Origin of the sequence: Acidithrix ferrooxidans, assembly GCF_000949295.1 — a bacterium.
GTDB lineage: Bacteria > Actinomycetota > Acidimicrobiia > Acidimicrobiales > Acidimicrobiaceae > Acidithrix > Acidithrix ferrooxidans.
Map to the genome: position 1 here is coordinate 1 of NZ_JXYS01000025.1, position 57,671 is coordinate 57,671.

At 48.1% G+C, this 57,671-nt stretch carries 45 protein-coding genes and 1 riboswitch (1 of these 46 running past the window's edge); of the genes, 15 read left to right on the forward strand and 30 right to left on the reverse strand.

The window, feature by feature from the left end:
* The 3 genes from AXFE_RS04700 to AXFE_RS04710 all read right to left on the reverse strand — a co-directional run.
* Positions 1–904 (reverse strand): IS1634 family transposase (locus AXFE_RS04700; RefSeq protein ID WP_455423329.1); only part of this gene is annotated, 904 nt, incomplete at its 3' end.
* 212 nt (positions 905–1,116) lie between these two features.
* Positions 1,117–2,607 carry a CoA-acylating methylmalonate-semialdehyde dehydrogenase gene (locus tag AXFE_RS04705; RefSeq protein WP_052604727.1) on the reverse strand — a complete coding sequence of 497 codons (1,491 nt, stop codon included), beginning with the start codon at positions 2,605–2,607 and terminating at the stop codon, positions 1,117–1,119.
* Positions 2,608–2,656: 49 nt separating this feature from the next.
* A complete protein-coding gene (locus AXFE_RS04710; protein WP_052604728.1) occupies positions 2,657–3,952 on the reverse strand; it encodes an aspartate aminotransferase family protein in 1,296 nt (431 codons plus the stop codon).
* A gap of 133 nt (positions 3,953–4,085) precedes the next feature.
* On the opposite strand from AXFE_RS04710, the gene AXFE_RS04715 reads away from it, so the two are divergent.
* Entirely contained in the window at positions 4,086–5,414 is a 1,329-nt protein-coding gene (locus AXFE_RS04715; protein ID WP_052604729.1) for an aminotransferase-like domain-containing protein, read from the forward strand.
* 303 nt (positions 5,415–5,717) lie between these two features.
* On the opposite strand, the gene ruvB is transcribed toward AXFE_RS04715, so the two are convergent.
* The 8 genes from ruvB to AXFE_RS04755 form a co-directional block, all read right to left on the reverse strand.
* Positions 5,718–6,794, reverse strand: a complete 1,077-nt coding sequence (gene ruvB, locus AXFE_RS04720) for a Holliday junction branch migration DNA helicase RuvB (protein WP_052604730.1) — start codon at positions 6,792–6,794, stop codon at positions 5,718–5,720.
* Complete coding sequence (gene ruvA, locus AXFE_RS04725) at positions 6,791–7,393, reverse strand: Holliday junction branch migration protein RuvA (RefSeq protein WP_052604731.1); 603 nt, start codon at positions 7,391–7,393, stop codon at positions 6,791–6,793. The genes ruvB and ruvA overlap by 4 nt, the downstream gene beginning before the upstream one ends.
* A gap of 66 nt (positions 7,394–7,459) precedes the next feature.
* A complete protein-coding gene (gene ruvC / locus AXFE_RS04730; RefSeq protein WP_052604732.1) occupies positions 7,460–7,969 on the reverse strand; it encodes a crossover junction endodeoxyribonuclease RuvC in 510 nt (169 codons plus the stop codon).
* 66 nt (positions 7,970–8,035) lie between these two features.
* Entirely contained in the window at positions 8,036–8,506 is a 471-nt protein-coding gene (locus AXFE_RS04735) for a peroxiredoxin (protein WP_052604733.1), read from the reverse strand.
* Positions 8,506–9,255, reverse strand: coding sequence for a YebC/PmpR family DNA-binding transcriptional regulator (locus tag AXFE_RS04740; RefSeq protein ID WP_052604734.1), 750 nt, complete (start codon positions 9,253–9,255; stop codon positions 8,506–8,508). The genes AXFE_RS04735 and AXFE_RS04740 overlap by 1 nt, the downstream gene beginning before the upstream one ends.
* A 25-nt stretch (positions 9,256–9,280) precedes the next feature.
* Positions 9,281–9,880, reverse strand: a complete 600-nt coding sequence (pdxT, locus tag AXFE_RS04745; protein WP_235347610.1) for a pyridoxal 5'-phosphate synthase glutaminase subunit PdxT — start codon at positions 9,878–9,880, stop codon at positions 9,281–9,283.
* A gap of 14 nt (positions 9,881–9,894) precedes the next feature.
* The gene (gene pdxS / locus AXFE_RS04750) at positions 9,895–10,806 is read right to left on the reverse strand and encodes a pyridoxal 5'-phosphate synthase lyase subunit PdxS (RefSeq protein WP_052604807.1); all 912 of its coding nucleotides are present in this window, start codon (positions 10,804–10,806) and stop codon (positions 9,895–9,897) included.
* 177 nt (positions 10,807–10,983) lie between these two features.
* Positions 10,984–11,820: a DUF3048 domain-containing protein gene (locus AXFE_RS04755; protein WP_235347612.1), complete on the reverse strand. Its 837-nt coding sequence runs from the start codon at positions 11,818–11,820 to the stop codon at positions 10,984–10,986.
* On the opposite strand from AXFE_RS04755, the gene AXFE_RS20705 reads away from it, so the two are divergent.
* Positions 11,813–12,067, forward strand: coding sequence for a hypothetical protein (locus tag AXFE_RS20705; RefSeq protein WP_235347614.1), 255 nt, complete (start codon positions 11,813–11,815; stop codon positions 12,065–12,067). The genes AXFE_RS04755 and AXFE_RS20705 overlap by 8 nt on opposite strands.
* A gap of 31 nt (positions 12,068–12,098) precedes the next feature.
* Here the strand turns inward: AXFE_RS20705 and AXFE_RS04760 are convergent, their stop codons facing one another.
* The 4 genes from AXFE_RS04760 to AXFE_RS04780 form a co-directional block, all read right to left on the reverse strand.
* A complete protein-coding gene (locus AXFE_RS04760; RefSeq protein ID WP_052604736.1) occupies positions 12,099–12,908 on the reverse strand; it encodes a M48 family metalloprotease in 810 nt (269 codons plus the stop codon).
* Between the two features lie 21 nt (positions 12,909–12,929).
* On the reverse strand, positions 12,930–14,009 hold the full coding sequence (locus AXFE_RS04765) for a glycosyltransferase family 4 protein (RefSeq protein WP_052604737.1): 1,080 nt from the start codon (positions 14,007–14,009) through the stop codon (positions 12,930–12,932).
* A gap of 1,387 nt (positions 14,010–15,396) precedes the next feature.
* Positions 15,397–16,293 carry a lysophospholipid acyltransferase family protein gene (locus AXFE_RS04775; RefSeq protein WP_052604739.1) on the reverse strand — a complete coding sequence of 299 codons (897 nt, stop codon included), beginning with the start codon at positions 16,291–16,293 and terminating at the stop codon, positions 15,397–15,399.
* Between the two features lie 213 nt (positions 16,294–16,506).
* Positions 16,507–17,277, reverse strand: coding sequence for a CDP-alcohol phosphatidyltransferase family protein (locus AXFE_RS04780; RefSeq protein ID WP_052604740.1), 771 nt, complete (start codon positions 17,275–17,277; stop codon positions 16,507–16,509).
* Between the two features lie 359 nt (positions 17,278–17,636).
* Between AXFE_RS04780 and AXFE_RS04785 the strand changes: the two genes are divergently transcribed.
* Positions 17,637–19,637 carry an elongation factor G gene (locus AXFE_RS04785; RefSeq protein WP_160291731.1) on the forward strand — a complete coding sequence of 667 codons (2,001 nt, stop codon included), beginning with the start codon at positions 17,637–17,639 and terminating at the stop codon, positions 19,635–19,637.
* 487 nt (positions 19,638–20,124) lie between these two features.
* On the opposite strand, the gene AXFE_RS04790 is transcribed toward AXFE_RS04785, so the two are convergent.
* The 4 genes from AXFE_RS04790 to npdG all read right to left on the reverse strand — a co-directional run bounded on the left by AXFE_RS04790 (position 20,125) and on the right by npdG (position 24,573).
* Complete coding sequence (locus AXFE_RS04790; RefSeq protein WP_052604742.1) at positions 20,125–20,631, reverse strand: HIT family protein; 507 nt, start codon at positions 20,629–20,631, stop codon at positions 20,125–20,127.
* Positions 20,628–22,592, reverse strand: coding sequence for a threonine--tRNA ligase (gene thrS / locus AXFE_RS04795; protein ID WP_082058488.1), 1,965 nt, complete (start codon positions 22,590–22,592; stop codon positions 20,628–20,630). Before thrS ends, AXFE_RS04790 begins: the two co-directional genes overlap by 4 nt.
* Positions 22,593–22,783: 191 nt before the next feature.
* The gene (locus AXFE_RS04800; protein WP_235347616.1) at positions 22,784–23,851 is read right to left on the reverse strand and encodes a cysteine--tRNA ligase; all 1,068 of its coding nucleotides are present in this window, start codon (positions 23,849–23,851) and stop codon (positions 22,784–22,786) included.
* Between the two features lie 56 nt (positions 23,852–23,907).
* A complete protein-coding gene (gene npdG, locus AXFE_RS04805) occupies positions 23,908–24,573 on the reverse strand; it encodes an NADPH-dependent F420 reductase (RefSeq protein WP_052604744.1) in 666 nt (221 codons plus the stop codon).
* A 125-nt stretch (positions 24,574–24,698) separates the two neighbouring features.
* Here npdG and fabI point away from each other — a divergent pair, with 125 nt between their 5' ends.
* Positions 24,699–25,472 carry an enoyl-ACP reductase FabI gene (gene fabI, locus AXFE_RS04810; protein ID WP_052604745.1) on the forward strand — a complete coding sequence of 258 codons (774 nt, stop codon included), beginning with the start codon at positions 24,699–24,701 and terminating at the stop codon, positions 25,470–25,472.
* Between the two features lie 24 nt (positions 25,473–25,496).
* Here fabI and AXFE_RS04815 read toward each other — a convergent pair whose 3' ends face one another.
* The gene (locus AXFE_RS04815) at positions 25,497–25,991 is read right to left on the reverse strand and encodes a hypothetical protein (protein ID WP_052604746.1); all 495 of its coding nucleotides are present in this window, start codon (positions 25,989–25,991) and stop codon (positions 25,497–25,499) included.
* A 524-nt stretch (positions 25,992–26,515) separates the two neighbouring features.
* Between AXFE_RS04815 and AXFE_RS04825 the strand changes: the two genes are divergently transcribed.
* Positions 26,516–27,400, forward strand: a complete 885-nt coding sequence (locus AXFE_RS04825; RefSeq protein ID WP_052604748.1) for a hypothetical protein — start codon at positions 26,516–26,518, stop codon at positions 27,398–27,400.
* 250 nt (positions 27,401–27,650) lie between these two features.
* On the opposite strand, the gene AXFE_RS04830 is transcribed toward AXFE_RS04825, so the two are convergent.
* The 9 genes from AXFE_RS04830 to AXFE_RS04870 form a co-directional block, all read right to left on the reverse strand.
* Complete coding sequence (locus tag AXFE_RS04830; RefSeq protein ID WP_052604749.1) at positions 27,651–31,100, reverse strand: UvrD-helicase domain-containing protein; 3,450 nt, start codon at positions 31,098–31,100, stop codon at positions 27,651–27,653.
* A 16-nt stretch (positions 31,101–31,116) separates the two neighbouring features.
* Positions 31,117–34,200, reverse strand: coding sequence for a PD-(D/E)XK nuclease family protein (locus AXFE_RS04835; protein WP_052604750.1), 3,084 nt, complete (start codon positions 34,198–34,200; stop codon positions 31,117–31,119).
* A gap of 230 nt (positions 34,201–34,430) precedes the next feature.
* The gene (locus tag AXFE_RS04840) at positions 34,431–36,494 is read right to left on the reverse strand and encodes an AAA family ATPase (protein WP_052604751.1); all 2,064 of its coding nucleotides are present in this window, start codon (positions 36,492–36,494) and stop codon (positions 34,431–34,433) included.
* Positions 36,487–40,029, reverse strand: coding sequence for a cobaltochelatase subunit CobN (gene cobN / locus AXFE_RS04845; protein ID WP_052604752.1), 3,543 nt, complete (start codon positions 40,027–40,029; stop codon positions 36,487–36,489). Before cobN ends, AXFE_RS04840 begins: the two co-directional genes overlap by 8 nt.
* A 149-nt stretch (positions 40,030–40,178) precedes the next feature.
* Complete coding sequence (locus AXFE_RS04850; RefSeq protein ID WP_052604753.1) at positions 40,179–41,783, reverse strand: cobyric acid synthase; 1,605 nt, start codon at positions 41,781–41,783, stop codon at positions 40,179–40,181.
* Positions 41,776–42,771, reverse strand: a complete 996-nt coding sequence (locus tag AXFE_RS04855; protein WP_052604754.1) for an aminotransferase class I/II-fold pyridoxal phosphate-dependent enzyme — start codon at positions 42,769–42,771, stop codon at positions 41,776–41,778. The genes AXFE_RS04850 and AXFE_RS04855 overlap by 8 nt, the downstream gene beginning before the upstream one ends.
* A complete protein-coding gene (locus tag AXFE_RS04860) occupies positions 42,768–43,814 on the reverse strand; it encodes a CobD/CbiB family cobalamin biosynthesis protein (RefSeq protein WP_152625869.1) in 1,047 nt (348 codons plus the stop codon). Before AXFE_RS04860 ends, AXFE_RS04855 begins: the two co-directional genes overlap by 4 nt.
* 121 nt (positions 43,815–43,935) lie before the next feature.
* The gene (locus AXFE_RS04865) at positions 43,936–44,658 is read right to left on the reverse strand and encodes an adenosylcobinamide-GDP ribazoletransferase (protein WP_052604756.1); all 723 of its coding nucleotides are present in this window, start codon (positions 44,656–44,658) and stop codon (positions 43,936–43,938) included.
* Positions 44,659–44,680: 22 nt separating this feature from the next.
* Entirely contained in the window at positions 44,681–45,196 is a 516-nt protein-coding gene (locus AXFE_RS04870; protein WP_052604757.1) for a bifunctional adenosylcobinamide kinase/adenosylcobinamide-phosphate guanylyltransferase, read from the reverse strand.
* 34 nt (positions 45,197–45,230) lie between these two features.
* Positions 45,231–45,405, reverse strand: a riboswitch (cobalamin riboswitch).
* Positions 45,406–45,408: 3 nt separating this feature from the next.
* Between AXFE_RS04870 and cobO the strand changes: the two genes are divergently transcribed.
* Together cobO and AXFE_RS04880 are read left to right on the forward strand one after the other, a co-directional pair.
* Entirely contained in the window at positions 45,409–45,933 is a 525-nt protein-coding gene (gene cobO, locus AXFE_RS04875) for a cob(I)yrinic acid a,c-diamide adenosyltransferase (RefSeq protein ID WP_052604758.1), read from the forward strand.
* A 43-nt stretch (positions 45,934–45,976) separates the two neighbouring features.
* A complete protein-coding gene (locus AXFE_RS04880) occupies positions 45,977–47,434 on the forward strand; it encodes a cobyrinate a,c-diamide synthase (RefSeq protein WP_052604759.1) in 1,458 nt (485 codons plus the stop codon).
* Between the two features lie 322 nt (positions 47,435–47,756).
* Here the strand turns inward: AXFE_RS04880 and cobI are convergent, their stop codons facing one another.
* Entirely contained in the window at positions 47,757–48,476 is a 720-nt protein-coding gene (cobI, locus tag AXFE_RS04885; protein ID WP_052604760.1) for a precorrin-2 C(20)-methyltransferase, read from the reverse strand.
* 415 nt (positions 48,477–48,891) lie between these two features.
* Between cobI and AXFE_RS04890 the strand changes: the two genes are divergently transcribed.
* The 8 genes from AXFE_RS04890 to AXFE_RS04930 form a co-directional block, all read left to right on the forward strand.
* Positions 48,892–49,932 carry a GGDEF domain-containing protein gene (locus AXFE_RS04890; RefSeq protein WP_052604761.1) on the forward strand — a complete coding sequence of 347 codons (1,041 nt, stop codon included), beginning with the start codon at positions 48,892–48,894 and terminating at the stop codon, positions 49,930–49,932.
* A 657-nt stretch (positions 49,933–50,589) separates the two neighbouring features.
* On the forward strand, positions 50,590–51,630 hold the full coding sequence (locus AXFE_RS04895) for a GGDEF domain-containing protein (protein ID WP_052604762.1): 1,041 nt from the start codon (positions 50,590–50,592) through the stop codon (positions 51,628–51,630).
* A gap of 101 nt (positions 51,631–51,731) precedes the next feature.
* Positions 51,732–52,544, forward strand: a complete 813-nt coding sequence (gene cobM, locus AXFE_RS04900) for a precorrin-4 C(11)-methyltransferase (RefSeq protein ID WP_052604763.1) — start codon at positions 51,732–51,734, stop codon at positions 52,542–52,544.
* 27 nt (positions 52,545–52,571) lie between these two features.
* On the forward strand, positions 52,572–53,630 hold the full coding sequence (locus AXFE_RS04910; protein WP_082058491.1) for a cobalt-precorrin-5B (C(1))-methyltransferase: 1,059 nt from the start codon (positions 52,572–52,574) through the stop codon (positions 53,628–53,630).
* Positions 53,620–54,882, forward strand: a complete 1,263-nt coding sequence (gene cbiT, locus AXFE_RS04915) for a precorrin-6Y C5,15-methyltransferase (decarboxylating) subunit CbiT (RefSeq protein WP_052604766.1) — start codon at positions 53,620–53,622, stop codon at positions 54,880–54,882. Before AXFE_RS04910 ends, cbiT begins: the two co-directional genes overlap by 11 nt.
* Positions 54,879–56,582, forward strand: coding sequence for a precorrin-3B C(17)-methyltransferase (gene cobJ / locus AXFE_RS04920; protein WP_052604767.1), 1,704 nt, complete (start codon positions 54,879–54,881; stop codon positions 56,580–56,582). Before cbiT ends, cobJ begins: the two co-directional genes overlap by 4 nt.
* Positions 56,579–56,914 carry a 4Fe-4S binding protein gene (locus AXFE_RS04925; protein WP_200891189.1) on the forward strand — a complete coding sequence of 112 codons (336 nt, stop codon included), beginning with the start codon at positions 56,579–56,581 and terminating at the stop codon, positions 56,912–56,914. The genes cobJ and AXFE_RS04925 overlap by 4 nt, the downstream gene beginning before the upstream one ends.
* Before the next feature lie 37 nt (positions 56,915–56,951).
* Positions 56,952–57,671, forward strand: the 5' portion of a protein-coding gene (locus tag AXFE_RS04930) for a precorrin-8X methylmutase (protein WP_052604768.1). Its footprint extends 93 nt past the window's final position; the window shows 720 of its 813 coding nt (coding positions 1–720); the start codon lies at positions 56,952–56,954; its stop codon lies off the right edge, out of view.

A 57,671-nucleotide genomic window follows, 5' to 3' on the forward strand; every position in this document is an offset into this window, starting at 1 on the left:
CCGATAGAGACTCCAAGGCATCAAGTACGCTAATGAGAGTTCTAGGCTCAGAGGTATTGCCCTCATGTATCTCTGAGTAGATGGGTAGTCCCCTGTGATCAACAAGTAGTGCCAGAGAAACTAATGTGCAATCAAAACGCTTCTCTTTGGAATGTCCATGTTTAGCTAGGGAGTTCCCCTTAGTAGAACCTTCGAAGTAGGTATTTGTTAGATCAAAGAGAAAGAGCCTGGTATTCGTCCTAAAGAGATCAGAGCTAGCTCTATAGAGTGCTGGCTCTATGACGGCTTTAGCGTCATAGAGCTTATCTGCAATTACATAGACCTTATCCTTGTGAAACTTAGAGAGATCGATACCACATATCTCAGGTAATGAAGAGTTGGAGTTGATATACGAATAGGTCTTTCGATCAGATCCAGGATGAATAAGACGAGCTATTATCGTTGCCTTGGCAATACCAAGGGATTCACCCGATAGACCTGCACTCTCTAGGATCTTATCGAAGCTAAGAGCTTCATAGAACGAGTTTCCTATGAGTTCTGGACCGATACTTCTACTATTGATAGTCTTAGCACTAGAGAGATCTACCATCTCAAGGTCAGCCTCAGTAGCTCTTGTTTCTTTAGCGGCTGCAACTTCGGAACGAATTGCATACTTAGTGATTGCCAGATCGGCGTATCTGGCAATAATAGGATCTGATTCAAAGAGCGAGGTTACTCCAGAGAGTCTCTGGGCAATTGCATTGGCCAGAGCTGGCCACAATGACTTATCCAGGTCCAGTTCGGTCAAGGTCATTACTATACGTTGACGGGGACCTTTTTCACAGCGGTAGGACTCAACGAGTTGGTACTTACTGTAGCTAACGCCGGTCTTTTTATTAACTGTTGGAGTTTCACGGATAAACACAACAAGACAATAGCACCATGTCAGAGCTAATGCAAGTCATAATCAAAACTACTCAAAAATTAGGACACTACATTCGCGACCCAAAAAGACCTAATACCCATCTACCAGGGCATCTATAAATCGCCCAAGTCGAAAATCGCCCAAAATCCCCTCAAAAGGGACCAATTAGGGCGATTTTTCGGGAAATCTGCGAAAGATGGGCTAGGTCTGTCTTAGGTTTGTGGGAATCCGAAGTCGACACCCCGTCGCGACTCATGGACCCAGCGCTGCGTGACCACTTTGCCTCTGGTGTAGAACTTCACGCCTTCTTCACCATGGACATGGGTATCGCCAAAGAGCGAGTCCTTGTATCCACCAAATGAGTAATAAGCCACCGGAACTGGAATTGGAACATTTATTCCGACCATGCCAGCTGATACTTCACTCTGGAAATAACGAGCTGCGCTTCCAGAACGAGTAAATATCGAGGCCCCATTGGCAAATTGATTTGAATTGATGAGTTCGAGAGCTGCGTTGGAATCTGCTACCCTTGTACAACTAAGTACTGGTCCAAAGATCTCGTTGTCATAGACGGCCATACCAGGGGTTACATTGTCAATCAGTGATGCGCCAAGATAAAATCCAGCCTCACTCGCTACCTTATGGTCACGGCCATCGACAACCACCCGAGCGCCGTCCTTTCTTGCCGTCTCGATAAATGATGCTACCCTATCACGATGCTCGGCTGTGACCAGCGGTCCCATATCTACGCCTTCGTCAATACCGTATCCAATATGTAGTTTTGCGATACGATCTGAGATCAGGTCGATCATTTTATCTGCGATATCCCCGACCAACACCAAAGCCGAAATCGCCATACAGCGCTCCCCTGCAGAGCCATAAGCCGCAGAAACAACAGCATCAGCAGCAGCTTCCAAATCTGCATCAGGCAACACAACCATATGATTCTTAGCGCCACCAAGAGCTTGGACGCGCTTGCCATTTGCGCTAGCTCGACCATAGATATACCTAGCTATTGGTGTCGATCCTACAAAGCTGACGGCTCTAACCAGGCTATGGTCCAAGAGGGCGTCGACGACGGTCTTATCACCTTGCACAACATTAAAGACACCATCTGGTCCACCCGCTTCGCTAAAGAGAGAGGCCAACAATAATGAAGTACTGGGGTCCTTCTCAGAAGGCTTCAGAATGAATGTATTTCCTGTTGCAATTGCAACAGGAATCATCCAAAGCGGAACCATCGCTGGAAAGTTAAAGGGGGTGATTCCAGCCACCACTCCAAGAGGCTGGCGAATTGAAAAAGTATCAACCTCACGAGAGACACCCTCGGAATACTGGCTCTTTTGGAGTTGTGGAATACCACAGGCAAACTCCACCACCTCAAGACCCCGTCGCACCTCTCCAATTGCATCTGGGAGAGTCTTTCCATGTTCATTGGAGATAACCCGTGCAATATTTGTCACATTTCGCTCAAGCACCTCTCGGTATGCGAACATGACTCTCGCCCTTTGGCTAAGTGGAGTCTTACCCCATGTTGCGAAGGCTTGATGAGCACTAGCAACTGCGCTATCCACATCCAAAGAGGTTCCTAAGACAACGCTTCTTGTTACCTGTGCGGTACCAGGGTCATAGACGTTGGACGAACGATCCGACTCCCCTAGATTCTCTTTGCCGTCAATATAATGTGCTACTACATTTTCCATAGCGAACTCCTCACTGTAAGCAAAAATAAAAATAAATCAAGATCTCAATTTAAAGAGATTTACTAGCCGCAGCGATGGCCTCGACCAATGCGTCAATCCCGTGATCGGCTTCTTCCAACGTGATCGAGAGCGGTGGAGCAATTCGAAGTACATTTCCAGCGATTCCACCTTTGCCCACAAGCAGACCGCGACTCTTAGCCTCTTCAAGGACTAGGGAAGCGATCGCCGGAGATGGCACGACTGAACCAGCTTCGCACAACTCAATTCCAATCATTAGCCCCTTACCACGCACGTCAGCTACCGTATCTATAGCTTTGGTCTCGTTCAAAAAGCGCGTGATCATATGGGCACCTACTTTTGCTGAATTAGCCTGGAGGTCATTCGATAACAGATATTCGAGATTTGCTAGCGCACCACGAGCCACCAAAGGCGTACCTCCAAACGTCGAGATCGAGGTACCTGGGATCGCGTCAATCACCTCTGATCGACCTACTATTCCAGCCATCGCAAGGCCGTTTCCCAGTCCCTTAGCAAATGTAATGAGGTCAGGAGCGACACCGTGGCTTTCGTATCCCCAAAAATTCTCGCCAGTTCTTCCCCACCCAGTCTGAACCTCATCTGATATATAAAGAATTCCGTGCCGGTCGAGAACCTCTTTGATCGCTCCAAAATATCCATCGGGAGCCAGTGAAAATCCACCAACACCCTGTATTGGCTCGGCGATCAGGGCGGCAACTTGGCCTGATGTAGCAGTAGAGAGCAAGTCTTCCAAGTCTGCCACTCCACGCTTGATGTACTCAGAATCGCTCAAACCTGCCAATGGCCCCCTGATTCTAGAGCCACCGAGGATATAGAAGACTTGAAATGGTGAGAGATTCGTCGCGGCATACCCTGGATTAGCGGTAACTGCCAATGAAGAGAACGAACGACCATGATATGAGTTCCGTACCGCCAAAATCTGATTGGAACTTCGAAATGCTGTAGCGAACAATAGAGCGGCATCGTTTGCCTCTGAGCCAGAAGTCGTAAAAAATACCTTGGCGTCATCGATATTGGACAACTTAGCAATTCGCTCTGCCAACTCGATCATTGGTTCGATTAGATACAGAGTCGAGGTGTGGATCATCTTTTTGGCTTGGTCGACTATGGCATCGACAACCTCCGGAACCGAGTAGCCAGTCATTGTCGTCAGAATCCCACCAAAGAAGTCCAGATAGCGGTTACCGTCAGCATCCACCACATAGCGTCCATCGCCAGAGACGATACTTATCGGCTCGTTATAAAAAAGAGACAGCCACTTAGGCATTACTGCTTTATGGCGCATTAGTAAATCATGCTGAGACATGGTGAGGCTCCTTGACCTTAAATGGGCATCTGATCCTGAGGTAAAAACCCATACTCTACAAAATATCTTAAAAGATTGCACTTTGTACTAATTATAATGCTATTTTTGTATTAGTACAAAGATTGGTTTAGCGTTGATCCTAAAAATTGATTCGTCCCGCTTCCTCGGTGTCAAAAATGCTAAAGAGATCGCCGAGCAATTGGAGGAGATAGTCATCACCGAACAGGTCTCCTCCGACACAAAACTACCCCCCATTAGAGCGCTAGCTCGAACGCTTAGTGTCTCTCCATCCACGATCGCAAGTGCCTACTCTGAACTTGAGCGACGGGGGCTAGCCAAAGGTTTAGGGCGTGCTGGAACTGTGGTGACTCGAAGAAATCGTGACCTTGGACGTGCTCGGGTATTTAGCATGGTGCCTACTCGTAACGAAGGATTAGCGCTCGATCTTTCAACCGGCTTTCCAGACCCTATACTGCTCGATGATCTACATCGCCGGGCAAAGGTAGAGCTAGCAACTACGACATCGTCAAATTTCCTACATCGCACTGTCTGTGATGAACTTCTAATTCAACTTATGGTGCTACACGAGGTGAAATCCAACGAGATAACAGTTGTCAATGGATCTCTAGATGCACTTGATCGCATCCTTGAGCAGACAACAACTCCCAGTGACCGTTTTGTCGTCGAAGAACCCAGTTATCCACCGATCTTCGATCTCTTAGAGGTGCATAAATTGATCCCTATCCCTGTCAAACTAGACAGCGAAGGAGTCGAGCCTGACTCTTTAGCCGCAGCCCTAACGCGATCTCCGACAGCGATAATAGTGCAACCTCGATCACAAAACCCAACTGGTATCTCAATGAGTGCAACTCGCTACCAAGAACTAGCTTCAATCTTCGCCAAATCTGAAAAAGTAACAATCATAGAAGACGACCACTCCGGAGCCATTTCAACTTCAACGATAAGATCCTTCAGGGGCAAGGTCCCTAATCGTGTTATAAATATTCACGGATTTTCGAAGTCTCATGGACCCGATCTACGAATCTCTTCAATTGCGTCAGATTTTGAGACTATCAGCGCCCTCAATAGTCGTCGACGTCTCGGGCCATCTTGGACCTCTGAGATAATTCAAAGGATCCTAGCCAATCTCCTGAGCGATTCAATTGCAAACGAATCTGTCAATAATGCCCGAAAGACCTACGCTAAGCGCCTCAGCGACCTAGCCGAGGCGCTTAGGCAAGATGGAATCGAGATCTCATCCAACGATGGATTAAATGCATGGATCCCAGTGACATCCGAAGTAGGGGCCATCACAGACCTCGCACGCCAAGGAATCGTAGTTGCACCGGGGAGCGCATTTCATTTAGATCCGAACCATTTACCTCATCTAAGGGTAACCACGGCGGCCCTTACCGATCCCCCACTTAGCCTTCATATGGCTCTAAATGCATGGAAGGTGTAGACCCCTAAAACAAAAAGTTAGACCTTTATGCCTATGGCGACCCAACAATAAAGGTCACGAACCTTGGAAGAAGATCTTGGCAAAGAAAGAGTGACATCGATATCTATATTTGCATCTAATGGCTCGTGATCATTATCGCAAGCCAAACAAATAGTCCCTTTTATTTAAAGTGGCTCTTGTCAAGGCCACCATTTGCGCAAAGCACTTGCGGTCTGGCTTTTTTAATCCGCTTGGCCAAAGATGGCCAAAGTTAATCGAAGATCTACTCCAAGACTCTCCAACTAAAAGCTTTGGACGGAGTCACTAACCAAAGAGATCTCCGCTATCGGCAGGCCTATCTAGCCCTATATGTTGATATGCCAGAGCAGTAGGAACGCGGCCTCGCGGGGTCCTTGAAATTAGTCCACTCTGGAGTAAGAATGGCTCATAGACGTCCTCGATCGTCTCAGCGTCTTCACCTATCGTCGCTGCGATAGTCGTAATTCCAATCGGTCTTCCACCGTATCGGATACACATGGTCTCAAGAATAGTTCGATCGATCTTGTCGAGACCCATCTCATCGGCTCCAAAAAAGCTAAGAGCACGCCGGGCAGTTTCCATATCTATCATCTCTGCTTCGTTCACCTGGGCAAAGTCACGCACACGCCGAAGAAGACGATTAGCCAATCGGGGCGTGCCACGGGAACGTCTTGCTATCTCAATCGATGCATCTCCAGTAATCTTTAGATTCATAACGCCAGATGAACGTTGCACGATCTTAGTAAGCTCGGGAACTTCGTAGTAGCCCAGGTGCGCCACAAAGCCAAAGCGGTCCCTCAGAGGACCAGTTAGCATTCCGGTTCGCGTCGTAGCACCAATAAGAGTAAATGGTGCTAGGTCCAACCGGATAGAACGAGCCGTCGGTCCCTCTCCAATGAGGATATCTAACTTGAAATCTTCCATCGCTGGATAAAGCACTTCACCTGCAGATTTAGACATCCTATGGATCTCATCGATAAAGAGGACGTCACCCTTGTTGAGGGAATTTAAGATCGCGGCCAAATCTCCTCCGCGAACCAGTGTTGGACCAGAGGCGACACGAAATCCTGCGCCCATCTCATTTGCAACTATCTGGGCTAGCGAAGTTTTGCCGAGACCGGGCGGCCCCGCAAAGAGAATATGGTCTACGCTCTCGCCACGCTGAATCGCAGCCTGGATAACAACATCCAGGTGACCTTTAAGGTCTGGCTGACCAATAAATTCCTCAAGACTTCGGGGTCTAATCGCAGATTCAAGTGCCGAATCGCCAACTATTGCAGCTGGATTGGTTGCTTCGATGCGATGACCACGATCACCACCGCCAACGTCACTAGCGCCGACGACCTCTTTTCTCGGACTCATTTCGTGAGCTCCTTCAGTGCAAATCTCAGGGCCTGCTCGGAATCGAGATCTCCATCGATCCTCGAGAGCGCCCCTCTAATCTCCTTGGAGTCAAAACCAAGTGCCGATAGAGCCCCTTCAACCTCGTTTCGCACCCCAGCCGAGATGCTCAAACGCCGCACATTGCCTATCGAATCATCTCCAACTGCAGTTCGAATGAGGCCAACTTTAGAAGAAAGCTCTACCAATATCCGACTCGCTGTCTTTTCCCCGACTCCTGGAACCCTAGTCAGCATCGCGGTCTGTTTAGTCTCTATAGCCTCAATCAAATCGTCGACCCGCAAGGTGGAAACTATCATGGAAGCCATAGATGGACCAATCAGGCGAACATTAATTAGCGCTTCGAACAGATTTCGATCCGCCATTGACCCGAAGCCGAAGATCGTAATGGCATCTTCACGTACGACCGTTACACAATATAGTTCAACGTCCTTATCGACCGAGACCGAGACAAAGAGCTCCGCCGAAACCGAAACGAGATACCCAACCCCACCAACATCTACAACTATTGATCGGTCTCCAGCCTTTCCTCTAACCTTGCCACGTAATAGCGCTATCAACGAAGATCTCTACTTTCCTAGAATTAAAACTAACAGATGAAAATCGAGCTTCTGATTTGAACCCAACTAAGAGAGTACCAGAGCTCCGCCACCAGAGACATTTGCTAGATGACACATTCCAAGAGCTAATGCATCAGCGACATCTGGAGGATTTGGCATCTCATCTAGGTTAGCTAAAAGTTGTATCATCCGTTGAACTTGATACTTCGAGGCGCTACCGTGACCAGCTACAGCCAACTTTACTTCAGCGGCGCTATATTCAACGACTGGAACCCCTCTTTGGTAACAACACATATGCACTAACCCAACGGCCTGGCCAACGCCAAAAGCGGTCTTGGCATTCTTGCGAAAAAGGATCCTCTCGATGGCTACGACATCTGGAGAAAAATCATCCAAAAGAGAGACAAAATCCCCATGAAAGACTGAAAGGCGATGGCCCAAGATATCCTTGTGATCCGTAACAATAACCCCACCGCTGATCATATCGACTCCAGGTTGGATGGAAGAAGCTGGATTATTCTGAACAACACCATAACCACATCGCGAGAGGCCAGGGTCAATTCCAAGTACACGCATCCGCGCCCCCATCTGGGTTTTAGTCGGCAATTGGGATCGTAATCTACGAAAATAGGAGACCTAAAATTAACGTCCCGAAGATTTGGCTTCAGCCTCTTGAATAGCCTCCAAAAGAGCGCTGGTGGGCTTATACGTCAAGCCAGCCGTAGTTCGATGACAATATGAAATAATACCGAACCTGTCGATCACAAAGATGCTTCGCCGATAAAAGCCAAGTGGCCCTAGCACCTCATATGCCTTTGCGACCGCCTTATCGCCATCACTGAGAAGTGGAAAATTAATCCCATATTTCTCAGCAAAGTCGCTATGAACTTGAGGATCTTGAGGGGATACCCCCCAAACCATCGCTCCCAATCTCGAAAAGTCAGCCATTCCATCTGAATAGGCCCTAAGCTGAATAGAACATACTGGTGAGTGGTCTTCGGGGTAGAAGGCAAGCACCAATGGGGTGCCAATCATCTCAGATACACGATAACTCGCTCTAGGGCTCCCGTCTAGCGTAAAGTCAGGAGCCCTATCGCCAACACCAAGTGGCACTACGCCTCCACCAATTCAAGAATCGAATCTGGAATATCAAAATTTGCATAGACATTCTGCACATCATCGAGATCTTCTAGTGCATCGACGAGCTTTAGCACCTTGCGTGCATCCAACTCATCATTTAGCTCAATCGTAGCATTGGGAACCAGATCTAATTCGCTCGATGAAACTTTGAATCCTGCTGCCTCGATCGATTCACGAACCTCTTGAAGAAGATGCGGAGGACATAGCACCTGCCAGGAATCACCTAGATCAACTAGATCTTCAGCACCTGCATCAGCAGCTGCGAGCATCAGCTCATCTTCGTCTATGTCACGTGAGGTTAAGATTACGCCCTTACGCTCAAATTGCCAAGCAACCGCACCCGGCTCTGCCATGGATCCGCCGTTTTTGGAAAAGATTGTCCTGACATCAGGACCGGTTCGATTGCGGTTATCGGTAAGACACTCGATGATCATTGCAATTCCGCCTGGGGCATAACCCTCATAGGAGACAGCTTCGTACTTTACGCCTTCAAGTTCTCCGGTTCCGCGCTTTATAGCACGCTCGATAGTATCGAGTGGGACTGAGGCTTCGCGGGCTTTAGCAAACATCGTGCGAAGCGTTGCGTTCGAGCTAACATCACCACCGCCTTCGCGGGCTGCGACTTCAACTTGACGAATCAATTTTGCAAAGAGCTTGCCTCTTGCCTTATCTTGAGCACCTTTTTTGTGCTTTATGGTTGCCCATTTAGAGTGACCTGACATTTATTTCCACCTAGAGCCAAAACAACTAAACTCGAAAGTCATCCACGAATAGCTTATGCAGCCTTGAGTCGTTGGTAACCTCGGGATGAAATGAAGATACCAATACATTAGCGTTACGACACACAGCAGGGACGCTCTCAATACGATTTGGTCCAAAGTCATATGTTACACTCGCCAACACCTCGACTCCAGCTCCAACTCGAGTGACTACCGGAGCGCGAATGAATGCTCCACGCATTGGCGTATCAAGCCCTTTGACTTGAAGATCCGCCTCAAAGGAATCGACTTGGCGTCCAAAGCCATTTCTTCGAACCGAGATGTCAATACCACCAAAGGCAATTTGATCCGCCCGGCCATCATGGATCTCCTTAGAAAGCAAGATCATTCCGGCGCAAGTCCCAAAACAGGCACCTTGGTTTGCCAAAAATTCACCAATGGCCCCGAAGAGTCCTGAGGATTCCAAGAGCATCGATATCGCCGTAGACTCCCCACCTGGAAAAACCAAATGCGTAATGCCAACCATATCTTTGGGGAGTCTTACAAGCTTGGACGAGACATCGATTCGGGCAAAAGCCTCTTGGTGCTCACGGAAATCTCCCTGCAGCGCCAAAACACCTACATTCACCGCCAAGGAACTAGTTACCAACCTCGTTCGGCGAGGTGAACATCTACTTCGTCCATCTCAATACCCACCATGGCTGGGCCTAGATTTCTAGAGACCTTGGTCAATATTTGAGGATCCATATAGTGTGTTGTTGCCTCAACGATCGCGCGAGCGCGCTTAGATGGGTCACCACTCTTGAAGATACCAGAGCCCACGAAGACCGCTTGTGCACCCAATTGCATTACAAGTGCCGCATCTGCTGGGGTGGCAATTCCACCGGCACAAAATAGCGGAACCGGAAGTTCGCCTCGACGGGCCACCTCTTGCACGAGTTCGATTGGAGCACGCAACTCCTTAGCCCAAGCGTACAACTCGGAAGAGTCAGCTTGGCCAATCTTTCTTACGTCCCCCAGAATGGAACGCAGGTGACGAACGGCTTCGATTACATTACCAGTGCCAGCTTCGCCTTTGGATCGAATCAGAGCGGCACCCTCGGAGATACGACGAAGAGCCTCTCCAAGATTTGTAGCACCACAGACAAAGGGAACATTAAACTTCCACTTATCTATGTGGTGAGCCTCATCCGCTGGCGTCAAAACTTCAGACTCATCGATATAGTCAAGCGCCATCGACTGCAAAATCTGTGCTTCAACGAAATGGCCGATCCTTGCCTTTGCCATCACTGGAATCCCCACCGACTCCTGAATCTCAGCAATTAGTGCCGGGTCGCTCATTCGAGCAACACCGCCATCGCGGCGAATATCAGCAGGTACTCGCTCAAGAGCCATAACGGCTATCGCTCCGGCGTCTTCAGCGATCTTGGCCTGATCGGCGTTGACTACGTCCATAATTACGCCACCACGGAGCATCTCCGCCAAACCGGTTTTTACGCGTACTGTAGCCTTCTCCAACGATTCTTTTACGATCTCACTGTTGTCGTTTGACACTTTTATCCACACCTAAGCTCTTATCCAATGTAGACACGCCTACATTGGAGCACCACACTATGGATACTCATTCTAGTCCTAAAATAATAAGTTAGGATTAGCGACCACGGCTCTCAAACCAAATCGTCCGGACAATTTCACAAGAAAACCATCGAAGATGGAAATTTAATACAACGCCTATTGTGTCGTTGTAAAAGATGCACCAATAGGCGCAAAGATTACCCAGGTCCTACCGGGACGAAGTTTGACCGGTGTGCCACTGCTATAGGAGTAGTTTGTCGGTGAAACATTTGAAGATTTGGCCCATGTTGCAGCTCCTACATATCCACCTATTGCAATCTCAGCGTTACCATTTCCTACAATCATCCCTTCTGGAACTGGATTGCCAGCCGGATCCACAAATCCTGTATTGGCGTAGGGAATAAACTCAATTATCAAATTCGTCGCCGAGATGGGAGCACCCGTCGTATCCACTACGTTGGTGCCATTGATGGACTTGGTCCAATCGGACCCTGAGCGATGGTAGGTCCAAGTGTCAGTGGTGACGCCTGACATCGCGATAGTAATGCTTTTATTACGTATTGTTGCACCAGGTATTTTCAAGTGGGCCGAGCCATATTGAAACAACGGCTTAGCTGGAACACCGCGCCCATTTGCTGCACCATAGAGCGCCTTAGTGCTAGAGTAAAGATTGTGTGGCTCTGCTCGAGAGTAGTCACGCGTGTAGGCGCTACCTGCTACCATCGCACCAACGTCAACGATGCCGGTTGCTCGAACTTCCGAGACAAAAGTAGGTATTCCCCCGGAATAGGCAAGTAAACCCGTCGTCTGGGCGGCTAGAGCAACGTCGGTTCCACGCACAGATCGAATTGGCCCAACCGAAGGTGCATTTTGGCTTTGAAAGACTGCCATATACCGAGTGATTCCACCCTCAACGACCTCTTCATAGACGAGATCGGCTTGGTTGATTCCAGACTGGGGCCAAGCCTGGGGAGCATTGTCAATCTTGACCATTAGCGCCGGTCTATTCAACTTCGAGGCATCGGCTTTTGTTGCCGGCAATCCCGTCAAAGGAAAGGTGCCAATCGTAGCCGAAGTGGTGGATGTGGTCGACGTCGGTACCGCATTTGTAGTGGATGAGGAAGCAACGGAACTACCCGAAGATCCACATGCTGCCAATAACATTCCTGTGGTTAAGGCAATACCAACTAATATAGAACCACTTTTTGGCAAAGTCTTCTCCAATTCATCGACGTCATAATTAGCGTAATATCAAGTACGTCAAATCTGATTCAAAATCCCGACAGCTCAGCTATGCGTTGGTCCATCTCGATATCATCGAACTCTGGGATAAACCAAAATTGTGCAAACAATCGTCTCTCGGTATCCTTTGACGGTCTGACACTTATCTCTTCGGCACGTTCCATAGCTGAGATGAGGGCAGGTGGAAATCGGGTTATGGTAATACCACCAATGTCATTGGCGATATCGCGGCCCAACATCTCGTGACTATGAGCCGATGGAACAAAGCGTTGGGAGTATTTGCCCATCGTTCTTTGGAAGGCTCGTAATCGAGCTTCGTATTGAACTTGACCTGTTCGAATCTTGACCAATTCGCGAGCTATAATCGCCTCTAATTCCATGCGAGTCAGCAGTTCCAATGCACCAGAGGTGACCACAAAGGCACCTTGACGTCCGGGACCCACTATAGCAACTGTATTGATCTGAGGTTCATCGAGCAGATAGGCCCCAGGCATATCTATTCCGACTGTCGCCGACAATCCCTCCAGCAGCGATACAACACGAGGATGAAGATCGCCAGAGAGCTCGGTCAACCCGAGAAATCTTGTCTCGTCAGCACCTCCCTGACTGAATGAGACAGATCCAAAGACAAGAGAGCCCGCGACGATGATTACGCCGATCAAAAGGCCAATCTTGTCGGGAACGCCTACTATTGCGACCAGAGATCCAATAACAATGCCAAGGACTGCTCCCACAATCCCTGAAACAACCATGAAGTAGGTCAACAACTCCGCGGCCGCTGCCTTGGTGTCAAAACCCTTTACTCCACCCCAAAATTTGAATGCGCCCTGTTTAGACAACGCTAAAAACCTCACCTAGCATCAAGAAGCTTCGGAAATCGATTCTTCAAAGGCTTTGAGATACCTTAAAGCAAGATTATCAATTGAGTGCTCTGATGCTCTCTGTAAACCGCTAGATACTAGCCGCTCTTTCAACTTATCATCCTGTAAGACCCGATCAATTGATAACGCTAGAGCCTCTGGATCACCAGGAGCCACAAGCAGAGCCTCTCTATCCTTCCTGGCGACCTCTCTATATCCCCTGATATCCGATGCCACCACAGCACCAGAAGCTGCCATAGCTTCAAGAAGAACGACACCAAATGATTCACCAAAAAGACTTGGTGCAACAAATACATCGGCCGCCCGCATACGTGATGCGGCCTCTGCATCTGAAATTCTACCAAGCCAATCCACATTCGACAAATGAGAGAACTTTTTATGCAATACCGGAGTCTCAGGACCATCACCGGCAATCCAAAAGGTGGCGGGTGATCGGACTAATTCCACGCTACGCAAAAGAACCTCTAAGCCTTTACGATTCTCATGGCGTCCCAAAAAAAGTACCACCGGGGATTCTTTTGGCCAAATGGGGCCTGTTGAATATCGACCCAAATCAACGCCATTACCCAAGATCTCATAACTTCCGCCTATGACACGAGATGCTGTTTTAGCAGCCTCAGCTGAGACTGCGAAGCGCCGGGTAATCCTACGCGCCAGCGGAGACATCGCCCTGCCAAAGGCGAGATAAGCTAGTGACACTCCTTGGCGGTGGAAGGTGCCAACGATGGGAATCTCTACCGAAGCCAACGTAACCAAACTAGGACCAGGCGCAAGGGGCTCATGTAGGTGGACGACGTCATATGAGTAACTCCTCAATTCGTGACGCAACTTAGCCATTGTCGAGGGGCGCAGGCCAGTAGGCGCAATCGAGCCATTTGCACGAAGTCTTAGCGAAGGACCCAAACAGACCATATCGTATGGAGGAATCAAATCGTCACAGGGGGCGAATAGTTCCACCTCGTGACCGTGTGCACGCATCGCCAACGTTAGGCCTACCACCTGAGATTGAACACCCCCAGGAAAACCAAGGCTATATGGACAAACTACTGCAACTTTCACTCAAAATAGGTTAGGCCACACTCTGGCTAATAGCTACCCTCAATTCCTGGCAATTACGCTGCCCAGTTATTCATCCCTCAATTGCTCAGATAACGCAATCTCAGCCAAAACCTTCCTTAGCGCTATAGCTCCAACAAAAATATCAATTGGTGGCTTCTGATCTACCAGAGCGGACTCAAAGTACCAATGTGGGTGCGCTTTGGCGACTCAACAAGAACTTCAGATCGTGGCATTCATGGGCCGTCGCCCCAATCGAGATCGAAATAGTCATCAAAAAGGCTATGGAGAACCATCGAGCACCCCTCTTCAAGGAGATACCTTCCCGAGGGGTAAATCGACGAACTCGAGGCAATTATTAGTCTCACACAAATCGCCGATTTGAAAAATACCCTAATCTCATCTTCCGCAAGCATTTTCCAATAGAAGATAGGCTGCAACGGCGAGATCAAGCTTCTCGAAGCACCAATAATGACCTAATTTCCCCAGAGTTACAGCCAATCGAGCCATCTAACAACTTCAAAAAGACACCTAGATAAGAGTGAAAATAGACCTTATCAATAAGAACGCGGAGTATAAACCTCCCAAAGGCTACGACATCGCTAAATTGGCCAACCATTTCAGGAGAACATTACGGAATTAGCTCTTTAACAATTTTAGACTTTTAGCGCTATATGGCTTGGTCGTCTAAGGGTAAAAACCTCTAACTGAATCAAAATAGACGACCATTAATAATTGACTTTTAAACTACTATGGCCACTGCTAAACAACCATCAATACAGGATCATTTGTAATTAAATCTCAAAAAATCAAGGGTGAAATATAACCCATAGTTGACCTACTATCTAATTTGGATTCTCAAGTCATATTATCGCCAGTGCTATCGCTTTAAAAATAGATCCAACGCTAACAGATAGCAATAAGAAACCGCATCGATCGACAACAGCATAACACCTAAAAATATCCCAATCGTAAAAAGCAGGGTGCAGAAAGGCTAAGCGTGGAGACGGATGTTAGGAGCCTGCGCTAGAAGTTTTCTCTACGATACAATCTTACCGCTAGGTCAGGCATCTTATGAAACCATAGCCCAGAACTTCGCTCCTGCTAGACACATCAAGCCACTTAGAATCACATTTCAGTGCGCAAAAATCACCGTTAGAACCTGATATCCTACGAGTACATTAGCACTGTTATACAATCAAGTAGCGAAAACCAAACCATGTTTTGGTAGGCCCGTATCCAAATAAAGTATCCCAATATCCGTGTTATCTATGGCTTCGAATAACCATGCTATTCATCTCTAGTAATATCGAAACATTACAAACAATAGCTATTATACAATCGAAGTGATCAGCAAAATTAAAATAATGAGCTTACTTTGTAAAGCCCATTATTTGAGATTTGAATTGTCAAAGAGGGGTTGAAAAACGTGCCACTGCTCTGGTGCTTGGCTAATCAAGGTCTCAAAAGCATATGCAATCTCTTGAGTTAAACGTTTTGCATCGCTTCGGAGATTGGTGCGCTCGCCCACCTTTATTTCAGGCAACATTCGCATGCAATGGCCTCCATTGGCCTCCATAAAGACGGCAGTTGGAAGTAGCGGCGCTCCCGTGCGAAGCGCCATTATTGCAGGCCCCAGTGGCATTGAGATCTTTCTAGAAAAAAAATCAACCTCAACACTTGAAGCGTCCAAAGAGCGGTCGGCCACGATCGCTACCACCTCATTTGCGCGAAGAGCGGCAACTATCTTTGGCATCGGATTGTCATCGTGGCGAATTGGTTTCACGCCAAATCGAGTCCGAAGTTCTAAAAACCACTCATATAACTCTTGAGGCTCAAGGCCCTCAACAACTGCATTGACGCCAATGCGATCCGTATCGAACCAAGCCGCGCCAAAGTCCCAATTGCCAAGGTGCGGAGCAACTACAATTGCTCCTCTTCCTTGTGCGATGGCTTCGTACAGGCTCTCCATTCCCTCAGACCGGCCGTGAGACAATATCATAGATCGTGATGCTGTGCCCATCTTGAATGATTCAAACCAATACTGGGCATAAGATACAAAAGACCTAGCAACAAAGGCTTCCAAGTACACGCCCTGTGTCCCCACGACAGGTGCAAGGTTATTTCTCACCACCAAGCGTCGCTTTGGATTGGCTAAATATGCTAGCGACCCGCCAAAAACTCCAATTTTAGAGCCCAATTCAAATGGAATCACTTCAGCTATGGCGTTGGCAATCTTATAGCCAAGCAAAAGCCCTCTGTCTTTGAAAAACTTCTGAATTTCCATCAACCTTCGATCAACAATGGAGAGTTCTCATCCAAAGATCCCTATCACCACTGGCCGCCAAAGCCAGCACTACCAACGGAAATTTCGGATCCACAAACAAAGCTCCAGCTTAAGCTCATCTTTGATGAAAACGAAAGACCCTGCTCTTTTGATCTATCAACGGTCAGCCAAAGTGGATTGTCGTGGAACTAACGAGCAAAAGGCTAAAAGGAGTTAGTCGTGGAACTTTGAAGTAAACCATCGTGAACGATCTGCATTTGCCTGGCTAACTCTAACCCTATGGCTTCTGCGGTTATCAGCACGATGACCACGACCACTACGAAAACGCTCTTTCAAAGACGTCTCCGAGAGACGCTTACGAGATTGATACGATTGTCGGATACGTAGCTTAACCCTGTTATCTCTATTGGATGCTTGAGCCCAAACCTTGATAAATCTTTGAAAGACAGTAACCACAGAAAGAACAAGCACAAGCCACAATATAGGAATCAACAAAGGTGGAATCAAAATCCCCACCATCAATAAAACGAGGCGCTCAGCGCGTTCCATGATCCCGCCCTTGGCATTGAATCCAAGAGATTCGGCTTTGGCTCGCTGATAAGAGATCAAAGATGCGCTCCCGTATACCCCAAATGGCAAGATGACAAGATAGGTATGATGGCTAGCGATAAAGTAAAAAGAAAGGCCAACTGTTATCATCAAATCGCTGAATCGATCCGATACCGAGTCGAAGAAGGCACCGCGGGCTGAAGAGGTTCCTCTGGCTTTAGCAACAGGTCCGTCCAAAAGATCAGGTACCGATGAGGCCACCAATGCTATGAAAGCTATGAAAAGATGCGACGTTGCTAAAAGAGCACCCGTCACGACTGACATTACCACACCTGTTAGCGTCAAAATATCAGCCGTAATACCGATACTAGCTAGCGCAATTCCAACAGGTTGGGTTCTCCGATCAACTTGTGACCTCAGATTCCCATCAAACACTTTAGAATTCTCCAATTTTGAGATAATTTAGTGCGATCTTATCTCAAGAAACCTAAGACCCACCAACCATTGCTTTCATCTTAGGCCATTTCGAAGTGAATTAGCACCCTATGTGGCAGATGTCTTAGTTACAAAAGTCACCTCCAATTCTTGGAATCGAGGTTCGCTTTCTGATAAGTTCTCAGGTACGGAGGTGTTAGGCGCTTGAAGTTTATGGATCAAAGAGTTGGAAAGAGACCGAAAAAAAACCAGCCATCCACTTCCGCGGATAATCAGTAACTCTCAAAACGCTCCCAATAAGACGCTTTGAAAATGAGGCCATGGGGCATATATCCTCATGGACCAAGGAGGTGGTTGGATTGAACCCGACAAACTCGGAGAAGATCCGAAATGTTGCAGTCGTCGGCCAGACAGGTTCAGGCAAGACTAGTCTCGTAGAAGCTATCTACCATCACATAGAAAAGACCTCACGCAAAGGGCGTATCGAAGATGGTAACACAATTAGCGACTTCGAAGCCGAAGAGATCAAGCATAAGCACTCTATAAGCCTCTCTTTGGTAACCCTCAACTATGGCGGATACAAGATAAATCTCCTGGACACCCCTGGAGTGGTCGACTTTATTGGAGAGGTGCATAGTGGCCTTGGCGGCTGTGATATGGCACTCTTTGTCGTCTCCGCAAGTGAAGAGATCACATACGACACAAGACGAATATGGAATATCGCTGCAGCAAACTCCATCCCGAGGATGATCTTCATAAATAAGATGGACAAGGATCGCGCCAATTTTGAAGATACGATAGATGCATTGTCCCTGGCATTTGGGGCCGGGATCGCTCCAATCGAACTCCCAATAGGAAATGGCCCCAATTTCGCGGGTATCATTGACCTATTCGACGAGACTTCTACCTCATATTCTGCTGGGTTACCTACCATCTCTGAGATCCCAGCAGATATAGCCATTACCGAACACCGAGCTCATGATCTCCTCGTCGAGGGAATCGTAATTGCAGACGACTCTGCAATGGCTGCATATCTAGAGGGTGAAGTACCGCCAAAAGCCGAATTAGAAGAGCTGATGGCCCAAGGAGTGGCCAAGGCACAAGTCTTTCCTGTAGTTGTGGGCTCCGCCACATCCCAAATTGGAATAGACCGACTAGTCACCTTCCTCTGTGAGATCGCGCCACCACCAAACCCCAATACAAGCGACGCCCTTGGCCTTCAAACCTTTAAGACCTATTCGGATCCTTTTCTTGGCCACCTCAGTCTTACTAAGATCATCTCAGGAACGCTCAAGGTCGATAGTGAGTGCTTCAATCACAGATCAAACGCCACTGAAAAAATCCATTCCTTCTTCAGCCTGGTAGGTAAAGAACATCTAAATTTAGCTACGGCTTCAAGTGGCGACATAGTCGCTATAGCAAAGCTGGGATCGCTAAGGACCGGCGACTTTTTAGGAACACCAAACTCCTCGGCCCCTAGACAGCTACTTGAATTTCCAAAACCTACCCTTTCATACAAGGTAACACCGGCTGCTAAAGCTGACGAAGAAAAACTCTCGCTGGCCCTATCTAAGATTATCGAAGAGGACTCAACTTTAGATATCCATCGAGATACACGATCTCATGCCCTAATTCTCTCTGGAATCGGTGAGTTGCAACTCACAACGGCACTTGAAAAAGCACAACGAAGATACGGCGTCAAAGCAACATTGAGTCCTTGTGACGTAGCGTACCTGGAATCTCTGGCGGGAAACTGCGAGGTGGAGGGAAAGTACAAGAAACAAAGCGGAGGTCACGGGCAATTCGGAGTCGCTCGCCTTCGATTTGGCACCAAGGAGATCGGTGGTGGCTTTAGCTTTCACGACGAAATCGTTGGAGGTTCTATTCCTCGCCAATTCATCCCAGCGGTAGAAAAGGGTATTGTTGATGGTGCAAACACCGGAGGTAAATACGGGTTTCCTGTAGTAGATTTCGAAGCACACCTATACGATGGCGCCTATCACAGCGTGGACAGCTCGGAGATGGCCTTCAAAATGGCTGGTTCGATCGCCCTTCGTGAGGCGATCGAACGCTTAGGAACTGTTGTCCTCGAACCTATATCGCAGATAAAAGTTTCAATTCCTCCACAGCTCCAAGGCGAGGTCCTTGGAAATCTAAACTCCCATCGAGCAAAGGTTCTAGGTAGCGACCATGACCAAGCAACTGGAAGATTCATTATAAGTGCAGTTGTGCCCACCAACGAACTGATGACCTATTCAAATGAATTGCGTTCGATAACAGCAGGACAAGGTGAGTTCGATGCGACCTTTGACCACTACGAACCACTTCCCAAGGCTCTCTACGGGAAGTATCTTACCTAAAGATATCGGTCTTTTGCCAAGGAAGCGGTGACGCTCAAAGTCGCTCATCGATAACGGCATCTACAAAGAACTAATTCACACAGAACTAATTCACACAGAACCCTGACAAACAATAAGGTCCCAAGGCTCATCTACACTATAACTCTTGGGACCTTTTCAATAGGAACCGAGCTTGCTTTTGTTATTTGCGACACAACATCTGAAGTGGATCTGATTAATCAATTGAAGAACAGAAAACGAATGCCTCCGACTTATTTTCTGGACCAATCTGTTATTGTTTGCCGCCCTAGTGATGCTACATCCAAATAATTGCTGGATTGCCAACCAATCAATCGAAAGATTCGAAAGAGGCTCGGTCTACTGCCTAGCGACCCCCAAACGACTCAATCGACAAGACCACTACATGCAATCAAGAAAGTTCGTTACCACATAGCAGGAGGAGCCAAAAAGAAGGGGCCTACCCAATACACGCGTAGGCTCCATGAAATCAACTTTGATCCCTCTTTTCCCATGCATCCTTCAATCGCCCGTAGGTAGAATCCAACGACTCTGGGAGAACCCTAATATTGGCTATCGTGGTCGCAAAGTTAGTATCGCCAATCCAACGAGGCACTAGATGAAAGTGTACGTGGTCATCGATCGCTGCTCCCCCGGCCTTTGAAATGTTCGCACCCACATTGAAGCCATCAGGATTATAGACGTCCCTAACGATGCCAATAGCTCTTCGCAACAATAGCGTATTTTCGATCGCCTCCTCTTGGGAAAGATCCAATATGTCGTTGTGATGAAGATAGGGAATAACCATGAGATGTGCAGGTGCATATGGATAGGCATTCAGAACCACGTAGTTTCCCTCACCGTAGTGCAAAACCAAGTTCGACTCTACTGTGTTTGGTTCTCCCAATTTACAGAGAATACATCCAAGCATCTCTTGTTTGGTGCTAACCCCTTCAACAAAGGTGCGTCGCCAACCAGCCCAGAGGATGTCGATCATTCGGTGACCACCAGTGGCGTTGGGACAAGTTCGCCGGAGATCTCATCCAAGAAGGCACTAAATAAGACATCGGTCTCTGGCTTATCGGATCCTCTTCTATTGACACCTACAGTCTGGGCAGCAACATCCCGGTCACCTACAACCAAGATGTATGGCGTCTTGTCCAACTTAGAGCGCCTGATTCGAGCCCCTAGTGGCTCATTAGCCCCATGGACAACCACCCGTGCTCCAATTTGAGTCAAGGCACGAGCAATAGACTCCGCATATTCATGGTTCGACTCTTTCACTGGAACAACCGTTATCTGGGTTGGAGAGAGCCAGGTTGGAAGAGCACCTGCATAGTGTTCGAGCAAAATTGCAAAGAAACGCTCCACAGAGCCAAAGAGGGCTCTATGGATCATATAGGGCCTCTTGCGAGTATTATCCGAATCGACAAACTCCATATCAAATCTCTGTGGTAGTTGCAGATCAACCTGCAATGTAGAGACTTGCCAACGTCGCCCAATCGCATCCTTTAGATGAATATCGATCTTAGGAGCATAAAAGGCGCCCTCGCCCTCTGCTCTAACATAGGGTATTTCCGACTGCGATAGAGCATACTCAAGTGCGTTAGTTGCCTCTTCCCATTCATAGTCCTCTCCAACGGACTTGGCGGGCCTAGTGGCAAGTTCGGCCTCGAAATCCTCTAGACCAAAGGCTTTAAGGAGTTCTATAATGAACTTCAAAAGACGAGAAAGCTCACCGCCAAGCTGCGAAGGTGCGCAAAATATATGTGAATCGTCCTGTGTCAATCCTCGGACACGTGCAAGGCCATGCAACACGCCGGATCTCTCAAATCGATAGACAGTACCAAATTCAAAGAGGCGCAGTGGAAGCTCTCTGTATGATCTCTGATGGGCCTTGTAGATCAGGATGTGCATTGGACAGTTCATCGGCTTGGGGTAGTAGGTAGCTCCCTCCATCTCCATTGGAGGATACATGCCGTCCTTGTACCACTCGAGATGGCCCGAGACCTCAAATAAGGTCGACTTAGCAATATGGGGAGTCCATGCAAACTGATACCCCCCAAGAAGATGCGATTTCTTGGAGAAGTCCTCCATCAAGTGTCGAATCAGCGCACCCTTAGGGTGAAAAACGGGAAGTCCGCCACCAATTTCCGGCGGAAAGTGAAAGAGATCTAACTCCATTCCAAGTTTACGATGGTCTCTTCGTTCAGCTTCGTCCAGACGAACTAGGTATGCCTCTAGTGCATCCTTTGACTCCCATGCAGTTCCATAGATGCGTTGTAGCTGATCTCGCTTTTCATCGCCCCTCCAGTATGCCCCTGCCACTCTCATTAGCTTGAATGAGCCCAAATATGAGGTAGACGGGACGTGTGGACCCCGACAGAGATCCACAAATGTCTCACTATTTCGATAGATAGAAACACCCTTATCACTCACGCCTTCGTTGGCGTCTTCGGAATCATCCAAATGAGCTACACCTTCGATGATCTCTCGTTTGAACGGTTGGTTTCCAAAGAGATCGAGGCCCTCTTGTATCGAGAGTTCCTCACGCACGAAACGCTGATTTGCCTTTATGATGGAGCGCATCTTTGCTTCAATGCGTTCCATATCCTCGTCGTTAAAGCGACCATTATCAACGAGAGCAAAGTCGTAATAGAAACCATCCTGAATAAATGGACCTATGGCGAACTTCGAGCCTGGCCACAGTTCTAATACGGCTTGAGCCAAAACGTGAGCTGTGGAGTGGCGTAAAATCCCCCGACCGGAATCCGAGTCGCCCGCGACTAAAACCACCTCATCGCCAAAGGGAGTCCGCGACAGATCGACCAATTCGCCATTGCACTCCATCGCCAGAATAGATCTTTTGTTCTTGATTTCCACGGCATTCACGACTTCGAAACCGCTAAGAGCCGAATCTATCTCTCTTGAGGTGCCGTCGGGGAGCAATACTTTCATAGTCTCTTTACTCTCTGTCTTCCCAATTATTTACAGACAAGTCTATCGCTCCATAGGCCCATGGCCAATAAGCGTCTCTCATAATGACTACCTGTAGAGAAATTCACGTTTTGGGGCAACTATCAAGAGGGTGTTCTAAGCCAACGACACCAAAGATCGATCTGCCCCAAATTCAAGTTCCCAATTTCGGCTTAAAGTACAATTCCTAAGAGTGCTGCGGCTCTAGTAACATCAAAGTTGGCCCTTGCGGCATCGTCGATGATCGCTAAAGCAGATGGGGCATCCAGGTCATTTGCTAAAGCAGTACATACTTCTATAGATACGCCATTATCTACCTTGGCAGAGGTGACAGATCTCCAAAGGTTGATACGCTCAGTCGCGTGCTTGAGCATCTCCTCGTTCCACTCCCAATGGCTCCGATAGTGGTTTTCCATGAGCGACGCCCTCACGATGCCAGCGTCATAATCGGCTAGGAGATCACCAATAAAGACAAGATTTCCAAGAGACTTAGACATCTTCTCGCCGCCCAAGTAGACCATACCCACGTGCATCCAAACATCAACGAAGTCGTGACCTGTTACTACCTTGGATTGAGCAGCTTCACATTCGTGATGTGGGAACAAGAGATCGTACCCACCACCATGAATATCGATCTTATCTACACCCAATTCGCGCATAGCCAAAGCCGAACACTCAATATGCCACCCTGGACGTCCTGGGCCGAATCGTGAGTCCCAGAATGGTTCATCCTCGAGCGAAGGCTGCCATAGCACAAAGTCAAGTGGATCCTTCTTGTTCGGATCTTCAACGTTTCCGCCCCGTTCGGAAGCTATAGCGAGCATCTCTTTACGATCAAGATGCGAAATCTCGCCGAAATCTGCATACTTAGATTGGTCAAAATAGACCGCTCCACCGCTTTGATACCCATAGCCAGCATCAATAATACGTTGGATCATCAAGAGAATATCTGAGATCGCAGAAGTTGCTCGAGGCTCAACTTGGGGTGCCAAAAGGCCCAATGCGGTCACATCTCGATCAAATCTAGCGATCTCAGATGCCGCCAAATCTAGATAATGAACTCCTAAGCTTCGTGCTTTACCAAGAATCGAATCGTCGACATCAGTGATATTTCGAACCCATTTGACCTTATAACCCTCTTGCATCAAAGCCCGCGACAGAAGGTCAAAGCTCAAAAAGACAGCTGCATGGCCAAGATGTGACGCGTCATATGGGGTAATACCGCAACTATACATCGTCACCTGATCTCCACTGGGTGAAATCGTCTTCATTTTCTGCGTAGCGCTGTCGAAAAGTTTCATTTATTACCTGCCTCAATCCCTGAAAGTGAAAGTGAAGTCCGAGTCTTATACCGAATGTTCACATTTATCAGCACTGCCGTCATTGCCTCAATCGCCAATGCGGCAGATATATTCCCAGCATTGATCCCCCGACTACCTGGAATCTCATTCACAAGTTCGATAACGCTGGCAATGGCATCGCTGTCATCGGAGCAAACCAAAATATCCGAGTGCAGCGAGGAACCCAAATCGCCCAATTCCTTCGCAGGCGCATGGTGAAAGGCTCCAACGATACGAGCTCCAGGTACACAAGAAGCCAGATGTTGCGCTACTGAACCTCTTGGTAGCGTCAAAGCGTGCATATTGCGGCCATGCTTATAGAGGGCGTTCGCCATTGAAATGACGATCTTTCCCTGGACTTGCTGGGCCACACTCGTAAGAGTCGCCTCTGCGCCATCCCAAGGTGTTGCTACGACAACGATCTCAGATTGGGCTGCACTCAAGTTGTCACCGCCAACTAGTGTTCCAGTCAAGGCGCTCAAATCTAAGGTGTTGACGAACTCCTTAGCTCGTTCGGGATCTCTCGACCCCAAGGTCACATTATGGCCCAAAGACGCATATCTAAGGCCCAAAGAAGATCCTGCGGGGCCTGTCCCGCCTAGGACGCCAATCGATGGTTTCATACAATACCTCCAAATTCAATTCGCTACCTTATCAAAAGGCGCGACTCTGTGCCTTCAGTCCTACTAGCGTGCATGTTGGAACTTTTTAGGTTTTGCTTGCAAGGCTATAAGGATTGGAGAGACAAATGGGCATTCTCGACGGAAAGAAGATACTCATCACTGGAGTATTGAACGACCAATCGCTGGCTTTTTCAGCCGCTCAGGAAGTTCAATCCCAGGGTGGAGATGTAATTTTGACCGGCTTTGGCCGCGGGATGTCGATTACCGCACGAGTTGCTAGAAAACTAGCCGCAACGCCTGAGGTCTTAGAGCTCGATGCGTCCAATCCTGAGCACTATGTAGCACTAGCAAGTGCAATTGAAGCGCGATTTGGCCATCTAGATGGAATACTCCACGCCATCGGCTTTGCGCCGGCCCCGTGCCTAGATCCCGATATGTTTGTGGCCGAGTGGTCTGATGTGGCTACTGCGGTCCAAGTATCTGCTTATTCACTAGCACCACTAATCAAGCACCTCTTACCACTCCTGAAAAAGGGAAGCGATCCTTCAGTGGTTGCACTTGACTTTGACGCAACTCAAGCCTGGCCCGGCTACAACTGGATGGGCGTCGCCAAGGCGGCTCTTGAGTCCCTGACTCGTTATATGGCCCGTGAAGCAGGACGCGACGGTGTTCGAGTAAACCTGATCTCAGCTGGACCAATTAGAACCATTGCCGCGAAATCTGTCGGCGGATTCTCCGATTTCGAAACGATATGGGCCGATCGTGCACCCCTTGGATGGAGCGTTACCGACGCAAAGCCGGTGGCAAAGGCCATAGCTGCACTCCTATCCGACCTCTTCCCAGCCACGACTGGTGAGATAATCCACGTCGATGGTGGATTTCATGCCGTGGGAGCCTAAACAATAAGCGTTCCCTTTGAGAAATTAATGGAGTCTCGATGAAATCTCGTCTGAGACTCCAGTCAAAAACGAGCGAACCGTTGACTCGGCCATACGATGCATAATCAATTTGTCGATCTTTTCGCCAAAAGCACCTAGAGGAACTCGATAGCTTCCACGAAGCGCCAAACGAACATGTGTCTCGTCCACCCTAGAGAATTCCAAGTCACCTTCAAGACGAGGAAAGAGAAACTTAGCCGAATGGGACTCCCATGCAATAGGCAACAAAACGCAACCAAAGGCTTGTCGACTTTCGCCCATATAAACTTCGACTTGTTTTGAGATCAATCCACTGGGCCCAACACGAGTTACGAAGGATTGATCCTCTAAGATCTCGCGACTGGCGACCCCTAGCCATTTAGCTTGGTCAACTTCAAGTAGTGATACCACCTCTTCATATTTGGCTTCAAAATGGACGAAGTCAAAGATGAAGGTAGCTGAACCTTCTTCAATGTCACCAGACAAATCCTCGATAGCCATAGATCTCACCTACTCTCTCTAATTAGTAATACTCAATTGGCAACGCTTCAATTGATAACGTCGTCGCCGCGCAAAACCTAAATGTAGATCTCGTCGCTCTCTCGCAACTAAATCCCTTATTTCAACGATTTTTCAAACTCAATATACCCACCTGGGATTGCCGTACTATCAAACAACGGGAGAAACCAATGGGGTTTTAGGGTCAAACTCTTTCGAAACTTCTAATTCGTACCCTATGATTTTGGATCAAATCCTCACTTTTGTATTAGGGGAAAAGGTCACAAAGATCATACGACAGCCTCTTGATAAGCACTTAAACCAGTTCAAAGGCTATATAACACAGCTCGCACTCACCGCAATCGACCAGGTAATCTCTCAGCTAAAATTCAGATTCACCAAAAATATCAACTTTTGAGAGCTTACAAAGAAAGCTTCAAATAAGATAATGGTGGTAATTTCAATCCAAATCGCCTTCCTCCTCGCCATTGTGGCCTCCCGCGCTAACAGTCTAAGGAGTCGTCTAGGTGTTTGAAAGAAAGAATTACTGTGGTCCTAACGCTACAAGCAAGCCAGCAGCCGGCCAATTATTTTACAGAACGTTAATCTTTGTAACCATCTGTTTTGCCAGCCTTCTTGGTCCTCTCCCAGCAAGCGCATCTGCTAAGGCAACTTCGGGCAATGGGTCGTACGCTATTACGCTCTATGCGCCCTCTCAGGTCGGCACGCCAGCGCTCCCTGGAAAGACGATTGTAGGCACAGGCGGAAAGCCGATCTACCCCGTACTTTTTCCAACCCTCACAACGGACTCCAAACAATTTCAAATCACGCCCTGCGTTGCGGTCTTTTTCAAATATTATTCGACCAAAGCCCAAGCCGCCTACGCCTACAACTTAAATCCACAGCTCTGGTTTACCTTGAATCGTCACTATGGACCATGTAAATCTCGCCAAACCAACTATCAAACCAGCCCGACACCACCAAAGGTCTCACAAAGTACCATTGTTGCCGAGGTTTCGCGGCTTCTGCCATCGCCAGCTCCGTTCATGACGCCATATTTTGGAATATTCGGTCTAGACAGTTACCTCAGCAGCGGCGCCAAATTCGTTGATCAAATATCGGTGTCTACAATTGCCGGAAAGGTCGTCGCGGTGGCTAGCGGGCAGTTGACGATCGACTACGGCGATGGAAGCACTCCATTTGGGCCAACTTCAAACTCTGGCGGTAAATATCCTCTTGGGGATCTAATACACCTCTACAAAAATACCGGTTGCTATAGGATCACAATCGTTGAAAATTGGAGTGTCAACTATTCAGGAGGAGGGAGTTCTGGTACCATTGGGGGAATCACCACCCAGGGCTCATTGAACAATTACTGCGTCTATCAAATGAACGCGCTTATGGTTCGATAAGGCGGTTATCTACTGGGCCACACGCTTTTGAGATACTACGCCCTCTTAGGGTTCTTCATTCGGTATATTTGGCTTTCGATCCAATTCAAAATCATTTTGATACAAACAATATCCAGACCAAAATGACTCTCAGCCAAGAGGTAGCGATCTCCCTGAGTGCTCAGTGACATTGGCTCTGGGTTGCATTGACACGCAACTCTGTGTTTGATCGAATTCTCAACTAGACCCAAGTGATCATACGAACCTAGACTTAATCCAAATCTAGGTTCGTAGGATCCAAGGAAATGGCCATATCCAAGAGCTCATCCTCTCCAATTTGAGGAGCTTCTACCTCACGGTATCCGTCTTTTGTCAAAAAGATAAATCTAACATCGTCAACTACAACCCCCAAATTGCAGCTTTGGGCCAACGCTTTGTAGAGAAAACCCTGGCCCTTATATCGATCAAGCGCCTCATTTACAAAGTCATCCTCTAGAGTCGATACCACTTTATAATCGAACAGTCTCAGGTGACCATCGATCACATATCCCAAATCAATGACACCGTGAACTTGACCAATACCCTCCAAGGTCGCCACTATTGGAAACTCTCGCATAGAATCTTTGGCGTTTCGAATGGAGGGGACCTCTAGCGCCACTTCAAGTATCGAACAGACCAAACCTATAGTGAGGGGATCTACCCCTAGATTCGAGAGAAGCAATTTAGAGCGATCCATCGTCTGGGCCGGATCATCAAAGATCGCTTCCGCCAAACATAAATGTACATAAGAGCCAACTTCGCTCCTAGAACTAGGTAAGGCAGACGTCGGGGTGCTCCCTTTAGATCTCGAATGCCGATAAGGTTTATCGACTTCAAGTTGCGAAGCGTTGATCCAAGTTCCACGTCGAATTGATCGCTCGATCTCTAAGCGGGCTTGGACCATCTCCTTGGTAGAGGCCATGGAGTGTGATCTAGTCATCGTGGTAGAAACCACTGGCCGTGCCAGATCGGTCTCGACAAAGTTAACCGCTTCTTTGGATAGAGCGACTAACAGCTCCCAAGTAAACCTTATGTTGGAGATATCGCTCGATCCCCAAAGCGTCTTAGCGGCGGCGATCTCATCTCCTGTGGCTGGGATGGTAACAAAAAGACGATCTTTGGCGCGGGTGGTGGCAACATAACAAAGTCGTACGCTCTCTGCCAAGTCCAACTCCTTTTCTGCGTTCGCTGCTTGTTCGTATCCATCGCTGTATGCCTCTTTATGGAACCTATAAGCGAGCGGAACCACCCCTTGCCCAAATCGATCCGAAATTACCTTTGCACCGCCTCCATAAACGAGGTGAGTTGAGCGATGCGAACGAGTAAGCGAACTCGCAGTGGAGGTCAATATGACCACCGGAAATTCCAACCCTTTAGATGCATGAATCGTCATGATCCGAACGTTAGAAGTGCCCAGATCACCGCCCTCACTCTCGTTGGTCTTTAGGTTATCGGCCATCTTCTTGGTCACGAAACTGACATACGAGCCAAGCTCGCCAGCACCCGTTGAACTCCATGAAAATGCCTCCTCCTTGACGTAGTCAAGACGCCGCCAAAGCTCCGGCGGATTACTGGTCGCAGATCCACGGACAACGAGCGAAAAGGAATCGATCACATGCAATAGACATTCATAGGCTGATCGAGTGCGGGCCCTATCATTTAGATCATCAAGAAAGGAGATAGCACCTTTCAATCTCTCAACTTTTTGGTCGAGCTCTGGGGTATGGGCTGCATAGAATCCCCTTCGGATTGCCTCAACCGCTCGTCCTAGGCTTCCATGTGGCAAAGATAGGTCGACCAAATCCTGATCGCTAAAGCCCATCAAAGAGGACCTAAGGGCATGAAATAGACAAAGTCCATCATATGGGCGGACTCCAGCTCGCAAAAGCATAAAGAGCTCTGAGATCAGTGGATCTGAATAGATTGAGGTTGACTTAGAAGATAGAAAATCAATACCTTGACCTCTCAAAGCCCAGAACAACTCATCCAAAATGGCTCGATCCGGAACCAAAATTGCAATGTCACCATATTCAACGGGCCTCAAGCCATCCTCACCCTGAATTAAATGCCCCTCATCTATCAATTTGTTGATCGTGGCGATTACTAGCTCCACTTCGACCTGGCGTCTTTGATCAGCAGAGATTCGAAACCCCTCATCAACGACTTGGTACTTTGAACTTGCTAGTAAGCTAACGGGCTCATATCGGTCGCTTCGCTGTCGCACAGATGCAAGGGGGGAGGCCGGCAATCCACTCGTTATTGCAAAGTAGTCCTCAAATGAGTCATTGACCCAATTGACTATCTCCTCATTCGATCGAAAATTGACATTGAGGTCGACTCGACTTTCCGCAGAAGTCGACCGAGCAACCAAAAGATAGCCATCTAGATCTGCACCACGAAATCTATAGATACTCTGTCTGGGATCCCCTACGAAAAATAGCGGCGCCAAAGGAGTTTTTTCTTGGGCGTCTATCGATCTCTCAAAAGTCCCAGAGAGTCGTTTGACAATCTCCAACTGAACAGGGTCAGTGTCTTGAAACTCATCAACCATAATCACCGAGTACGAATTGCGGATCTCGCAAACAAGTTGCGGTGGTGCGTCTCGCAAAAGCTCCAAACAAAGATTTAATTGATCTCCAAATGTGATCTTTCCCCCTCGTCGCCTCGCAAGGCGAAGCTCAATTACAAACCCACAAAGCACCGAAAAGACATTTTCACAAAGCGCCTCAGTAATTTTTTCCACCACACCCTGACGGCGATCTTGAATCTCGCGGATCATCTCAACGACAGCGTTCTTTTGGGGAGCACCTCCCCAATTGGCAGCCTTGCCCTTATTACCTGGTTTGGCCGTCGGAAAATAGGGTGCAACCCTTGAGGAGAGGTATAAAAAAGCTAACGACGGCTCAGAAGAAGAGAGAGCCTCTCTTAGACGTGCACCCGCATCAACCAAAGAAGAGACAAGTTGGGCCAAAGCATCTTGATCCGCAAGGGCATATTGGTATTGTGGGTTGGCGCCAAGGGCGTCAATTTCCTCAATGATCCCGTGGATCTCATCAAAAACATCGACGACCTCCTCCTGATAGTTAGTATCAGGTGCGCTTAAAGTCTCCTTTTTGTGTCGGTAATCGCCGGGGTCAAGCACTTTGTTATCGATCGACCGCGCCATCTCAAAGAGGTCGCTTGGCTTTATGCCAAGTTCGACCAAGAGGCTTATGGAGGTAGCAGCGACCGGATCACCAAAGACATCTACAAAGAAAGAGTCCCATTCCCTTTGAAAAAATAAAGCCTCTTCCACCTCATCCATCGTTGAAAAGACAAGTGGAAGGCCGACCTCGAGAGGGTTTGAAGAAAGAATTGAATTTGCTAACGAATGAATCGTTCCAATTGGAGCACTCCCCAGGAGATCAAGGGCTCTCTTGGCGAGACCGAAACTCTCGCCTTCTTGGGCAACCTTATCTAGGAGGCGCATCCTAATCCGATGGGCTAGTTCGGTAGCAGCGGCATCGGTAAAGGTAATAGCGGCGATCTTGGTTATATCCACACCCGACTCTACGATCGAAATAATGCGAGAGACCATTGAGGTGGTCTTGCCGGTCCCAGCACCGGCTCGCACGAATAGGGTCGAATCAATCTCACTGGAGATTCGAGAACGCGAATGACTATCTATTAATGGCTCTACCATCTATCAACACCTATCATCAAAGATCTGATCTCACCAATGAGATAATCGATTGCCAAACCTGGAGGTCCCAAGGCACGTCATCGCCAAGGTTGACTCCGACAGAAAGAAGGCGAGCTTTGAGTTTTGCGCGCGTTCGAAGGGCATCTAATCCATCGGGATTACAGTATGAGCATCCCCCTTGGAAAGCTGTATAATCATGCAAACCTGCCAGAAAGAGTCCATCTCGGATCAGAGCTATAGCAATAGCACTGGTTTGTAGACCAAGATCTATAGCCTCTGCGGGTACTTCAAAGCGAGAAATTCCACGGCGCTCAGAGACAAACCAATATTCTAACTTTACCTGATCAACCACCTGATCAAAAGAGGTCATCAGATACCTCTCAAGTAGTTGCCGATAGAGAACAAGCTGGACCTTCTGAGGCTTTAGGTTTTTGCCAGATAGATAGCCCTGGGAAGAGCCGGTCTTATAGTCAATCACAATATAGGATCGATCACTCAGCTTTATGACCCTGTCCATCTTCCCCACCAAATTGACCGAGAGGTCCTTCAAAAAGGGGCTCTGCATTGTTAGAGTTGTAGGTTCAATGCCAAGCTCGCGAAAGTCGTCCTCGATAACAAGGCCAACGAGAGATTTATTCATGAGGTTGACAAACTCTCTCGCCTCTCTTTGGATCGTCCTGTAGTCCAGCTTCCTCCAAAACTTATAGATCGAAGTGGCCCAGGGCCTCTCTGGTTCAAAGTGCTGCCAGGCTTCATCTACAATCTTTGACAAGTCAGAGTCATCGATCTTCAAGATACCTCCCGAAGACAAGGTCCGCCCTTGAAAGTATCTATCGCCTAATCTCTCAAAGATCTCATGGAGGATCCCTCCTCGAACAAGTGGATCGAGCCTAAGTACAGTCTCCGGTTCGGTGATCTCTCGTATCCTTAGGATACGCATCGCAAAGAAGGCAAAGGGGCATGAAAGCCAGTCCTCAACATAAGTAGTTGCCAATGGTCGAGTCACCCCAAGATCCAACTTTGAAATATCTACCAAAGAGAACAAAGGCGTTGATGGCTCTGGGGCCCTAGGGTAAATTGATAGCTGATCACGGGACCTCTCGGGCAATTCACCAGGGGTAAGGTCTTGGATAATCGCAGTCATAGAATCATTGATAGGCACCCGAATCTTCTCTAAAAGGTCAAACCGAGAGCGAATAGTCTCAACCCCTGTATTTGCAAGGGGTCGATCACTTCTTCTATTTGACCCCTTGAGTATCTCGATAAATGCCGAGGGAAACTGTCCCTTTGCTTTTGCTACATCAACACGAGGATACGTTAGCGTCACCGATTGACTCATGCCTATCGATAGCGCCAAAGCTCTATTTCCGATAGCGACCCGGTCACCTTGACGTTGGAGCTTAAGGATATTGCGGGTACGCTCCTCCAAAAGAGTAGCCGGAGGTGAAATCGGAAAAAAGCGTTCAGTCATACCTAGGACGAATGTATTTGAAGCACTCAATCCGCTAAATGACGACGCCAGTTCAAGGCGCAATCCAGCCTTATCGATCTCAAAGTTGCTGGGCGTACTTGGCGTTGCGTGACCCAAGGAGATCCAAAATCCAAGTTCATTCGGCCTCTCATCTAGATCGTCTCCATCCAAGCCAACTACTTGCGCCAAACCCGCGACTATCTCTTGCACCCCTTCTCGTGGTATCTCATTTCTATCGAGGGGCGAAGCTTCAAATAAAAGAGGAAGCTTCTCATAGACAACTGCAAGAAGTTTCCAGGTAGCAAATGCCAAATCTCGCCACGATCGACCACTTAGAGCTGCGGTCCAAACGGAAAAGCTCTGATCGAGACGAATCAAAAAATCACTAAGGATCTCTTTGGTAATCTCATCCTTGGAGGCAGAATTCTCACCCCTTGTTTCAAGTCGATTCTTCCAATCGCGAGCCCAGCCAAAGACGTCACCATCTATCTTGGCCGAAATCGTCACTCCAACTAGATCCCCAAGCGCCAGATTGTCGCTTTGGGCCTCTAAGTTGGCATCTAAAAGTACCGAGACAAGGTCGCTACGTCGTTTATTTCTACACAGTTCCACAAGCTTAAAGGCCATAACTAAAGCCGGCTTAGTTCCTAGGTTGGATGCATCACTAAGAAAAGATGGTACCCTTGCTGCACTAAATCTCTCCAAAAGACGATGAAGGTAGGTTGGCTCGTTAGTATATCGAACCACAATGTCGGAAATCGATATACCGCTAGCCAAAAGCTCCAAGACCTTGGTCACTACGTAGTCAACTTCGTCGGCTACATCAGCCAGGGACACCTCTTGGAAGTCGGAGGTCGAAAGAGCTATCTCCCTTGGCAATTCCTCTGAATTCAAGCCATCGCCAACCGACCCTAAAAGGTCAAATACCTCACTAAATCGGCTATCCACCTCGGCAATTCCGCTTCTGAGGTGAATGATATTTAAAGGAGTCTTTTCATAGAGTGCAATTAGCATCTTAAAGGCCGATGCCAAAAGGCCATGGGGGGCATACAAAACCACCGAGCCAAAGGCCGCTTCGATTGCAATTGGAGCACTCGATCCAATTACATCGGCAGCTACCCCAAAGATACTTGACTCAAGTATTAAGTTAGCCTTTCGTAACTTTCTAGAGATCGAGCCATAGACATCCAAACAAAACCTAGTAGATACCGAGACACCCAAGCCGCTCTCGATAAAACCGAGATCTGAGCCACCCAACTCGACAATGGCTCGCTCTAGAGCACTCAAGGTCTCAGAGTCTGGAGCAATTCTGTCATAGAGGCTCGGATTTGAGGCCTTTACCTCAAAAAATGCGCTTCGCAGCATCGATTTGGCCGTCAAGGCTGAGGCGATTCGAGGCACTCCATCCAATTGCAATTGTGCTACCGATCGCTTAGCGAAGGCCAAAATGGACAAAAACTCGACATTAAAGAGATTTCTAGTAGTCGCCAACTTGCTCGAAATTAAAGTCGGACTAAGGCCACCTGGGACAATTACAGTTACGCCACGCATGGGAGAGTTTCCCTTTATACGATCGATCTCCCATATAAGACGTTCTAGCGCCTCTCCGAGATAAATCTCTTGAGCCATATTGTTTTCACCATTCCATTATCTGCGCAATAGAACTGACCATCAACCAACTCCACCATCACCCAAGAAGGCCAAAGCCTCAAAGCGTTGCATATTAATGCGCAATACTTTTCAAGGTGCAATATAGCAAAGGTATGCGACCATTAAAAAAACAGAGCCTTCTTCGACCATTAATAAAGCAGAGCTTTCATAGCCACGAGCCGTCACCTAGAAAGCACCCAGTCGGTCATCTATTGACCTGTAAAATCAATGTAACTTGCTTTGGCTAACTGCGCTAACTCTCGACAAAGGCCAATCTTTGGATGGTCCATCTCCAAATCCACAAAGACTGCCTCGATCTTCTCAAATGCAATCGATTCAGCAGCCGCCATTGCTAAAACCCGAGCATCGCCTTGCACAGAGGTCGGGCGATGGTCGCTCAGCACAATTAGAAGCGGATTCAAACCGCCATTGCTAGTACTTTTACACAGCTTGATACCCTCTTGGATTCCGAGGTGCAATGGTGAAGTGCCTCCCGATCTAAGCTGGCCCAGCCGACGCTCGACCAACTCGATACTTCTAGTAGCTTTGAGAATCGTGGATGCACTCTCTCTAGCAAATGCCACCAAAGCAACTTTATCTCTTCTTTGGTATGACTTCTCCAAGACTCCAGAGAGTATCTCCCTTGCCAGGGTCACCCTACGATCGAGTCCCATCGAGGAAGAGGTATCTAAGACAACGATGACCAGCCGGGCTTGATTCTCTAAGAAAAGCGTGCTTCTCAAATCGTCGCTCGAAAGATCACTTTGTTCGGAGTTACTCATCGATATACGCACGATATTTGCCACAACACTGGCGGTGTATGCGATTTTATTTGAATCATAAGTGCTCAAAGCCACGCTAGCCACCGCAACACCTCGGCTTTGTGAAGGGGCCAGCGGGTTTGGTCGTCGCGAGGGGTCTACAAAATCTGAGTTTCTGGCTCCAAATGGTCGCGACTTATCGAAGAGCAACGGCCGAGCCGAAGCTTTCGATAGATCAAAGTCGGCCACATTGTAGCTTCCGCGGCCACGATTATCACCAAAGGCCGATGGATCATTACGAGACGGGCCGCCCTCAGTTTCAGTCTCAGTCTTGGCTAGGTTCTTGGCCCTAGCCTCACCAAGTGCGTTGTATGAACTTCCAACTTCGCTCATAGGACTAGGCGTATCGTCCATGGAATCGTTCTCATCTGTCTTGGTAGGCATATCAGCGTTAAGGTCTTGGCCAGGGGCTTTACTAGAGCCTTGGCTTACTCTATCTTGGGTTTCACCTTTTATCTTGGGTTTTGGGTCTTCTCGGCTATTGCGCTCATCCATCGATTTAGCGCCTTCAGCTTGGGAATTCGATCTACCTTTTGAAGAGGATCTGTTACCATCTCCTTCTTGGCGATCATTTTCGGTGGCTAATGTGGCATCACTTCTGTGGCCAAAGACCATTGGAGCCACTCTTTTTAGATGATAAGGCTTCACTACCTCCTCATTACACCAAGCTGCATAGGCCGCAGAACTTCGGATCAATACCAAATCTCCTCTGAGCGATGGTGCACCAAAGTGCGAAATGATCTTTCCAAACTCCTCCCATGAACCCTCATCAAAGGAGGCCGCCAAGCCAAGGTCTCCCTTTTGGGCTGAGAACTTTGCTCTTTGGATTGCCTCCCGAAGCTCTAATTGACTCTCTAGATAGGCCAGGCAAAAACGCTCTGGATCTCTGTCGAAATCCAATCTTCGCCTTACAGCATCGATGCGTTCACTTGGATCAACCAAGGGCTGGGCCCTAACATAAAGACCAAAACGATCAAGCAGCTGTGGACGCAACCAACCCTCTTCACGATTCATGGAACCAATCAGCACAAACCGCGACTCTTCGACAACCGACACATTGTCGCGCTCCACTCTGTTGATACCCGTTGCCGCAGCATCCAATACCAGATCCACCAAGTGATCCCCGAGGAGATTTACCTCATCCACATATAAGATGCCACGATTTGCCTTGCCGATAAGGCCCTGAGAGATAACCACTTCCTTGTCGCCAAGGAGGCGGGCAAGGTCTATCGATCCCTTGAGTCGGTCTTCTGTAGCACCTAGGGGAAGTTCCACGAATGGAGAGTTGAGATCTATCAATTCGCTCAAGCTGCGAGCCAAGGTGCTCTTAGCGGTCCCCTTGTCCCCTTCCACCAAAACCCCACCAATTGCTGGATCGATTGCAGCGATAATAAGGGCTAGCTTTAGGTCTTCGTTACCAACTACTGCGCTAAATGGAAAGATCTTACTCATTGGCCTCTCGCCTACCTTCTTCCGCCAATATTTCACCGGCAAGGAGCTCTTTGGCCTCGCGAGATGGCTCCTCCCAAAGTCCTCGTGATATGGCTTCCATCAATCGATTGGCAATGGATACCACGGCATGAGGATTGACCTCATGGAGAAAGCCTCTCACCTTCGGATCCCCTAGATAGGCTTGGGTGACTCGCTCGTACATCCAATCTTCAACCACATTTGCAGTGGCATCATAACCATAGAGATAGTCAACTGTAGAGGCGAGTTCAAAGGCACCCTTGTAACCATGATTTTGCATAGCAGAGATCCATTTTGGGTTGATAACCCGCGATCGGACCACCCTAGCTGCCTCTTCTGCTAGGGAGCGAACCTTTGGCGAGGTCGGATTAGAGGAATCTCCAAAGTAGCCCTTGGCATCTACCCCTGTAATGGACCTAATGGCCGCAAGCATTCCCCCATGGTCTTGGAGGTAGTCGTCGGAGTCAAAGATGTCATGTTCACGATTGTCTTGATTTTTGATCGCTATATTTGCAGCACCAAGTCTCTTTACCAGGGCCTCTTGGGCTGGAATCCCAAATCCACTGCTCGAATAAGAATAGCCAGACCATGCCAGATAGACCCGAGCCAAATCTTGGTCATCACGCCAATTCCCAGCATCCAAAAGAGGAAGTATCCCCGATCCATAGCCACCAGGAGCAGGTCCAAAGACTCGGGCTATCTCGCCCGAAGAACCTAAATTTGACTCTGGGAAGGACCTAGCAACCTCCATTGCAGCTTGGTCAAACAATCTTATGGCACCCGGAAAAGCATCCCTAAAGAATCCAGAGACACGCAAGGTCACATCCACCCTAGGCCGCTTTAGTTCTTCATCTGGAATAACGCTGAAGCCAACTACCTTTTGCGTTGACGGATCCCACTTGGGCCTCACGCCCATTAGCCACAGTGCTTCAGCTATATCATCACCGCCAGTACGCATAGCCGCGGTCCCCCAAACGACGATGGCAACCGATGTTGGATAGGATCCCGTCTCAAGCAGATAGCGATCACAGACCGCTTGGCCTAGCAGTGCACCGGTCTCATAGGAAGCGATGGTTGGAAGCGAACTAGGATCGATCGAATAAAAGTTTCGCCCGGTTGGTAGAACTTGAACCGCACCGCGAGATGGTGAGCCCGAAGGACCTGGCTCAATAAATTCTCCAGCCAAGGCTCGTTCTATGGCAGTTATCTCGTCAATTGTCGCATCCAGACGAGGCAGCAACTCCATGCGAAGGGCTTCAAGACAGCTTCTAACTTGACTATTTTCCCTAAGGTCTCGATGCAACTCTGAATCGCACTCAACCTCTTGGGCCAATATATATTCACTGATAAGTTTGGATGCTACATCGGCTATCGCATCGCTTTGGTTTCGATCTTGTGGGTCCAAGTGGGCAACCTCGGCAATTGTTTCATGCAGAGACGGGTATGAGTAGGCAGGAATTCGACTCAGCGCAAAGATCAAATCGACAAGGGGTTGCCCATCATGGCAACGACCCAGCACGTGCAAACCACCTCGAATGGTTGCATCCTTTATCTCACAAAGATACCCATCCAACTCGAGCAATATCTCATCAAAGTCATCGTCTTCAAAGTCAAATGAAGCACCGTCTAGATTTAGGTCCTTATGCATCTGGACCTCTTGCATAAGCTCCCAGATGGACGCCCGAATCGATGGCAGCTTTGAGGGATCTAAAACAAGATAGCGCGCATGGTTATCGAGCAATGTCTCAAGCTCAAGGAGCTCCGAATAACTCTCGGCTCTCGTGAGAGGGGGAATCATATGGTCAATAATCACTCCATGGCTACGCCTCTTAGCTTGGGTCCCCTCTCCCGGATCGTTTACTACAAATGGGTAGATAAGCGGAATCGAACCCAAGGTGAGATCTGGAAAACAGTGTCTTGATTGACCAGTTGCCTTACCCGGAAGCCACTCAAGGGTACCGTGTTTGCCGAGATGGACGACTGCATTAACGCCTATGATCTCTTCCAACCACCGATAGAAAGCAACATAGTGGTGCGTTGGCGCCAACTTTGGAGAGTGATAGATCGCGATCGGGTTCTCTCCAAATCCGCGCGGAGGCTGTATCGTTAAAAAGATATTTCCGAACCAAATTCCAGGAAAGAAGAATTCGCCATCTTCATGATACCAATCACCAGGTGGATCACCCCAGGACTTAATCATCGTTTCTTGGACCGAAGAAGAAAATGACCCAAAGATGCCAAGATAGTCCTTGACCTTCAAGCGATTGGTGACTGCGGCCCCCTGCTTGATCCCTAGGGCAAACTCCTCATATTCATAGGTATCAGAGAGCCTCTCCATCAACTCGACGCCGGAGTTAGGGATATCTTCAATGTGATATCCAATCTCTTTAAGGTGATTCATGAGAACTATCACCGACTCTGGTGTGTCGAGGCCAACCGCATTTCCCAATCTGGACTTCTTGGTTGGATATGCAGAAAGCACTATCGCCACCTTCTTCTTAGCCGGAGCGAGGTTCGCCAGTTGAACATAGCCTCTGACCAACTGCGCCATTCGAGATATTCGCTCTGGGTCACATCGATAGGCATAGATGGCGGCAGTTTGAGAAAGATCCGACTCTATCTCCTCTTTGTATGAGACAGGAACCGTTATAATCCGTCCATCAAACTCTGGGATTGCGACCTGCCAGCTCGCATCGAGTGGCCCAAGGCCGACCTCAGACTCTAGGAACTCCTTGTTCGAAGCCGATGAGATAATTGCCTGAAAGACAGGAACACCCAGATCACTTGTGGCGCTAGCATCCCAACTCATCGTCTCTTCGTCGAAACTTCCAGCGGCTAACATGGTGACGATTGCGGCTTTTGGTCGGAATTTCCGCGCAAATGCCACGACATCATCGCCTTGGGCGACATTGTCGATTCGCCTAAGTGAATAGGCATAGATCGGCACTCCATGAAGGCCCTCTTTGGCCAGCCCTTGACAGATCTCATCTATGAATTTTGTATTTCCCGAGATAGCATGTGCCCGATAGAAAAAGACTATGACATTGTTATTATCATCCTCATCAGGAAGATAACCACCTAGAACGCCAACTTGTGGAATTGCAAGCGCCTTTGTGTACCCGATAGTTGTCATCAACAAGGTATCAGACAAGTAGTAAAAGAAGTTCGCGAAGTTATCGGGGCCACCCTCAATTAGATAAGAGGCTGCGCTTACCAAAATAGGTTCAGGGACGTTGGACAAAGTCGCAAGCTCGGGATCAAAGTCGGCCTCTCCACTAAATAGACAGACGAAGATCCCGCGCTCCATCGCACCTCTAAGTTGCTCCATTATTTGATCGCTCAAACCTCTTCGTCCGCCAAGGACTCGAAGTGCAATCAGCGACGCCGAGGCGATCTCACTTGGAGTCACCTCATCAATACGTCTTGCGCTAATTCGACCAAGCTCCCCAGAAAGTTCATCGCCGACCAAGGCGATCGAGAGGATCTCGGTGTCAGCGTTCGAGATATAAAGAATCATTCCATCTTTCCAATTCTCAATTAATTACTTGATAAAGCTCATACAAAAAAAAGCCAGAGACATGTCATCAAAAGACACAGGCCCCGAGTCCATCATCGTCAAGAGTCGCTCACTAAAACCGTAACTTTCTCAAAGGCGACTTGGGGTGCTCAGATACCGATCATCGAATAGATTGCACTCATCGAGAGATTTTCTTGGATCAACGACGCGGCACTTTCAAAGTACGCCTCGCGAATCAGACCATAGGAAAAGTCATCCCTATAGTGCTTATTGACTCTCTGGGCAAAATAGTCGAGAATTCCATTACGGGCTTGGTCGTTCTCAAAGAGTCCATGAAGGGTCGTTCCGCCAATAGCGCCCTGACAATAACCTTCTTCAAGATAGTCACTCTCATCAAGCGAGCTTTGTGAAGGGCCACCTGCATCAGATATCTGAGCTTTTTGGGTCGAATCTGGCGCCTTTAGATAAAAGAGAGGATTGCCCGGAGAACGATCTACAATGCCGTGGTGAATTTGATAGCCCTCGACGTATACCTCAGTGCTTTTCGCAATCGCCAACTTTCCATTACGTCGAGCTAGGGTCTTTTCGCCTTGAAAATTGACTGTTCCGGATATGAGATCCAATCCCTTGTAACCCATATATTCCGACTCCACGCCATCGTTGATAAGGCTCATCAACATCTGATAACCACCGCATATACCAAAAAGACCACCGCCATTGGCCACAAAGCCTTCGATCGCAGCTTCGAAACCCGCCGCTCGAAGCGCCATCAAATCCGAGACGGTGCTCTTGCTCCCAGGTATGATCAATAGATCTATCCCTCTCAGGGCTCGGGGATCACTCACCAACCGTAAGTCAACAAGAGGCGACTTCGCCAGTGGCTCAAAATCATTAAAGTTAGAGAGGTAAGCCAGGTTCAAGATACCAACGACAAGGCGTGAATCTACCCTTTTGCCATTCTCATCACCGCAGGGAACTCCCCCTTGAAAATTACCGTTAATCGAACGACTCCGTGGCGAAAAAAGCTCCAAGAGACCCAATGAATCCTCGGCGTCCACGCCCATATCTGGAAGATAGGGAATTACCCCTATTGTAGGAGTAGATGTGAGGCGCAACAGTTCTGTTAGTCCCGGCTCTAAAAGGCTAGGATCCCCACGAAACTTATTGATAACAAACGCACGAATTCTGCTGCTCAGCTCAGGGGCGAGGATGGTCTTGGTACCAAAGAGGCTAGCAAAGACACCTCCTCTATCGATATCACCGACCAGAATCGAAGAAATTCCGACTCGATCTGCAAATCCTAGATTCACAAGGTCATTAGAGGCTAAATTGATCTCCGCTGGAGAACCCGCTCCTTCACATATAACTACGTCATAACTCCGTGTCAAAGCTTTGAAGGCGCCATCTACAATCCCCGTCAACTCCATTTTCCTACTCTGAAAGGCGCTCGCAGATAAGGTTTCAGACTCCCTGCCCATGACTATAACTGAAGAGGCCATTGCAGAAGTTGGTTTGAGCAAAACCGGATTCATCTCAGCTGTCGCTTCAATTCTAGCTGCGGCAGCTTGAGACGCCTGGGCACGCCCAATCTCTTTACCATCGAGCGTCACATAGGAGTTCAACGCCATATTCTGGCCCTTAAATGGCGCGACTGAAACTCCATCATTGGCCAAGGCTCTAATGATGGCCGTGACCACGAATGACTTACCGGCATTGGAGCCAGTTCCAGTAACTAACAGTCCTTTATTAGACATTCCAAGCACCATACCTTTGACAGATCTCTTCGAGTGAGCCTTCTAGGCGATCCAATCCATGCTCGTCACAAACGGCTATTCGAACTCCGTCGATATAGCCAAATGATCCACCACTGCGCAATAAAATCCCCTTTTCTAGGAGCCTATGTAATAGCCTCGGTGCGTCTTTGATGAAAAGGTAATTTGCATCAGAGCGACAAGGAACCAACCCAGCCCTTGTCAAGATCTCGACAAGGCGGCGTCGCCCTCTAGCGGTTTCAAAAGCAACTTGGCTCAGATCGATTCGCTCTAAGATCAAAGGCACCATCGCCAAGGCGAGGCCAGAAACCGACCACTGCGTCTTAGCTCTACGAATTGAATTTGCAGTCTCATGGTTAGGAGCGATCAAAAAACCAAGCCTCAAACCCGGTAGTCCAGACAATTTGGTCAGCGAACCCAATGAAAATGCACCCGTCTCAAAGTCGCGTCGCGTCCAAGTGCCAGTTGCGATAGGGTAAAAAGCTTCGTCGTAGACGATCACATCATCAACATCACCTATCAATTGGCCACTTGGATTATTTGGATTAGAGACTATCATTTGCCCGCCACTACTATCGGCAAGGTATCGGCTATAAAGTCCAAAGTCAAAACGAGAGACCTTTGCACTCTTGATGTACCCACAGACTAATGAGATCGCCTCGGCGCCGCCATTGGTCAAAACCAAGAGGTTTGGATCGACGTTGAGTGCCTTCGCTAGAAGATTAGTGCTTGAAGATTCATTGGGATATCGGCTAAGGGAGTCTAAAGATGCGATCAAATCCTCGCGAAAATCCGGGGCAGCAAAATTAATGGATGCAGAAAGATCCAAAAGTGACCCGGCCTCCATCAAAAGAGCCTCTTCGATCATCCCACCATTGCCTCCATGGGGGGAGTTGGCGAGACCTAGTGCCATCTCAGCGACCTTATCATGATCGCATTTCGATATAGGCGTGCCAACGGGTATCTTCAACACGGAGATCCATCGGCTGCCAAAGGGCCAGAGTCATAGGAGTTGTTAGAGTTCGTAGTCACCTTTAGCCCAGGTGAAAGAGCAATTGCCACACCGATTGCGACCATCCAAAGTGAAGCTCGATCTACAACCTCAATCGCACGCCTTACATCCGCCGGTGTTGCGCCCCTTGATCCGCCCAATTTGGGTCGATCAGATAAGACCCCGTCATATGTGATTGGACCGCCCAAGGCTACATCGAGCATATTTGCTAGGGTCGCCTCCATTAAGCCAGCATTGGGAGAAGGGTGAGCTCTAGATTGAGAGTGACTCAGACGAACTATCTTGATCACTTGTGCAAGGGTTGCTCCTCCCCCTCCCAAAATCAGGGCCAGTGATCCAAGTCGTGCCGGGAGATACCCCAAGGCGTCGTCAGTCTTAGCCGAGACAAATCCAAAGTTAACATAACGCTTATTCAAATGCCCCACCATGGCATCTGCTGTATTTGCCACCCTGTGTAAGAGTGAAAAGCGGTTACCGCCGACGCCCTCCCAAAAGATCGTCGCCGCCACAGCATCGTTGAAATTTTCAGCTAACGTTTCAACCAGAGCACTAGCGATAGCTTCGAAAGTTAGTTCGGCGGTATCCCTCCCAACGACCATCGAGAGAGCCCGTCGCGCAGGAGCGATATCACCGGCCTCCAAATGAGTCAGAACCTCCTCCACGTGCTGAACTAGAGAACGGCGCCCAAGTGCTAAGTATGTTGCAAAGGTCTCCCTCTTCCATCCCCTTGGAACCAACCCGAACAAGGCTATCGGAGCGGCTAGAGCAGCCAAATAACGAAGGCCCCCCGCCTTGGTGTCGCTCCAAAAGATCTCTTGCGCAAAATTGGCGTATCTACCATAGTGCACCAAAGGATGAATTGGGGATGGCAATTCACCAATTGTGGAATCTAAAAGGTAACCACCCACTATTCCCATTGCCCTTGAAACACTAGAGTTTGCTCCAACCCTAATGCGTAGGCCCTTGGCCATTTTCTTCTTCTGTCTCGCATAAAAAACCATCGTAAATCCCAACTCAAACCCCTAGGCCACGACTAAACGGCGCAACCTGATTCAAACAATCAACAAATCCTCAAAAAATTAAGCGACAAACGAACAGCGAGGAGCCACTAACGACGCCAATCTACCGAATAGCGCTTAGGAAAAATCCAACCTCAAAGGCGACCCCGGCAGCCCCAAGAACATCACCGGTGACTCCACCTAGGCAAGACCGCGCACGCCAAACAACCAAAATAGCCAACAGCGAGCCAAAAACAATGCCAACAAGCGGCCTTGCTCCTTCCAAAAGAGTCATAACGGCGACAATTGCAACGACCTCTACAATCAAAACAGCCATTATCGATTTAGTTTCTGACTCCTTGGTCAGACCAAAGACCCCAATCATCGAATTAGATCGAGCTGGCTTTTGGGAGATGACCAAAAGAGCCATTATTGCCCTAGAGAGGCCATAACCGCCAATGATCAACGCGCCAAAGCCAAAAGATGAACTCAGATATGAAAATCTAAGCAAAAGTACGGTTCCGACCGTGATCGCACCAAAGGCACCGATTTGAGGCTCTGCCATCACCAAGAGGCGTTTTTCTCGTGACAACGGCGCTATCAGACCATCGCCACAATCGGCCACCCCATCCAAATGAAGCCCACCGGTTATAACTACATCTACCCCAACCAAGACGCCACCAAATGGTATGACACCCAAAAATGGGTGGACCAAAAGAGAAACGATCACAATAACCAAACCAAGCAGCATCCCTACTATCGGAAACACAGCAAGTGATCCCCGGGAGAGGCGACCTCGAGTGGGAAAGATCGATAAAAAACTAAGTGATGCAAAAAAACTTCTCATCGTCAACTATCACGACCGATGGTCAGCTCCACCATGGAAGCTCAAGAGACATCAGACGATTAGCGACAACTAAGAATGCTTGATCAGCTATGTTGGAGATCTCACCGGACAAAAGACCAACCTTGTCAACAAAGTCAAATGTTGTAGTTGATTCAGGATGAACGCCCGCACCGACGACCTCCCCAACTACGACGATTGGAACATGTCTATTTCCAAGAGCGCTACAAAGTCTCTCAATCGGAGCGCAAAAGTCCTGGTATCGCACTAACCAGGTACCTATTGAATCAATTAAAAGTGGTGTAGTGGCATTGACGATTAGATCGACGAGTTGATCTCCCGACTCCAATTCAATAGTTGACATCCAATAGGCGCGCCGAGATTGGTGCCTGGCAATACGATCATTGATGTCATTGGATTGGCCCAGTGTTGCGACATAGGTGCAGCGCTGACCGTAGCGTTCCATCCACTTCTGGGCTATATCACTCTTACCTGATCGCGTTCCTCCAAAGAATACAACCAGTTCCTTATCTACTTTCAAGATGTCCTCGCATCTCGCGACCCCATGGGCGCGAACTATTTTTTAGGTCAAATCAGATATCCTGGCTCCGTTTCATCACCTTCGCACAACCTTCCAGATGAGATTTTCATCCGTGGCATTGCTGTGCGATGCTCCACGTTACAGTTGCGGGACAGCGCGGGCATTTCACCCAACTTCCCTGAAATTCCAATTTCATACTACCGTTTAGAAGTATGGGAATTGCAGATTCAATCGTATTACTAAACACAGGTCACGGAAAAGGAAAGTCTTCGGCGGCTTTTGGAGTCATGTCACGTGGATGGGCGCGTGGATGGCGAGTAGTTGTCGTTCAATTTATCAAGTCAGGCAAATACAAAACCGGTGAAAAAAAACTTGCTGACACACTGGGAATTGAGTGGCACACCCTAGGGGATGGCTTCACATGGGAATCGACCGATCTTGATGAAACCGCCGCTAAAGGACGCCACGCCTTTGGCGTCGCTAGAGACCTCCTTATCAGCGGCGACTACGACCTGATAATTCTCGACGAGCTTACCTACGCCATAAAGTACGATTGGGTGCGTGAAGATGAGGTTATCTCAGCGATAACAAACCGCGCGAAAAAGACAAATGTTGTCATCACCGGACGCGATGCAACAGATGGGTTGATAGAAATAGCCGACACTGTTACCGAAATGCGCAAGATCAAACACGCATACGACCAGGGAATCAGGGCAAAGAAAGGCATTGAGTTTTGATGGTGACCCGAAATTACTGCGGCCAATTTAATTCTTCATCAAAATGACCCAGGAGACAAAAATCCCAGACAATGACTTTAGATCCTTCCTTATCGCTGGTTCGGCATCAGGAGTTGGCAAGACATCTATCTCAATTGGAATAATGGCTTTACTAAAAAAAGCTGGCTATCGAGTCGGAGCTGCAAAAGTTGGACCAGATTTCATAGACCCCTCTTATCATCAAATCGCAACGGGACGCCCAAGCTACAACTTGGATTCGTTTATGACGGGGAGAGATGGCGTGTCGACCTCCTTTTATCGCGCATGCGAAGACAACGACGTCGTTGTCGTAGAAGGCGTAATGGGACTCTTCGACGGCTCTGACAAACTAGGCATCGACGAAAAAACCATCAAAGGAGATCCCCCCAGGTTAGGATCACACCACTCAACCTACGAGATATCTAAAATCTTGAACTTACCGATAGTCTTAGTCCTAGACGGCAGGGGTCAGTCGCAATCCATTGGGGCCCAAGCATCTGGCTTTATCGAGCATGCAAGAAAGGCCAGTGGCGACTCCAATATAATTGGGGTGATAGTCAACAAGACCAAGAGTTCCCGCCATCAACAGCTGATGGATGGTGCCTTTAGCAACCTGGGAATCAGGTGCTTTGGGCATATTCCCTATGGTTCGCTCCCGAATCTAGAATCGCGTCACCTAGGTCTAATACCAGCCCTCGAGCGCTTAGAAATGGTTGCGACCCAAATCGACCAAATAGCCGATCGCCTCAGCCAATCCATCGACATCGAAGAGATCTTAGAGAAATCAACGTCAGTGGCTCGACCGAGCCAACTTCGGCTCAAGGAGAAAGCACTTGGTGCTCATTTAGCGGCGCCAAGGAGTTTGGCCCCAAGGTCAAAACCCTTACCGATTGCCATGACCATAGGAGCGGCATTTTCCTTTATGTACCAAGAAAATATCGACCTGATCAATGAAGCTGGCGGCCAAATCGTTCCATTTGATCCCTCAAGAGAGGCCTTCCCTAAAGATGCAGTTGGACTCATAGCCTCTGGAGGATTTCCTCAACTTTACCCAAGAGAGATCACAAACAGCGCTGGCCTATCTTTGGAACTTCAAAGACGACATCTCGATGGAATGCCGATATGGGCTGAATGCGGTGGTTTGATGTGGCTCACCCAAGCAATCGACGAGATCCCGTCAATCGGACTCCTAGATTGCAAATGCGCGATGACAAAAAAACTAACCCTAGGCTACAAAAAAGCGACGGCCACCGTCGAGAACCTACTCTTTGAGGCTGGATCAACGATCTACGGCCATGAATTTCACTACTCTAGGATCGATGTCGAGACTCAATCGCTCATTTCAGACGACTCGCCGATCTCCTGTTTCGCATCCCCAACCTTGTACGCTAGCTATCTTCATCTCCACCTTGGAAGATACCCAGTTGCTGCGAGCCGCTTCATTGAGGCCGCAAGAAGCTTCCAGAACAAAAGCACCATCTAAAAGCAATAGCTGCTAAAAGCTTTTGGCGCCGAGACCATTGGTTTCCCGAATCCATATTTATCCCGAATCCAAATGATCCTTATCTAGCTAAAAATACTCACCGAAGTTCTTTAGTGGCAAAAAGCTTCGGCTTTATTGCTTTGTTTCTCCTAGAGTCGGTATTTCTCCTAGCATTGGGCGCATCTCTGAGACGGAAAAAACTATCCTAATATTTGCAAAAAGATCAATTGATTTAGACCCCAAGTAAGGCCTTTAGTTGATACCCTTGCGCTCTAGAGTTAGATCAAGATCGAAACTAAAAAAGATTTTGAAGATCTTGCTCCTACCCAAAGTCGGACCTTATCGCAGGGGAAATTACGGTAGCAAAATAACTTAAATAGTCTTCGGACACCAAGGAGGCTTCTACGATTCTCTCAATCTGAGTTCCCAATTGTTCGCCAACTAGCGCTTGGCTCAAACGATCGGTTTTGGCGAGTGCCTCTCTGACCTTGCCAAAACGACGCCCACACTTGTAAATTACCACAGTTGCCTGCCTATCAGCCAAGAGGTCGCAAAGGCGATCGAGATCTTCGTCTTGGACTACCGCTACGACATATAGCCGCTCGCTATTATCCAAAAGGTCCATATTGACGCGGCAAGCCAAGTAAGTAAAGGCTGGTATCCCAGGAACCATCGAGATCTCAACGCCATTATCCAATTGCGAGACCGCCCTAGCCAACGGATAAAACGTGGAATATAGTGATGGATCCCCTAGGGTCACAAAGGCTACATCTTCATCTGGAGCACATCTCTCAAATAGCTCTCGTGCAGCCGCCTTTGCACTACTTTCACGCAAAGTTTGGCCAGAAGTTCCCCGAGTCATTTGAAAGACGATCCGTTCAATCTCACGATTTGGCAAAATCGCTCTCACAACCTCTTCTGCGCGACCCGAACTTTCCATCGAGATCGTGGGCGCTAAAAGAATAGAGGCGGACTCAAGGATCTCCTTGGCCAAGATAGTCATCATCTTCGGATCACCAGGGCCTACCCCAACGCCATACAACCGCCGCAGTTTACTTCTCCTCGTTAAATCTCCAACAAGGGACCATATCTTACAGGGATTTTAGATTCAACTAACCCGTCGCTCCCAGGAAGTGATCCTAACGGAAAACCGCTAAGAAAATCTTCACTTACCGCTTAAAAAACGCCCCTTGTGTCGATATGTATGATTGCGAATACAAACAACACTCAAAGTGGTATTTTGTGATAATATTAAAAAATACAGTTCGAAAAAAGAAATATAAATAGGATTGAAGAGATGCACTTTTAATTGCGATATAGTTAGCGTCTTGTGCGCTCAAATAGTGATTCAGCAGACTAGTGACGAGAGATAAGAAATGATGTGCCCCGACGGACCAAGATGCGATTACAAGCCACTTGGGCATAAAACCTTCAGAACGACTAAGTAGACCTTCGACATGCCAAAACAGAGCGAGCCGGGCAAGTTTGCTAGCGCAATTGAAAAAACACAACTAAACCATTGGCTAAAAGACGCACCTACTTCACTTCCCCTCACCACAGGTTCAAGGGGCAAATGGATCAGTGCATTGGTGATTGCTGGAAGCTTCATGGGTATCGTCATAACCTACGCGCTCGGGTCTCCAGCTTTCTTTCTAATTGACTACATCCTAAATGGTGCATTTATGATCGTCGGATTTGCAGTATACGCAATGGCTGAAAGAATCGGCCGGGTTGGCATCAACCTAGTGGTTATCGCGTCCACCTCGGTAATAACCCTAGAGATAGCAACAGGATACGGAAAAGATCCATCAATCCTGGCAGTTGTCTTTTATGTATGGGTTGCACTCTATGTCTTTTCATTTCTTTCCACCGCTGAATCACTTGGTCATGTTGGATATATCATTGTCGCCTACACCATTGCAATTGTTTATGGCGACAAACCAAGCGCGCCGCTAGCGGACTGGCTTTTAACTGTGTCAACCGTGATCGTAGCGTCAACAAGTTCTGGGTATTTAAATTACACGATTCGCCAAATTGCAATTACCGATTCAATGACATCCCTATCAAATCGCAAGGGATGGGATTTAGCTGCGCCCCGTGAACTCAATAGAGCTCGAAGAAATGGCGCCTTTGTGGTTTTGGCGATGATCGATATGGATGGCTTCAAAGAGATCAACGATACACATGGCCACCCAATGGGAGACCAAATCCTAATAGATGCAGCCAAGGCAATCAGAGCGAGCGTTCGTCCATTTGATATAGTCGCTCGATGGGGTGGCGATGAGTTCATCTTTTTAAGTTTGGTCGCAACGCGAGACGACGCCAATGCATTTATTGATCGAGTTGTCACTAACATACAAAGCGTTAGCCCGATCTCCTGTGGCGCTGTTGTAGCTTCACCAGATCGTGAGATACAGGAGATGATTGACGCTGCAGACGCTGCGCTCTATCGCTCGAAAAGAAATCTAGAAACGTCCTACCAATTGCTAGACATTTGATTGATAGATTTCTTACAAGAGCAATCAAAAGCCAAAAACACCGTTGAGCCTTCGTGATAATCGAAAAAAGTAGCATCATTTTAAATTGCGACCATAAACCTCTTCGATTTTTGCCATATCCCAGATTGGAACCACAAACTTGGAACTACCCGTGGAAGGTAATATTCAACTCTAACACCATATGACATGAGCAATGGCCCATCTTTTCCACAGCTAGAGTGCAATGCCACCCCGTTGCAAACAGGACAATGCAACCAGGGCAAAATATTGGTGAGTTTTGACAAGAATTGATAGGCCATAATTTGACCTCATCAGGCCTACGCTCGTAAAATACTATCGATCGAGCCTTCATCTCTAGCAAATCAATGCATCTAAAAGACCAAAGTCGATCAATAGTCACAATTACCTATATCAGTATCTACATGAGAATCTCAAATCGGGATACCTCTTTCGGCAAAACAAATACAAAAAAGACTAAAAGAAGATGACTTTAATTGCGATATAGTAATCATCTTGTTCAGCCAGCAAAGGATATGGCGACAGGTGATTATCAATTGTCAAAGATACAAGCTCACAGCATGGCCATTCCTTGAATCACACACGTAGTTCCAAGAAGAACATCATAAGGTCCAAGAAGAATATAAAGAGAGTCGTCGAGTGCCAGCCCTAACCAGACCAAGCAGTATTTCAAAGGTAGCTCAAGATACACAACTCTACCATTGGCTAACCGACGCACCAAGAGCGCTTCCACTCACTACTGGTTCGAGAGGAAAGTGGCTCGGCCTCTTTGTGATAATCGCGAGCATAATGGGTCTTTCGGTCTCGTTGATAACCGACCCGTCGCCCCAAACTCAGATCATTGACATCTTAGATGTTGTCTCATTGCTCTTAGGTGTTGGCATATACATAATTGCGGAAAAAATCCCCCGCGTTGGGATCAATGTTATTGTTCTTGGATGCACCACCACAATTACCATTGAGGTATCCATTGGATACAGCGCCCGTCCGGCCAATCTGGCAATCGTCTTTTATGTATGGGTTGCACTCTATGTATTTTCATTTCTTTCCACCGCCGAATCACTTGGTCATGTCGGATATATCATCGTCGCATATACCGTGGCGCTCATCCTTGGGGCGAGACCACACGAACCTCTGGCGGACTGGATCCTTATCATATCAACTGTGGTAATCGCCTCCATCAGCTCTGGGTATTTAAATTACACGATTCGACAACTTGCAATTACCGATTCGATGACCTCCGTGTCAAATCGCAAGGGATGGGATCTAGTTGCGCCCCGTGAGATCAATAGAGCCCGAAGAAATGGCGGTTTTGTAGTTGTGGCAATGATCGATATGGACGGCTTTAAAGAGATCAACGATACTCATGGCCATCCGATGGGAGATCAAATCCTAATAGATACAGCCAAGGCAATCAGACAAAGCGTTCGCCCATTTGACGTCGTAGCACGTTGGGGCGGAGATGAATTCGCATTTATGGGGCTAGTCTCAAATCGCGACGAAGCCAAAGCCTTTATCGAACGAGTGGTCACCAATGTCCAAAAGGTGAGCCCGCTCTCCTGCGGAGCGGTGGTAGCAACTCCCGATCACGATATTGATAACCTGATTTCAGCTGCCGACGATGCCCTATATCGATCTAAGGGAAACAGTAATAAGCGATTTCACATGGTGGACATTTAATTTATCGGATGATCCGTCAGATAATAGGCCAGCCATGCGGCCTAAACTAAGTTATTCGTTCAATGCTATAAATTTGACGAACAACTCTTTAGGAGATCTAATTGATAAGTTTCGTAGGGGCCGGGCCGGGAGATCCCGAGCTCATTACCATCGCCGGAGCCAAGGCGTTGGCCGTTGCTGACATCGTCATCTGGGCCTCATCACTAGTGCCAGAAACCATTCTCGACCACTGTAGCGCTTCTCCTAGAATCTATGACTCGGCATCGATGACCTTAGAAGACGTGATCGAGGTATATAAAACCGAAAAAGAATCAAATATCGTCCGTCTGCATTCAGGAGACCCTTCTGTCTATGGGGCCATTCAAGAGCAAATAGATATATGCATAGCCCACGGCCTCGACTACAAGATAATCCCCGGCGTTACATCACTAGCTGCAACAGCGGCACGAATCGGCCGGGAACTTACGATACCGAAGGTTTCACAATCGGTCGTCTTCACTCGAATTGCATCTCGAACCTCCGCGTCGATGCCAGAGCGGGAAAAGCTCTCATCCTACGCTAAAATCGGCGGCTCGATTGGAATCTTTTTGTCAATAGCCGATCCCCAGGGAATGCAAGAAGCTCTACTCTGTGAAGATAGCGCCTTTACCATCGAGACTCCAGTCGTAATTGCGATCCGCGTTAGCTGGCCCGACGAAAAAATTATTGAGACCACCTTGGGGAACCTCGCATCTTCCCTAAGAGCAACGGGGGCAAAGAGAACGGTACTTGTCCTAGTCGGCGAAGCCCTTGGGGGTCAGGCGGAACGCTCTCACCTCTATAGGCCAGATTTCGCCCACGTCTTTAGAAAGCGATCGCTTCCTGGTACCACGATTGGTAGAAGAGCAAAAAAGTCGACTTCGGCTCATCTGTGACCAGCCAAAAAGCTTAAGGGGAGATAGTTGTCACCCACTCCAGTCAAGAATTTAAAGAGCGGTTGGACTACTGGAACCTGTGCCAGCGCAGCCGCTAAAGCCTCAGCGATAGCTTTCTGCACCGCCCAAAAGCCCAATGAGATCGAGGTTCCTCTCCCTGATGGTTCAAGGGTATCGTTCATGGTGGGGTGGAACAACGATCAAGCCTTCGTAATAAAAGATGCTGGAGATGACCCTGATTGTACACATGGGGCGATGATATGTGCCTCCTTGACCCAAAGAGCTGACGAAGAAATTTCCTTTCTGGCTGGCGATGGCGTGGGGGTCATCACCAAGGAGGGGCTAGGGCTTCCTCTAGGTGACCCAGCGATCAATCCGGTTCCCCGAAGAATGATAGCCCAGGCAATACGTGAAGTGAGCAATCTCGGTTTCATAGTAACGATTAGTGTCCCCGGTGGCCAGGAGATGGCTAAAAAAACTACAAATGATCGTCTTGGGATCGTCGGTGGGATCTCCATCTTAGGAACTACCGGCATCGTACGACCATTTTCCACAGCTGCCTACCGGGCTTCAGTGGTCCAACAGATCGACGTTGCTGCAGCTCAAGGGGCTAACGAGCTATTCCTGGCGACAGGGTCTCGCAGTGAAGCCTTTGCAATATCGAAACGGCCCGACCTTGACTTGGTCTCTTTCGTTGAAATTGGAGACTTTACTAAAATTGCCCTCAAGCGCGCCAACCACTACGCCTTCGAGAAGGTTACCTGGGTCGGAATGGTCGGCAAGGTCACCAAGCTTGCAAGTGGTTTTTTGATGACACATTTTCATCGAAGTGCATTAGACACCACCATCTTGGACGAGGTCTCTAAGATGACTACTACAAACAGTAAAATTCTCACTGCAGCAACAGCCACTGAGACCGCCCGACACTTCTATGAAGTCTGTATCGGCGAAGGCGAGATCGCCCCTTTGGACGAACTAACTCGACGCGCATACCAAAATTGCAAGCTAGAACTTCCAAAAATAAGCGACTTCCAGATGGTGATGTGCGACTTTGACGGATCAATGGAGATTTGCCGTGCCCACTGAGATCTTTATTCTCGGAATTGAGGGCGATCTAACCCAGAGAATTCCTCCTCATTGGCTCGGACAACTAAGAGGAGAGATAGTCATCCTGTCTCGATCGAGCTATCTGAAAAATCTCCAGCTTCCCCCTTCGATTCAGATCGCTTCAACCCATCTCTTTGACGAAGGCTACACCAAAGCACTGATGCAGGCTGTAACATTCGATGGTCCGATCCTAGTTCTAGCTTCAGGAGATCCAGCCTTCTTCGGGCCAATCCCCAGCCTTAGACGGATCTTTCCGGAGGTGCCTCTCCATATCTGCCCTAAGCCATCGTCAATATCTAGGGCCTTTGGACTTTTAGGGATGAATTGGGAAGATGCAGCTGTCATCTCTGGGGTAGGACGCGATCTCGACCTATTCGAAAGAGAACTTGGCGGCCACCTTCGCCTTGGTGTCCACAAGATAGCAGTGTTGACCTCTAAGACGACACCCCCATCCTATGTCGTCCAAAAGATCTATGAATTTTCCCGCACTGACTACGAGATCGAAATCGCAACCGATCTCAACCACTCCAGCCAAGCTATCTATGGTGCTCCATTCGAAATGGATGAGATCGATAAAAAAGCACTCGCAATAGTAATTGCATACCAAAAAGATGCCAAGACTCGAGACTCTCCAGCCGTTTCAACTTCTAAACTTGCCGACGCATTCAATCCAAAATCAAAAAGATTTTCTCAATTTGAATTTGACTCATTTGGATCAATGATCACAAAAAGAGAGATACGCGAATTGGTGGTAGGCAAGATAGCGCCTTGGAGATTGCCATTTGGCACCTTAGTCCTAGATATTGGTGCAGGTTCAGGCTCTGTTGGCCTTGAGGTGGCTAGACAGCGTCCCGACCTTCAATTGGTGGCAATCGAGCGACGGCACGAATCCATTGAAATAATAAAAGAAAATGCATCGCGCCTAGAACTTGCAATCAAGGTCATAGAGGGTGACGCGATCGATTATTTAGATAAGATCTCGACACCAAGCTCAATATTTGTAGGCGGAGGTGGTACCGAAATCCTCGAAGAAGTAGTTAGGCTCTTTGGAACCAAATCGATAATAGTGGCCACTTCAGCGACTCTAGAGAATGCGCAAAGGACCCACGATCTCCTTGGAAATCAGGTAATGGCTCAAATCTATCGAACAACCCCTCTTGGAAAATCCGGCAACCGAATAGATGGATACAATCCAGTCTTTATTTCATGGAATGAGAAAGCGCAACTATGAGCCGCTTTGTATTCACTTTGAAGGATGCAGATCTTGATTTAATTGCGCGACGAATCCCAAATTCACGGCTACTAACTTTCAATCACGAATCACTAGCCGAAAATTGGGAGTCGAAAAACGAACTTATATTGATTATGGCTCTTGGCGCCGCTATACGAATCATAGCCCCGCTTATAACAACCAAATATAAAGACCCAAAAGTAATAGTGATCGATTCAAATGGCGAGAATGTAATTCCGATCCTTGGAGCACACCTAGGAGCTAACCAGAGCGCACAAGAGATTGCCCAGCTTCTAGCGGCTCGCCCAATTATCACCACGAGCTCAGATCTAAGCCAATCCCTAGCAATTGACGCCTTTAGAGGATTTAGAGCCATCGGTCAAGTCGCAGGGTTCATCACAAGCACGAGCCGAGGAGAGAGATTTAAAGTTCTCAATCCAGCTAATCATTGGTTACCCCCAATGCTTAGATCCAAAGCAATGGATGACTCAGGATCTCAGTTAAATGAAGTTCTAATATCAAACAAAAAAAGCCAAATAGAGCAGTTTTTACATCAAGACGACTCAACCTTGCGAGTCGTCTTGATTCCAAAAAATTTGGTCTTAGGAGTTGGCGCCTCCAGCGACGCAAGTAGTGACGATTCTCGCCTTCTGCTAGATGAGGTCCTTGGCATCTTTGACATAACCCCCGAGGCTCTAGCTCTCGTCGCCACCATCGATAAACGAGGCAACCACCCAGCTATCTGCGGATTAGATCTTCCAATTGCCAGCTTTAGCCCAAGCGAGCTAGACAAGATAACGACTCCAAATGGCAACGAATTGGTTCGATCTTTTGTGGGCACCACCTCGGTAGCCGAAGCGTCCGCACTGCTTAGCTCCAAGGCCAATCAACTGCTAATTGAAAAACAAAAGGGGCCAAAGGTCACAATTGCAATTGCCGAAGCGCTCCGAGAGGGACACCTAAGCATCTGCGGATTGGGGCCTGGCTCTATGGATCTCGTGACGCCCAAGACGATAAGGGCTCTATTGGATGCCGATGTTGTAATTGGCTTTGATGGCTACATCAACCAAATCGAACATCTCCTCAATCCTTCTCAGCTGATCCTCTCTTCACCGATTGGCCAGGAGACAAAACGCGCACAAGAGAGCCTTTCTCATCTAAGAATGGGAGACAATGTAGCTTTGGTTGCTTCAGGGGATCCCGGAATCTACGCCCTTGCAACATTAGTTCTTGAGCTAAAAAACGAGCTCCCACTTGAAGATCGCCAAAGCAGTTCGATCTCAGTCTTACCAGGAGTGACAGCTGGTCTTTCAGCAGCATCGCTATTGGGCGCCCCTCTCGGCCACGACCACTGCTATATCTCCCTGAGCGACCTCATGACGCCATGGAAAATAATTCGAAAGCGGATTGAAGCTGCCGCTGAGGCAGACTTTGGAATCGTCTTTTATAATCCACGATCCAAAGAACGCAATTGGCAACTCAACGAGGCGCTAACTATAATTGCCGCTTCACGCCCGGGCACTACCCCGATCGGAATAGTAAAAGATGCCTATAGGCCAAACCAAGAGGTAATAGTTACCACCCTAGATGAGATCAACACCGACATAGTTACAATGACTACTACAGTAGTCGTAGGCTCCTCAACAACCTTTATTGTCGATGGATTGATGACCACTCCAAGAGGATACCTCTCAAAATGATGCAGCGGATACCTCTCAAAATGATGCAGCGGATACCTCTCAAAATGATGCAGCGGATACCTCTCAAAATTACCCAGGCACTACCTCTCACAGACAAAAGACAATTAAAAGCAGAGGTCATCGCTGAGTCAAACTCGATTCAAAAAATCGCATTTGACCTTGACACATGTTCGGGATGCGGCGCCTGTATTAGAACTTGTCCCCAAAGAGCAATTCATGGATCAACCATTGGCATCTTCATCGATGAGGATCTTTGTAATAGTTGTGGCGAATGCGTCGAAATCTGTCCCAAGGGATCTTTAGTCTTTTCCCCACCACCTGGTCAAACCTAATCTGACTTTTCAAATCCGTTGACAAGCCCCAAGATTAATGAAGAGTTCACTCGATCTAACCCTCTTCAAAGAATTAGATCGGTGTCATCGAAACAGCCTATCGATTTCACCAAAAGCCAAAATAAAGGTAATAAATAATGCCCAATCCCCCAGTAATATCGTCATTGAAGTGAAGAGCATCAACCGGTACCTCCAGCAAATGGCTGGTAACGACATTGAAGATAAAAGCATGGCAATTATCGCTCAAAGTGTAAACCTTAACGGCTTTGATCGGTATGAGCGCGAAGTTGCTGCAAGGGTTATCCATGCCTGCGCGGATCCAACGATTTTAGAGACGCTCTCATTTTCAGATGGCTCAGTCGCCAAGGCTGTCAATTGCCTCGCTAATTCTAGAGCTAAGGTAATTACCGATGTTGAAATGACACGGCGAGCCCTCTATTGGAGAGAGACGATATGTGGCCTCGACCAAGTGGAAACTCCCGATCAAAACAAGACTCGGACACAGACAGGTATAGAGAATGCCCTACTAGAGTCGCCCTCTGATCCAATAGTCGTCATCGGATGTGCCCCAACAGCACTCTATTCAGTAATTGAACTGTGGGAAAAAGAAAGAATTGATCCGACTTTAGTCGTCGCACTTCCCGTCGGCTTTGTAGGTGCAGCAGAAGCGAAAAAACTCTTGCAAGAAAGCGAGATCCCCCAAATCTCCAACATAGGGCCCCGTGGAGGCTCAGCTATGACAGCGGCGGCCTTCAAC

Bases quoted from the DNA above. Each gene is read 5' to 3' on its own strand.
- AXFE_RS04705 (WP_052604727.1), bottom strand. From the start codon at position 2,607: ATGGAAAATGTAGTAGCACATTATATTGACGGCAAAGAGAATCTAGGG.
- AXFE_RS04710 (WP_052604728.1), bottom strand. From the start codon at position 3,952: ATGTCTCAGCATGATTTACTAATGCGCCATAAAGCAGTAATGCCTAAG.
- ruvB (WP_052604730.1), bottom strand. From the start codon at position 6,794: ATGAGTCCGAGAAAAGAGGTCGTCGGCGCTAGTGACGTTGGCGGTGGT.
- ruvC (WP_052604732.1), bottom strand. From the start codon at position 7,969: ATGCGTGTACTTGGAATTGACCCTGGCCTCTCGCGATGTGGTTATGGT.
- AXFE_RS04740 (WP_052604734.1), bottom strand. From the start codon at position 9,255: ATGTCAGGTCACTCTAAATGGGCAACCATAAAGCACAAAAAAGGTGCT.
- AXFE_RS04755 (WP_235347612.1), bottom strand. From the start codon at position 11,820: ATGGTCAAGATTGACAATGCTCCCCAGGCTTGGCCCCAGTCTGGAATC.
- AXFE_RS04775 (WP_052604739.1), bottom strand. From the start codon at position 16,293: ATGGAAATTCAGAAGTTTTTCAAAGACAGAGGGCTTTTGCTTGGCTAT.
- AXFE_RS04790 (WP_052604742.1), bottom strand. From the start codon at position 20,631: ATGATCGACATCCTCTGGGCTGGTTGGCGACGCACCTTTGTTGAAGGG.
- thrS (WP_082058488.1), bottom strand. From the start codon at position 22,592: ATGAAAGTATTGCTCCCCGACGGCACCTCAAGAGAGATAGATTCGGCT.
- npdG (WP_052604744.1), bottom strand. From the start codon at position 24,573: ATGAAACCATCGATTGGCGTCCTAGGCGGGACAGGCCCCGCAGGATCT.
- fabI (WP_052604745.1), top strand. From the start codon at position 24,699: ATGGGCATTCTCGACGGAAAGAAGATACTCATCACTGGAGTATTGAAC.
- AXFE_RS04815 (WP_052604746.1), bottom strand. From the start codon at position 25,991: ATGGCTATCGAGGATTTGTCTGGTGACATTGAAGAAGGTTCAGCTACC.
- AXFE_RS04830 (WP_052604749.1), bottom strand. From the start codon at position 31,100: ATGGTAGAGCCATTAATAGATAGTCATTCGCGTTCTCGAATCTCCAGT.
- AXFE_RS04835 (WP_052604750.1), bottom strand. From the start codon at position 34,200: ATGGCTCAAGAGATTTATCTCGGAGAGGCGCTAGAACGTCTTATATGG.
- AXFE_RS04840 (WP_052604751.1), bottom strand. From the start codon at position 36,494: ATGAGTAAGATCTTTCCATTTAGCGCAGTAGTTGGTAACGAAGACCTA.
- cobN (WP_052604752.1), bottom strand. From the start codon at position 40,029: ATGATTCTTTATATCTCGAACGCTGACACCGAGATCCTCTCGATCGCC.
- AXFE_RS04850 (WP_052604753.1), bottom strand. From the start codon at position 41,783: ATGTCTAATAAAGGACTGTTAGTTACTGGAACTGGCTCCAATGCCGGT.
- AXFE_RS04860 (WP_152625869.1), bottom strand. From the start codon at position 43,814: ATGGTTTTTTATGCGAGACAGAAGAAGAAAATGGCCAAGGGCCTACGC.
- AXFE_RS04865 (WP_052604756.1), bottom strand. From the start codon at position 44,658: ATGAGAAGTTTTTTTGCATCACTTAGTTTTTTATCGATCTTTCCCACT.
- cobO (WP_052604758.1), top strand. From the start codon at position 45,409: ATGGGAATTGCAGATTCAATCGTATTACTAAACACAGGTCACGGAAAA.
- AXFE_RS04880 (WP_052604759.1), top strand. From the start codon at position 45,977: ATGACCCAGGAGACAAAAATCCCAGACAATGACTTTAGATCCTTCCTT.
- AXFE_RS04890 (WP_052604761.1), top strand. From the start codon at position 48,892: ATGCCAAAACAGAGCGAGCCGGGCAAGTTTGCTAGCGCAATTGAAAAA.
- cobJ (WP_052604767.1), top strand. From the start codon at position 54,879: ATGAGCCGCTTTGTATTCACTTTGAAGGATGCAGATCTTGATTTAATT.
- AXFE_RS04925 (WP_200891189.1), top strand. From the start codon at position 56,579: ATGATGCAGCGGATACCTCTCAAAATGATGCAGCGGATACCTCTCAAA.